Genomic DNA, 57,671 nt, shown 5'->3' with positions numbered 1-57,671 from the left:
GATAATACTGATTAAACGCTTCGATCTAAAAATATCAGCTACGATAGTCCGCATTGATTTTGACATAATCGTATGACAGATCACACGTATAAACCGTATCACTGGCATCACCACGTGCCAAATCAATATGAATGGTAATTTCAGCACGGCTCATCACAGCTTTACCTGCTTCCTCTGTATAAGTGCTAGCAACGCCGCCATTTTGGCAAATCATTACCTCATCCAAATATACGTCGACTTGTTCTGTATCCAGATCTTCAATTCCAGCATAACCCACTGCCGCTAGGATACGACCCCAGTTGGCATCACTGGCAAAGAATGCTGTTTTGACCAATGGTGAATGTGCAACTGCATATGCCACATCACAGCATTCTTGCGTTGTCTTACCACCCGTGACTTTTACCGTCATAAACTTGGTAGCACCTTCGCCATCACGTACGATCAATTGCGCCAGACGTACAAACACTTCTGTCAAGGCGGCAAAAACTGCCTGATAATGCGGATGCGTTGGACTGTCAATCACATCCGAGCTGGCGTTACCTGTCGCAATCAATACACAGCAATCATTGGTTGAAGTATCCCCATCAACGGTAATGCGGTTAAAGGACTGCTCATTTATGGCACTCAGCATTTCTTGTAATACATCAGCCGCAATGTTGGCATCTGTTGCCACATAGCCCAGCATGGTCGCCATGTTAGGTCGTATCATACCTGAGCCTTTTGACATACCAGTAATGTGATAACTGATACCGTCAATATCGACTTTTTGGCTTGCAAGCTTAGGGATAGTATCAGTAGTACGAATACCATTCGCTGCAGCCAGCCAATTGTCAGACGCTAAATTGGCAAGCGCATTGTCCAAGCCATTAATCACAGCATCACTATTGAGCGGTTCACCAATCACGCCAGTAGAGAATGGCAATACGGCACTGATATCGACGCCTGTTTTGGTTGCTAACGCTTGACAGATATCCACAGCACGGCGTTTACCATCAGCGCCCGTGCCTGCATTGGCATTACCTGTATTGGTGATCAAATAGCGCGGATTGGCTTTGGCAAAGTGCTCGCGCAATATACGCACGGGTGCCGCACAAAACGTATTCTTAGTGGTCACAACTGCAGTGGTGGCCGTATCAACGATCTCAATGACCACTAGATCATCACGATTCTTATAGCGTATGCCTGCTGCTGTGGCGCTTAGTCTAATGCCTTCAATAGGATAAATAGTATTAGGTACTGCAACATTTCCGACAGCCATTATTGAATCCTTATTTCTCAATTTTTAGTGTTATTTGAATAAAAAATTTAACCAATACGATATGAACCCTGCTCTATTAAAAGCCCTGCATATATCAAAGCTTACTTAAGTCAAATGCTGACCAAATAGGCGCATGGTCAGAAGGTTTTTCCATGCCTCGCAACTCATAACTGATACCAGCATCGACACACGCCTCTACCAAGTCAGCGGTACATAAAATATGGTCGATACGTAAGCCGCGCTTAGGGTCGTCGTTAAATCCTCCACTGCGATAATCAAACCAGCTATACAAGTCTGTACTCTCTGGATAATGCAAACGATACGTATCGGTCAGCTCGCGTGACATCAAATCGCCATACCATGCACGCTCTTCTGGCAAAAACGACGTTTTTCTATTTTTTAGCCAGCGCTTTGCGTTGACCTCACCAATACCGATATCAATATCTTCTGGGGCTATATTCATGTCACCCATGATGACGAGAGAACGCCCTTCTGCTTTTAAAGTGTCGATATAAGCCATCAAATCTGCGTAATAAGCACGCTTCATGGGGAATTTGGTGGGATGATCTTGACTCTCGCCTTGTGGAAAGTAGCCGTTAAGCACATCAATTTCGCGACCTTCTATCACGTAGCGTGCATGAATAAAACGCTTTTGTGCTTCTATATCTTCGCCCGGAAAGCCTTTTTGTACAAAAATAGGCGCAACCTTAGACAATAATGCCACGCCATAATGGGCTTTTTGACCGAAGTACTCAATATGATAACCAAGACTTTCTATGTTTTTTAGTGGAAACTGCTCGTCATGCACTTTCGTTTCTTGTAGACCCATTACATCAGGATCGATGACCTCTCGTACAGCTTCAAGCTGATGTTGGCGGGCGCGAATACCATTGATATTAAAACTGACAAAACGAGGCATAAACCATCCTATACTGATTGATTAGACTATTTGACTAGAGAAGGTGCTGAACGAACACATGACTTGTAACGATAAACAAATGACTATGATAACAGACGTAGACAGCCTATCTGTTGCGTGCCTTTGTATCTTAAGTTAGAGTAACGTTTATTATCACATACATCGCTTTTTATTAAATAACTTTACTGAGTCCCACTATGACGACCCCTATAAATAACCATACAGATGCATCCTCAAAACCTGACAACTCTACCACGCCACTATTTGCGACTGATTATAACGTCTATATTAACCATACTGACGCTGGTGGTATAGTTTATCACGCCAATCATTTGGTGTTCTTTGAAAATTGCCGCCGTGACTGGTTTACTCACCTTGGTCTAAATGGTTATTTTTTACAGAGTGACCATGGTGACATACAGCATTTTGTCGTGAGTCAAGCAGATTTACACTACAAAAAAGCCATTCTTTTAGATGAAGTCATCAATGTGCGTATCGATAAAGTCGAGCTCAAACCTGCTAGCATGATTTTTTACCAAAGCATTCATCGCCATCTGCCTGATAATAACGCTACTAGCAAAGCCAATGAAAGTCTGTTAAGTCGCGCTAAAATTGTGATTGCTTGCGTGCAAAATCAGGTCAAGCCTGACCCAGTGTCTAAAGATGACAATGCTGCTGCTTATAATGCCCCCATGCGCCCTATTCGTGTTCCTCAAGAGCTACATGATGCCATCCAAAATGCCATTACTCAGCAGACCCATAAATGATGACGCTAACCTGTTGGCACGCATCAGAAGCGCCTCATGCTAGCATTTGATAACCTTTGGGTACATAGCAAGCGCGCTACGACAGCCGATCAGAGCCAAAAAAGCGCTTCTGTTACAGGCTCAATACTGTCTGAAAACTATCACTATTGGCTCAAGAGAATAAGGAAGCCGTCAGCGCTGGATTGCGCTACGCTCACTCATGAACGCACCTTAATAAATGGGATCAGCGGAAAACTGCTAGCAGGACAGATAACGGTCTTAACAGGGTCTTCTGGAAGCGGAAAATCTGTATTGTTGCGTGTGTTAGCAGGTCTGTTACCAATGAGCAGTGGTGAAATTAGCTTACAAAGCGAATCAAACAGTTCTATTTATCCTAACATTAATGAGCGTATTTATGATACTGCCCCTACAGCGTGGCGCTCGCGAGTTTCGCTACTTGCTCAACATCCTCAACTGCTAGAAGGCCGTGTCATTGACAATTTACAACTGCCTTATCGCTTGCAAGCGCACCAACATCATAAGTTTGATATTGATTGGCACATCAAACAGCTTGGCCATCTAGAGCGCAGCGCTGATTTTTTACACCAAGAAGCCACTCATCTTTCGGGTGGTGAGCGGCAACTGGTCAATACGTTACGCCTATTGCAACTAAACCCACAAGTATTGCTATTAGATGAACCGACCGCCGCCTTAGACAGTGACACATCCACTCAGCTGGTACGTTTACTCATTGGCTGGTTGCGAGCTGATCCGCTTCGCACCTTGCTATGGGTGACTCATGATACCCAAGATATTATGCCATTGGCCGATAGACATTGGGACATGCAAGCAGGTGTGCTAAACCCTGTGTTTTGATGGGGCAACCAAAGCATTTGTTATTTATTTGCTGACTCACTTGCTCATTCACACAAGTGATTATTGATATAAATGCGTTATCTTTTATTCTACGTTTGTCTTTTTTCTTTAATCACTTTTATCATGGGCATCTATGAGCGCGATGGACGATATGCACGTATTCCTAACTTATAGCGACATCGCTCTTGCCAGCAGTCTCATTATTATCGTGATTGTCTTATCGTGGCGCCTGCGCTTACAGCTCACCAAAACGCTCTTGATGGCTGCGGTGCGTACGGTTGTCCAGCTCAGTTTTATCGGGCTGATACTGGCATGGATTTTTGCGCGCGAACAATGGTATGAAGTGTTGGTTATTTTAACCATCATGACACTGATTGCAGGAAGCGCTGCTAAAAACCGTGTCAAACGTCATTATAAGGGCTTATTTACTGACACTTTGCTCGCCGTTAGCGCCTCTGCGATATTGGTCACGGCAATCGCTATCGTCATGATTTTACAGGTGCAGCCTTGGTATACGCCGCAGTTTATTATCCCTATATTGGGTTTGATACTGGGCAATTCTTTGACCGCCATTTCACTGACCAGTAACCAGCTGATTGAAGCTTTTCATGAGCAACAAGGACGTATTGAGATGATGTTAAGCCTTTCTGCTCGCCCGTTCGAGGCCGTACATGATCCTATACGCTCAGCAATCATCAACGGTATGACCCCTACTTTAAACTCCATGCTAGTTGTCGGTATTGTCAGCTTACCTGGTATGATGACAGGGCAAATATTGGCAGGTGCCGATCCTACTCAAGCGGTTCGCTATCAAATCGTCACCATGTTTTTGATATGTGTGAGCAGTATGCTTGGCTGTACCATCAGTGCTTTACTCATTTATCGCCGATTCTTTAATAAACATAAACAGTTAATTCTACCTTAATCACTATTAAGATAATTTTCATGTTCAATAGCCATCGTTTTGACGGGTTAGAATTTCTACCTAACTGACAACGACTCTTTAAACCTTAACGTTACAAATCTGATAAAAAAGAAATTGAATTTTTCAGCTTTATTTGTGCACTCTACAGTCTTGCATACTGGTATTACATTAAAATCTATTCATGCTAATGTATTGCTTAAATGTATTATTTTTTAATACCTTAGTGGTAAACATTAGATAATGTGTATTTGATGCGGTGTATTTTTTATCACCAACTTAACCGTTTATGCCTTCTAATCAGCGAACTCTTTTAGTTTGATTAAGAAAGCTTATATACGGCAATAGAATATAGCAGCCAGTCAATAAGTAAGGATACTACTTCTATCAGCGACAAACGCTACGTCAGCGCTGATGTGTTTTATTGACACGGATATGACTGCTTTACCACAAATTCTAATCTATTTTGAATTCAAGGACGCTGACCATGACGCCAAATAAACCTTGGCTTGCCCATTATCCGAATGGTGTACCTAAAACTGTCAATCCAGACAAATATAGCAGCATAATGGAGCTATACGAAGAGTGTTTCGAGCGCTTTCGTATGCACCCTATGACAATCTGTATGGGCGTCACTCATACTTATGGCGATGTCGATAAAGCGTCACTTGCAGTAGCAGCATGGTTGCAATCGCAAAATCTTCCTAAAGGCAGCGTTGTGGCCTTAATGATGCCAAACATTCCACAGTATTTACCGATCATGATTGGTATTTTACGAGCAGGATATGTTTGCACGCCAGTTAATCCTCTATATACAGGCCGTGAGCTACGCCATCAATTAAATGACTCTGGCGCTCAAGTTATTTTTGTGGTCGATAACTTCGCTCAAGCCCTCGAACAAGTCGTTGACGAGACCAATATCAAGCGCATCGTATTATCCAAACTGGGCGATATGATGGGACTCAAAGGCATGTTGGTCAATACCATCGTTCGTCAAGTCAAGCGTTTGATCCCAAAATACAAACTTGACGATCCAAAACACGAAGTGACCAAGTTCCCTGATGTACTTAAGAGGGGTAAAAATCTACCTTTCCATGCGCCAAAGATGAGCTTAGATCAATTGGCTATTTTGCAATACACAGGCGGTACGACAGGACTGTCTAAAGGTACGATACTTACCCAGCGCAATATTGTATCTGCTGCTTTGATGGCAGAAGCTTGGTATCGCCCTGTTACCTCAGAAATCAATGAGGTCTATATCAACATGGTCATGGCGCTACCGCTTTATCACATCTTTGCCTTTTCACTCAGCCTGTTAGGTATGCGTTCAGGCTACACGTTTATATTGGTGCCAAACCCACGTGATATGCCAGGTTTTGTCAAAACCTTATCAAAGCAGCCATTCCATATTTTCCCAGCGGTGAATACTCTATTCAAAGCACTACTGGAGCAGCCAAGCTTCAAAGAGCTGGACTTCAGCTCGCTTCGTATCTCACAAGCAGGTGGTATGGCGGCAACCGAACAAACAGCAACACGTTGGTTAGAAATCACAGGTTGCCCTATGGTTGAAGGTTGGGGAATGACTGAAGGGGTTGCCGGCGGTACTGCCAACCTTATCACTGATCGTAAGTTTAATGGCACTATTGGTATACCTGTGCCTAGTATCGACATCATTCTTATCGATGAGGATGGCAATCGTGTGGGCATCAACCAAGCAGGTGAGATGTGTATCAAAGGACCAAACGTGACGTCAGGTTATCTCAACAGAGAAAGTAGTGATGACTTTACCAGTGACGGTTATTTCAGAACCGGTGATATCGCCAGCATGGATTCAAAAGGCTATTTCACCTTACTTGATCGTAAAAAAGACATGATTTTGGTCTCAGGCTTTAACGTCTTCCCTAATGAGATTGAGTCTGTGATGCTGGACTGTGATGGTATTATTGATTGTGCAGTCATTGGGATTCCTGATGAGCGTCAAGGTGAAGCGGTGAAGATTTATATCGTCCCTGCTGATAACAACGTAACCAAAGAAGTGATTACAGAGTTTGCTTTAGACAACTTAACAGGCTATAAATGCCCACGTCACATCGAGTTTGTGAGTGAGCTGCCAAAGAGTAACGTCGGTAAAGTACTGCGTCAAAAGCTGCGCGAGAAACATATTTTAGACAACGCTTAAGTGCTTACTTTAAATAAATAATAAAAAGCCGCTTACAACATGCTGTAAGCGGCTTTTTATTTACTGCGATCAGCGCCAGTTGTGTTAACTGACTGTACTGACGACTTTAAGTGGCAAGTGTTTTAGTGCCTGACCGACAAATGACCATGGTAAACTTGGTACACAAGCTTCTTCTACGCCCGCTTCAATCGCGGCAACAATGGCCTTCGTGCCTGTGTCAGCATCGACTTCAAACGGTAATGGCTTGGCATTTTCATTAATCTCAGTACGAATATAGCCAGGATAAATGGTAGAGACTTTGATAGGAAGCTTGGTTAAGAGCATATCCGAGCGAATCCCTTCTGCCAGATGTGCCAATCCTGCTTTACTTGCCCCATAAGCGGTCAAATGCTTAGGCATTCCGCGCATGGCCGACATGCTTGATATGACCACCAAATGACCGCTGTTTTGTGCTCTAAAAATACTCATCGCAGCTTCACATTGCGCCAATGCCGATATGAAATTGATTTCGACGGTACGGCGATTGGTATCAAAACGCCCTTTACCGATACGGCGACTATCACCAATACCAGCATTGACCACCACTCGATCAATACTACCAAATTTTTCTGCAAAGGCATTAAACACATCAAAAATGGCATCATAATCGCTAACATCAAGCGTCTGATATTCAACACGTATATTAGGATACGCTGCTGTCAATTCTGACTGCAAACACTCCAAACGATCGACGCGGCGAGCGCAAATAGCAAGGTTGTAACCAAGCTTGGCAAAAAGCCTCGCCATCCCTTCACCTAACCCAGAACTGGCACCTGTAATAAGTACTGTTTTGTTTTGTCCAGCCTGCTTTTTATTTAGTTCTTGCAAGTAACGAGACGGCTGAACCGCGCTCAATATCTGTTTTTTACTTTGGTTGGCGCTTTTAACGACTAAATTGATCAACTTATTTTGCATGGACAATCCTTTTTTATAGATGTTGGGTAAAGTTGATAGTCTATAATACCGCAAATCTACAGATTGGGTCTGTCAGTTATAAAAATAAACAATAAGCAGGCAAAATGAGACTGCTGACTTTCGATATATAATCAACCGTCATCACCAAATAGTGATCACTATATCAGTCATTCAACGCATCTATGCTACATTCAATCAGCTTAGCGCCAAGTAACAAAGCGTTTGCCTTCACAAAACAGATGGCTGTACTCATTTAAAGACATCAAACGAGTGCTTTGCTCTTTTAGCGTAATGGATGTGACACCTGTGTTTACTAAGCTTTTGTTTAACTGATATGCGATTTGACTGCCTTGTTTTAATAGTTGCGCAGTGATGGCGGCAATCACACCACCTGAGGTAAACACCAATACTGTACTATCACAACCTAAATTCAAATCTGCCACTTTTGTACGAACTTGCTCAAGTGCTTGCTGCGCACGCTGATTAAATTGGGGCCAGCTCTCAATATAATCTTGATCATTGTCACCGCCATGCCAACGCTGCATCGCTTGATCGAATAACTCAGCAAGCCTTGTGTTTGGTACTTCTGATTTAGCAATTTCAGCAGCGATCGCAGCACGACTACTAAAAGCAGGATCCGATTTTTTAAATACATCTTGATGATTAAATTCATCAAACTGTGGCAGAATGTAACTCTCAGGCTCATCGATATTGATTGCGGACGACAAAGGCAGGGCTTTACTACAGTCGGTATTGATCGATGATTGGTAACGCGCCAAAAAATTTCGGGCAGAGTCCTGTTGTCTTACCAAGCTGCCTGTAAAGATAGCATCGATATGGCGCTGCGTGGTTGCATAATGTTTACCCAGCATTTGCGCCTGAGTACTACCCAACTCTGAAAGCTGATCGTAATTTTCTTGTCCAAAAGACGCCTGACCGTGACGCACCAGAAGTATGGTTGTCATAAATGAATCCCTTCTTATCATATCTTTCATAAATTGTTATTTGATTGTTTGCTCAGCAGACTTATGAGGCGCTGGTACAAAATAACTTTTGGGTAAAATGCCTTTAATAACAGACTGTACAGGACCTGGTAGCTGCTCAATGGTGGCAGCATCAATACCTCTGTCTTGCAAATGAGGCTGTACATGGCTGATAAACAATGCCTCGCCCTCATATTGAGCAATCAATTTAAGACATTTGGCATGCAATACATGCACAATGATCCAAAAATTCTTAAACGCAGGATTGGTCGTTTGTTTGTTGTAGTAACGATAGTAAATTTGCTGGACAATCCCTGCCAGACGGAATAGCCCAAACACTTCATAAAAAGTCCAGTTGTCTATTTTAAGCCCTGTCTGCTCAAGGTAATAATCAACCACTTCCTGACGGGTCATCATGCCTTTTAAATGGGTTGGCTGACGACGAGATTGCTGCATAATAATGTTATCATCTTCTTCAATCCAGTACGCCAAAGCACTACCCAAATCCATCAGAGGGTCACCCAATGTCGCCATTTCCCAATCGAGCACACCAATAACTTCCGTCGGATTATTGGCATCTAAAATTACATTGTCAAAGCGCCAATCATTATGAATGACACAGGTTTTACTGTCCGCAGGGGTGTGCTTACCCAACCATTGCCTCACTAACGCAAAACTTGGGACATTAGGCGTTTTTGCTTTGACATAGCGCGTATCCCAACCGCTGACCTGACGTTCGCAATAACCCTCGCCGCGACCTAAGCTCATTAGATCAGGATGCTGTTTATAATCCACTTGATGCAATTCAATCAATGCGTCGATGACATTGGTACATAAATCTCGCGTTTGTGCGGTGTCTAAATCGACACCCTTTGGTAGATTAGCACGAGGAATAATGCCTTCCATACGCTCCATGACATAAAAATCAGCGCCAATCACGCCTTCATCTGTACAGAGCGCCACCATTTTTGGCACATAGGGATAAGCATCTTTTAGCGCTTTTTGTACTGTATATTCGCGCACCATATCATGTGCTGATTTGGCTTTAGTGCCTTTTGGCGGACGACGCAAGATCAAATCCTGATTGTCATATTGCAGACGGTACGTCCAGTTTGATGCACCACCTGAAAATTGAGTAACGGTAGGTTCACCTTGTATATCAATTCCTTGATCGCGTAGCCATGTACTGACAGCTTGACTATCAAGCGCTTCGCCATCACGAACCTCGCCGCCTTTATCCAGTATCTGACTGTTGATCTTGGTGGACATATTTTTGTCATCGGTTTGGCTTTTAGAATAATCCGTTGCCATAAGATGTTCCTTATCCTGTGGTCATTTATTGTTAAAAATTTAGTGTTAAAAACTATCAAACTATCAAACTATCAAGTAATGAAAAATTCACTATTCAATCATTCATAGTGAATCCTTAAACGCCTTATTATGGTTTGATAGCTTTGCTTACTTTTGGGTCACGAGCTGACCGGTAACCCATAATTTGGGCATGCCTATGAGGACTTTTTATGTGCAGATGAGCGACCAAAACCTTGACGCTTTAATTCTAACTTGGCAATCATGGTTTTATGTACCTCATCAGGCCCATCAGCCAGTCGTAGTGCCCGTGCTTGCGCAAAGAAATTAGGTAGCATTGTGTCTTGGCACATGCCCATACCACCATGAATCTGGATTGCCATATCCACCACTTCTTGCAATACAGTAGGAGCGACAACTTTGATGGCTGATATTTCAGTGAGTGCGGCTTTTGTACCTTGAGCATCCATTTTTTGTGCCGCATATAAGGTTAGTAAGCGGGCTTGATCGATTTTGATACGGGCATCGCTGATACGCTCAAAATTTCCACCCAACTGTATTAAAGGTTTACCAAATGCTGTGCGTGCCATACCACGTTTCACTGCCAACTCAAGCGATTTTTCAGCAGCACCAATACAACGCATACAATGATGGATACGACCTGGCCCTAGACGCCCTTGAGCAATCTCAAAGCCCATGCCTGCGCCACCAATAAAGTGACTGACAGGCACTCGTACATTATTGAAGCTCACCTCGCCATGTCCATGTGGCGCATCATAATCGCCAAATACTTTTAACATGCGCTCGATATTGACGCCTGCTGTTTTGACTGGCACAAGCACCATAGAATGCTGATGATGACGGTCTTTGTTATCGTCAGCCGTGTATGCCATGACAATCAAGATATCAACGGCAGGATCACCAAGACCAGATGACCACCACTTACTACCATTGATGACGATCTCATCGCCCTCTACCACAGCGGTCGCTTGCATATTGGTCGCATCGCTCGAGGCCACATCAGGCTCCGTCATACAAAATACAGAGCGTGTTTTACCTTCCAAAATTGGGGTCAGCCATTTTTCCTGCTGCTCCTCAGAACCGTAGCGCCACAGTAGCTCCATGTTGCCGCTGTCAGGCGCATTACAGTTGAATACATAAGGCGCCAGCAAACTGCGACCGGTTAATTCTGCAATCGGTGCATAATCAGTGACCGAAAGACCAGCACCTAAGGTATCGTCTGGCAAAAATAAATTCCACAGTCCAGCTTCCCGTGCTTGTTTGCGTAAGCTCTCGTATTGTGCTGGCCACTGCCAGTTGCGCCAATTACCATCAGGGTTTTGCTCGTGACACTCATGCCAGAACTGCGCTTCAATGGGTTCGATCTGCGTCTCGATAAACGCTTTGACTTTCTTGTACATGGCTTGACCATGTTCTGTTGCCGTAAACATCAATGTATTGTTAGACATAGGTGACATCCTTTTCCTTATTTTCATCAGGTTCTAATAAACAATTTCTTATAGTGCACGTACGTATACTGTTTTTTGTCTCCTGTATTTATAACACAGCAGTTTTGAATAAACAGCAAAAAGGCGCGACCCGTTAGGACACGCCTTTTACAAAATACAAACAGTGCTCAGATGATTATCGGTAATTCCAAGTACTATCTAAAAATAATCATACTAATAATAGATCTACTTTAAGATGTTCAGACGGCTGTTTAAATCAAAACGAGCCAATGCATCTGGCAATTTATCGACTGCTATAGTTAGCGTCGCCTCTGCCGCTTGTGCCAGTCCAAGCTTTTCTGCCAATGTTGGCTTTTGACGAGAATGCAGTGCATACACCTCACTATCTTCCATACGAGCTAAGATATAACTATCTGACGTTTGTAGACTATCAATCAAGTTCAATTTTAGCGCATCTTCGCCGTACCAATGCTCACCAGTTGCGACTTTGGCTACATCCAACGTTGGACGGTAAGTATTAACAAAATGTTTGAATAACTCATGCGTCTGTTCCAGCTCTTCTTGGTACTTAGCGCGATCTTCTTCGTCATTTTCGCCAAATACAGTCACTGTACGTTTATAGTCACCAGCGGTGAACATCTCATAATCGACGTCATGATTTTTTAGCCATTTATGGAAGTTTGGCAATTGTGAAACCACACCGATTGACCCAATAATAGCAAATGGTGCAGCCACAACGTTGTCTGCAACACAAGCCATCATGTAGCCGCCGCTTGCAGCAACCTTATCCACACACACAGTCAGCTTTAGACCAGCTTCTTTCAAGCGTACCAATTGCGCGGCTGCCAGTCCGTAACCGTGTACGAGACCGCCGCCTGATTCGAGACGGACGACCACTTCATCACCTTTGTTTGCAGCACTAATCAGGGTACTGATTTCTTCCCGCAAATGCTTAACCGCTGTTGCTTTAATATCGCCATCGAAATCCAAAACGAACACTTGTGACTTGGTATTGGTACTAGAGCCTTTTTTCTTGTTTTTAGATTTGGCTTTTAATGCCTGTTTGGCTTTTTTAGCCATTGTTTTTTTAAATTGCTTAAGCGCATCTTTACCTTGTGTGGCTTCCATCAAGTCTTCACGGCGCTGTTTTTGCGCTTCATTAAGATGAAGTATCTTTAGTTCAATAGGGTTCTTAGGTGAATGAAACAACATAATGGTAATTCCTCAATTCAGTAGATATATCGATATGGCTGTTTTTATTAGCGTGCGGTTGATATGCGCACACTTGGCTAAGTTTTCAAGCAAACTGACAATATTTAACCCAATCCAAATGTTACTGAATAAATAAGTCTGATACCGACGTATTACTCTATTCTGATTAAACGCATCTGGTTGTATAACAATGGCAGATTAGGCATAATATGCGTTTGTATCAAATCTTCTGTAGCCAACGTGATGACCTTTGTCTAAATCGCGTTGTTTGTGCTTTTTTTGCAAATGGCTTGAATCGCGCGGCAATGGCTGCATTATTGTACTTTGAATTGGGCTGATAACTGGATAACTATATTATGACGCATAGCGAATACCGAGACGAATATTGCGGAGCCGTAACCGAAAGCTTACTTGAGCAAACCATTAGTGTCGTAGGCTGGGTACATCGTCGTCGCGATCATGGCGGCGTGATTTTCTTGGACATGCGTGACCGCGCTGGTATCTTGCAGGTAGTTGTCGATCCTGATACCCCAGAAGCCTTTGCTACTGCCGATGCGGTACGTCCTGAATACGTACTAAAAATAACTGGTCGCGTACGTCGCCGTTATGAAGGTACTGAAAACAATACCATGACCAGTGGCCAAATCGAGCTATTGGGCAAAGAAATTGAAGTACTTGCCAAGTCTGAAACGCCGCCATTCCCATTGAATGACGAAAAAACCAACGTATCAGAAGACTTGCGTCTGAAATATCGCTATCTTGATATGCGCCGTCCGCAGATGCAAGAGCGTATGGTGTTCCGTGCCAAGGCCACATCAGCGATTCGTCGTTACTTAGATGATCATGGCTTCTTAGACGTTGAAACGCCTATCTTGACCCGTGCCACACCAGAAGGCGCGCGTGATTATCTTGTACCTTCACGCACACGCCCAGGTAATTTCTTTGCATTACCACAATCACCACAGCTGTTTAAGCAATTATTAATGGTGTCAGGTTTTGATCGTTATTATCAAATCGCTAAATGTTTCCGTGATGAAGACTTACGCGCTGATCGTCAGCCTGAATTCACTCAAGTCGATATTGAGACTTCTTTCTTAAATGAAGAAGAAATCATGAACATCAATGAAGGCCTCATCAAGCATTTATTTAAAACGATGATGGACGTTGAGTTCGATCAATTCCCACGTATGACTTATGCAGAAGCGATGCGTGACTACGCCTCAGACAAGCCTGACTTGCGTATTCCATTGAAATTGGTTGACGTTGCAGATTTGATGAAAGACGTTGATTTCAAAGTGTTTGCTGGCCCTGCTAACGATCCTAAAGGTCGTGTGGCTGCCCTTCGCATTCCTGGTGGCGCCTCATTAAGCCGTAAGCAAATCGATGCTTATACCAAGTTCGTTGGTATCTATGGCGCGCGCGGCTTGGCTTATATTAAAGTCAATGATGCAAGCAGCATTAACAATGGTGTGGATCAAGAATCGGGTCTACAGTCACCCATCATCAAAAACATGACTGATGATGTTCTGGTTAGCCTAATCGAGCGTACTGCTGCAGAAGATGGCGATATTATTTTCTTCGGTGCAGATAAAGCGAGTGTGGTGAATGATGCCATTGGTGCACTTCGTCAAAAGATTGGTCTAGATCTTGAGATGACGACTTGTCAGTGGGCACCACTTTGGGTGACTGACTTCCCAATGTTTGAAGAGACAGACGATGGTCGTTGGACGTCTATGCATCACCCATTTACCAAGCCTAAAGGCTCTGTTGAAGAGTTGAAAAACAACCCAGAATCTGCCCTTTCTATCGCTTATGATATGGTACTAAATGGTACTGAGGTTGGCGGTGGTAGCTTACGTATCAATACCTACGATATGCAACAGGCCGTACTTGATGCACTAGGTATCGGTGAGCAGGAAGCTGAAGACAAATTTGGTTTCTTACTTGACGCGCTAAAATTTGGTGCACCACCGCATGGTGGCTTGGCGTTTGGTTTGGATCGTCTGATCATGCTCATGGTAGGCGCAGACTCTATTCGTGATGTCATCGCTTTCCCAAAAACCAAGACGGCTGAGTGTCCACTAACTCAAGCGCCTGCTGAAGTCGATAGCAAGCAGTTACGTGATCTTGGTATCCGTGTGCGCGAGAAAGCACAAGCTGATACCAAATAATAAACGATGTGATGATGTTTGGTTATTTTTTACGCCACATGTTAGGTGATTTATCACCATATGGATATTCATGAATCCATATCATGTTTTTAAATACGTGCCATTGTCTATATTACAGACAATGGCACGTATTGTTGCCTGGGTAATTATTAAGATGCCTCGTTTAAGCATCATGCGTACCATACATATCAATATGGCGCTGATTGCTCCTACCTTATCTAATTCACACAAAAAAGCTCTGACTAAAGACATTATTTATCATCAATGTTTGACCAGTATTGAGTCTATCAAAAGCTGGGCAATGCCACCCGAATGGAGCATTGATCAGATCCGCGATGTTCATAATAAAGATATTTTATTAGAAGGACTGGCCAGTCCCAACGGCATGCTTGCTATCGTCCCGCACCTTGGTACATGGGAGATGATGAACGCATGGCTCAATCAATTTGGCTCACCAACCATTATGTACAAGCCTGTCAAAGGCCGTATAACCAATGATTTTGTGCTAAAAGGTCGTGCAAGGCTTAATGCAACTTTAGTGCCTACTGATGGTAGTGGCGTTAAAGCTGTATTTAAAACGCTCAAACAAGGTGGTTTTAGTATTGTTTTACCAGACCACGTACCTGACCCTTCAGGAGGGGTGGTCGTGCCTTTTTTTGGTATTAATACCTTAACCAGTACGCTCGCCTCCAAACTTGCCAGTAAAACCAAATGTGCATTGGTTGGCTTATCTTGTATTCGCCGTGACGATGGACGTGGTTTTGATATTTATTGCTACAAACTTGATGATCCAGACTTGCACGACCGTAATGTTGAAACAGCCACAGAGGCTCTCAATCGAGCCATGGAGCATATGATTAAAGACAACTGTAGTCATTATATGTGGGGCTATCGACGTTTTAAGCGCATACCAAAATTGGGCAACCCTTATAGAAAAGACAAAGCAATTTTAGCAGCCTTTATTCAAGCGCATTATGCTACCACGTCCGATCGTTCTGACAATGGTTTAGGTGGTAATATTAAGTTCGATAATCACGGATAATAACGATAATATGGTTTAACTATATAGAAATATCATCAGTGGCAGTTATGCTAATATTGGCCAAATCTTGCATATTTACTTTTTTATTTTTCGTCCTTCATTTACCTCACTATTATCTCACTACGAGTGCATTATGACATCTGACGTAACTAAGACCACTTCCATAGATTCAACTCACACCCGCGATGATACTGCTGACCAGCGCCATATTATTTGTATGAAATGGGGAGATAAATACGGTCCTGAATACGTCAATCGTCTTTACAATATGGTCAGTCGTCATCTGACATTAGATTTCCAGATGGTTTGTTTGACTGATGACAGCACCGGTATTGATCCTGCCATTATTTGTTATCCTATCCCTGAAATGGACTTGCCGGCAGGTCCTGAACGTGGTTGGAAGAAGCTCACCACCTTTAAGCCTGAGCTGTATGATCTTAAAGGTGTAGCGTTGTTTTTAGATATTGATATTGTGATTGTCGATAATATCGATGCGTTTTTTACTTACCAAGCGAAGCATGAAGACAGTGTGGTCATTATCCGCGACTGGAAAAAGCCGTGGCGTATGATTGGTAACAGTTCGGTGTATCGCTTTAATATTGGTATGAACACTTATCCTGATTTGCTCGCAAACTTTGAGCGCAACTTTGAAACCATCCGCACCCAAGTACGTCATGAACAAGCATATCTATCTAACTATTTACGTGAGCATCATCATCTAGAATACTGGGATAAGACATGGTGCGTGAGTTTTAAATATCAATGTATGGCACCTATTCCTTTTAATTTAGTACGTGCACCGACGTTGCCTAATGGTGCAAAAATTGTGGTATTCCATGGAGAGATTAATCCGCCCGATGCGATTGATGGCGGCGGTGGTAAATGGTATCGCCACGCAAAGCCCAGTCCTTGGTTAAAACAATACTGGCAGTAATTAGCATTTGATAGTAGCGATATTCGAGTGATTTAAAGACAGGGCATTACGGTATAAAATATCTATAGTCGAAGGCAAATACTGGAAAATAGTATGGCGCTCTATTTGAGGTTACCTACTACCGCTAGGTTTAATATTGATAACGAGATTGTCGTTATCAAGGCTTTTAATGCCAATGAGCCCGAGCAAAGCTTACTGGGACAAGACGTCAACATTATCGCTTCAGGCCCATCCATACAGCAATTGCCGTTGCCTGAACTATTGGCCACATCCACTATTTTCGTTAATGGTAGCCTTAGCCTGAGTGGTAATTATCACTTTACCAATATTGTAGGCTATGTCATTAGCGATGCGCGCTTTATCTGCCATCGACCTGAAATTTTAAGGCAGTACTATACTGGTCAACCTTTATACGCAACCTTAGCTGTCTTTGAAGCAATGGCGACCACTCATCCTGAGATTATGCTTACGCATCATCATTCCATGCGTGTACTGTATCCAGTAGATAGGCCATGGGGAGTAAAATCAAACAAACTCTCCTTCAGTAAACTCATCTTTAAGAAAAAACGACTGAATAAAAAGATGCCGCTGTCTTACTTTATAAACCATCCAGACTTTATTATTGATGGCTGCCATAAATCTGCTGAGATTGGTGTCTCTCTTAATGTTACTAATGGATTTGTTGAGGCAGGTACTGTGGCTTATGTAGCCATGCAACTGGCCTTTTCACGTCAAGTTGCTGCTATTCATCTGTATGGCGTTGACTTACTCAACAGCGATCAACCCCGATTTTATGAAAATGACAGTGACAGTGCTCCAAGTACACTCAATAAAGTAACAAGTGAGCGCATTGTCCCTGCATTTAACTTATTGGGTAAAGTTTACAAAGCGCGCGGCGTGTCTGTCATCAATCACTCCCCTGTCTCTCAAGCATTATTCGACTACCTATAATCCTACTTATCTGACAAGTTTTGTACCAAATGCCAAATATTGCTTGGCGATATGATGTGGTAATAGTTGCTGATTTAAGGGTACGACGTACTGTGCTCGATCATTTATTGCTTGATCGATGAGCATCGCTAATCCGTCAATATCGTCTACAGGTATCAAGTTTTTGGCTGGTAAGAGCTCCCTTGGACCAAACGGACAATCGGTACTGATTACTGGCACGCTCAGTGCTTGTGCCTCTACAATAACGTAGCCAAAACCTTCAAACTTAGAGGTCAGCACCATCAATGCTGCTGAAGCAATCAACGGATATGGATTGCTTTGAAAGCCTAAAAATCTGACACAGTCACTGATGCCAAGTTGACGGGCTAACTGCTTACTTTCCGCTTCAAGCTTGCCTTTACCAACTAATACTAAAGGCATTTTGCGCTCCGTTTTTGCATAAGCTTGTAGCAAGTCTAGATGACCTTTCATCGTATCAAACGAGGCAACATGAATAATATAGTTATTTTTTATGAGGCCAAGTTGTTCGATATCTCGTGTTTGCTCTGCTTTAGTCTTAATATTGATCATGTCGCAAGGGTTATAAATTGTCGTAGTTTGAGTCACTGCTCCCAAAAGCGACAGTAAATCCTTACGCGCACCCTCGCTCACGCAGCTACAAGGATGCGCACCATAGACCATTCGCAGATGCTTGAGGCTTTGTATGGGCGCATCTGATAATTGATCCTGAAACTGCTTGGACAACGTTGTGTGCAATACATTAACGATATTGGGTAATTGGCTATATGCCATTATCCAATTTATTTTATATATGTTAGCCAATATCAAATCAGGCGTTCCTATGTGGCTTAGCACATAACTATCAATCCGCTGAGCAACAGCTCTATAGTCCGTTGATTGGGTGGAAACTGGCGCAATATCTTGAGGGGAAAATACCTTATCATATGGCACGACATGATAGTGAATTTCAGCACCCAAGGACATGTCTTGCGTGTTTTCCAAACATAAAATATGAACGCTATGGCCCATTCTTACATAAGCACTTGCTAACGTTGTTACCATACGCTCAGCACCGCGACCTTCAAGCGCTTTTAAAATAAATAGAATAGTTGCAGGCATTGTTATTCCAGCTTAAGGTTGTAGAAATATAAGTATGGCAGACTGGTCAAATAAGAATATCGACGGTTACGATTATTGCCAACTTTTGACTTTGTATGCTAGTCTCAGCTACCTTTGGCCCTAAGCTTATACTGATTGAAGTCTGGTTATACTCTTTCGCATAGAGTAATGTCCAGTTTTTGCTATATAAATCAGTTAGATCTTGCCAATCTCAATACGAGTAAATATTATAGCTGAGCCAATATAACGACCAAAAACCAGCATATCACTATAATACGGTCATAAAAACAGGATCAGTCATGAAACAGTCTGACGAAAAAATAGTAGACGTTGTCATTGCTTGGGTGGACGGCGCAGACCCTACACTCAAACAAAAAAGAGAGCATTATAAGTCAGGAAAAACAGTCGCGTCAGATGCGATAACAGCGACACGTTTCGCGAGTGACGATGAAATATATTATAATGTGGCCTCTATCATCAAATATGTGCCTTTTTGTCGTCACATTTATATTGTCACCGACCAGCAGCAACCAGCGCTCATTGATGAGTTCGCCAAGCAAAAAATCTGTTCAGCAGATAAAATACGTATTATCGATCACAAAGAAATATTTACAGGTTATGAAGCATTTTTACCGACCTTTAATACCCGATCCATTGAAACAATGATATGGAATATCAAAGGACTGTCTGATTATTTTATTTATATGAATGACGATTTCTTTTTTAATCAGCCAGTGACGATTACTGACTTTTTGGATGAGGAAAAACTCATTATTCATGGTAAGTGGCGTAAAAGTACCGCTTTGAACGCCAAACTTAACTTTCGAAAATCTCGCTTTAAGTTATTTGGCACGCCTATTCAGCCAAGGCATACGATAGCGCAAATGTTAAGTGCTAAAATACTTGGGATGGATAAATTTTTTGAGATTCATCATTATCCTCATATTGTCGATAAAAATATTTTACAAACCTATTGGTTACATCATCCACAATTATTGAATGAGCAGATAAAATATAAGTTTAGAGACGTCGAGCAAGTGAATCCCATCACTCTAATGAACCACCTAAAAATTCAAAAGAGTGAAGCAATTTTAAAACCTGATACATCTATCAATTATCTAAAAAATGAGCATAGCGTAGAGAGTTTTATCAATGACTTGGAAGACAAAAGCATCAAATATGGTTGTATTCAAAGCTTAGACCTTCTTCAGCCAGATCTATATAAAAAAATTAGCAAAGCCATGAGACAGAAATTTTCGGATTGTCTTCCCGATGCTGTAATAAAAAATGACAGTAAGCAGACCTGAATGTATTTGACCCACGCTTGAACTATCATTAGCATCACCTACTCTTGGTTCAAACCAAGAAAAGTTAAAAATTATTTGGATATAATATGAAAATAGCAGTAGTAGGTACAGGCTACGTAGGCTTATCAAACGCAATGCTATTGGCCCAGCACAATGAAGTTGTGGCTGTCGATGTCGTCCCTGAAAAAATCAAATCATTAAATGCAAAGCAATCTCCTATCGAAGATGAAGATATTGAAGATTTTTTATCACACAAAAACCTCAATTTTTCTGCGACACTTGATGCCAAAGACGCTTATCAGAATGCTGATTTTATCATCATAGCAACGCCAACTGATTACGATACCAAGACCAATTATTTTAATACCTCAACCGTAGAGACAGTGATTGAGCAAGTGCTTTTGGTCAACCAACAAGCCACCATTATCATAAAATCTACGGTGCCAGTTGGATATACAGCGAATATCAGAGAACGTTATGCGACTGACCGTATTATTTTTTCGCCTGAATTTTTGCGAGAAGGTAAAGCACTGCATGACAATTTATACCCTTCTCGAATCATTGTAGGCGCACAGTCTGAGCAAGCTCAGATTTTTGCTAACTTGCTACTTGAAGGTGCCATCAAAAAAGATGCGCCTATATTGTTTGTAGAGTCCACTGAAGCTGAGGCGATTAAGTTATTTTCTAATACTTATCTAGCGATGCGTGTGGCATATTTTAACGAGCTTGATACTTATGCACAAACTTTTGGACTTGAGACCAAGCAAATTATAGAAGGTATTGGCTTAGATCCACGCATTGGCAATCATTATAATAATCCCTCATTTGGTTACGGCGGCTATTGTCTACCTAAAGACACTAAGCAATTATTGGCAAATTATGACGAAGTACCCAGTAACCTTATAAAGGCTATCGTTGACTCTAATAGAACCCGTAAAGACTTTATCGCTGATAAAATCATTGAGAGAAAGCCAAAAATTGTAGGTATACACCGACTGGTCATGAAAAGCGGTTCAGACAACTTTAGAGCTTCTGCCATACAGGGAATTATGAAACGTATTAAGGCAAAGGGTATTGAAGTTGTGGTTTATGAACCCGTATTAAAAGAAGATGATTTCTTTAACTCAAGAGTGATTCGTGACCTAGAAGCTTTTAAATCAATGAGTGATGTCATCGTCGCAAACCGCTTATCTAATGATATAGAAGATGTCGCGGACAAAGTATTCACACGTGACTTATTTGGGAGCGACTGATGAAAATACTCGTCACTGGTGCGGCAGGCTTTATTGGTTTTCATTTAATCAAAGCGTTGTTAGAAGCAAACCCAAAAATAGACGTAGCTGACAATGAGGATTTGATTGTTGGTATTGATAATATCAACGACTATTATGACGTCGGTCTAAAACAAGAGCGCTTAAAAATACTCAGTGAGATATCAACGCCAGAAAAATTTGTATTCATCAAGCTAGATCTTGCTGATCGCAAAGGCATGTCTGATATTTTTTCCACTTATCAATTTGATACCGTCATTAATTTGGGTGCTCAAGCTGGGGTGCGCTACTCCATTGATAACCCAAATGCTTACATTGATTCAAACGTGGTTGGTTTTGTGAATATATTAGAGGGCTGTCGTCACCACAAGATCAAACACCTAATTTATGCCAGCTCTAGCTCTGTCTATGGCATGAATATCAAACAGCCTTTTACCACTGCTGATTGTGTTGACTTCCCCATCAGTTTATACGCTGCTACCAAAAAATCCAACGAGCTGATGGCACATAGTTACAGTCATCTATACAATGTCCCTACGACAGGATTGCGCTTTTTTACGGTGTATGGTCCTTATGGACGCCCTGACATGGCATACTTTTCTTTTACCAAAAAGATCTTAGCTGGCGAACCAATCAATGTTTTCAATAATGGCGATATGCAGCGTGACTTTACCTATATTGACGATATCATAAAAGGTATTATCAGAATAGTCGACAAGCCTCCCACTCCTCAGTATTCTACTATTACAACAGCGACTGCTCCCTACAAAATTTATAATATCGGCAATAATCAGCCCGTGACGTTACGACGCTTTATCACTGCTATCGAAGACGCTTGTGGTAGAAAAGCTCAGGAAAACCTACTACCGATGCAAGCAGGCGACGTGCCGATTACTTACGCCGACATAGATGAATTGGTAGATGATATCGGCTTTAAACCTGAAACCAGTATCGAGGAAGGTATTGGAAAATTTGTGGATTGGTATAAACAATATTATTCAGTCTAGATAAAAAACATCTCCAACCCCTCATAATTCAACCGTTTGATCTTTAATATCATTATATTTGCTCAAAGGATTCTACACACATGACCACATCTCCAAGTTGGCAAAGAAAATTGCTATTGGTATTCCGAAGCGAAAAAAGATTGAATGCAGGTAAGATTATTAAGAATTATGAAGGTAAAAGCTTTGATGCAATGAAAACAACAACGCTTACTGAATCAATGTGTGACATTGAAGCACTAACCGATGAGCGCAAGAGCACAGATCTAGAAAACCATTTGAATAATTTAAAATACCAATCATTAGGAGAGTCTGAGCTCTGTTTTTATCACAATACGCTTATTATATTGATGCGCCGTAAATACAAGATAGATTACATATTTGCTGAATTTGAAAGGCTATGGCTGGCTGAAAGCGATTATCTATTGGAAAACTTATCTTTACGCTGGATTGTCTCTGCCTGTGATACATTTATTGATCATTCAGACAATACTCACAGAGCAGCTATATTGATGAATGTCGTGACTTTAATGAACACTTTGAGAGCCTACGAGACCAAGAATTTTTTGCAGCGACCCGCTGACTCTATGCCATTGATACCTGAAAAAACCGCCATGCTTTATGCTGGTGACTTACCTCTTTATAACGGTCTTACTTATTTTCGCATAGGGACTGATGACAGTTTGAGAAACATGCGCAAACGCTATCATAAATTCTATAAAGCAGATAAGTTGGCCACAAATATGCTGTTGGCTGTTTTTGAAAAGCTACAGCATACTGATAGCGCTTTTGCCACATTACGCGCATTACACAAAGACGATTGGTCTAAATGGTGGCTGGATTAAGAACGCTTTTGACTTCAAGATCAGTTGCAAAGGTCAGATATTTTTGGGCAATAGTAACCGGAAGAAGTGCCTCGTTAAATTCAGCGTGAAATTGTTGAGGGTTTTTCATTGCTAAGCTCAATTTTGCAGCGATAGCATCTATATCTCCCACTGGCATTAAATTATTTTCTGGCAATAACTCACTCGGACCTGACTGACAATCGGTACTAATGACAGGGGTACCCAAAACCAAAGATTCTGCAATCACTAAGGCAAAGCCTTCCCAATCAGAGGTTAGCACTTTAACTTTAGCATGTTTTATGTAAGGAAAAGGATTCTCCTGAAAACCTAAAAATACCACTTTTTCTTCTAAGTTAAGTTCTACTACCAATTGTTCTATTTCGTCTTTCAACTTGCCTTTGCCTAGCAGTAATAGTGGCATAGATTGATCTGTTTGAGCGTAAGCTCTTAACAACACATCATGTCGTTTCGCTTCTTTAAAACTGCCCACATGAATGATGTAGTTCTGATAATCTGGAACAAAAGCATCAGCCAGCTTTTTAATTCCATCTCTATCAATTGGATTATGAATACCAATCGTTGGTGTAATATTTCCAAAGCTTTCAACAAAATCTCTTTCGGCGCCCTTGCTGACACATACACAAGGATGCTTAGAGTATATCTCCATCATCTTTGACCTTAATTCGTGATTAGTACCAGTATCGTCAAACTTATATAACAAAGACACAGTATTGTGTATCACATAAAAGATATTAGGCAGCTTACTATTGCTCAGAATACTGTCTGCGCGATCAAGGTTTGACAAGATCAGATCAGTTCTGCCAATGTTTTTTGAAATGTAACGATCTACTACAAACGCAAAAACTTTGTCACGACGCTCTAATTTTGGTATGAGCTTAAAACGCTTGAAATTGAGTAAATGGTAATTAAGATTTGGATTGAGATCGTAGTCGATTCGAGGTTTAAACCTCAAGACATGAACTTCATACCCTAAGTCATAAAACCCCTGTCCTAAAGTAAGGACGACGCGCTCAGCACCACCACCTTGCAGGCAATTTATCACTAAGAGCACTTTTTTCTTATTTTTCTTGTGGGCATTTTCTGTTATTTTTATTAATTTATTAATCATTTTCTAGTCTTTCTCATCACTACAGGTAATTTTTAATATAAAGAATAGGCAGTTTTATCAACTTTTAGTATTCACGCTGTGGGCAAAGCCTACATATTCTGCCGCAATCTGAGCTGGGAGAAGTTTTTCATCAAATGGTGCATGAAATTTCTGTGGGTTATTCATGGCTTGACGCATTTTTTCGGCAATTGCATCAACATCACCCATTGGCATCAAGTTGTTTTCGGGTAATAACTCACTTGGACCTGAAGGACAGTCAGTACTTATGACAGGCGTACCTAGCACTAAAGCCTCAGCGATTACCAAGGCAAAGCCTTCCCAATCAGAGGTCAGTATTTTAAATTGGGCGTTTTTTATATAAGGGAAAGGATTTTCACAAAAACCTAAAAACACCACTTTTTCCTCTAGGTTTAACTCTTTAACTAATTGTTCCGTCTCACTTTTATGCTTACCTTGGCCGAGCAACAATAGCGGCATAGACTGGTCTGTTTGAGCGTATGCTTTTACCAATAAATCATGACGCTTTGCATCTTTAAAGCTACCCACATGGATGATGTAGTTTTGATAATCTGGAACAAAAGCATCAGCCTGTTTTTTGATTCCATCTCTATCAATTGGATTATGAATGGCAATCGTTGGTGTGATATCACCAAAGCTTTTTATAAAATCTTTTTCAGCGCCCTTGCTGACGCATATACAAGGATGCTTAGAGTATATGTTGATCATCTTAGATTTTAGGTCGTCAGCTGCACTGGTCTTATTGAACTTATATAATAAAGACACCGTATTATGGATCACATAAAAGATATTGGGCAGCTTACTATTGCTCAGGATACTGTCTGCACGATCAAGGTTAGACAATATAATGTCAGGTTGACCGATATTTTGTGAAACATATTTATCAACCGCACGCGCAAAAATTCTGTCACGCCGCTCTGATCCTGGTATGAGCTTATAAGGTTTAAATCTAAGCACATGATAATTAAGATTTGGACCCAAGTCGTACTCAACTAGCGGCTTGAATCTTAGTATATGTACCTCGTAGCCCAGCTCATAGAATCCTTGACCTAACGTTAATACTACACGTTCCGCACCGCCACCTTGTAGACAGTTAATAACGAGTACTACAATTTTTTTGTGCTGCTTCATAAATGACAACCTATGGATTGATTCTTCACCCATTTGAAAACAGAATATACGATGATTTTACGAAAAAAATTAGCGATTAAACAATTTCGCAAATAACGATTTAGAGGCAGACGGACGAGTAACTTTATTACCGACATAGTCTTGCTGAGATTTTTTCGGAAAACGTCCAAAAGGCTCAACTCTATAGTTGTCTAACTGATATCCTGCAGCAAGTGCTTCGTTATAATATTCATCAAAAACCTCAGACAAATCTTGTCTTGGGTGCGGCATAATATTACCATCAAACCAATGCTTAAATCCTTCTGCTTTTACTCTATCTATTGCGTATTTGTGGCTGAACTGCGTGCCCATATCTGAGTAATGTAATATCTTGATATCTTCTATTGGTAAATCTTCACCATCTACGCAATTATAGGTATTAAGGTAAGGCTCGATGAGCTTTCTATTCTTCTTAAGCAGCTTCATCATGTGTTTATGGCTATCAGGATCTTTTCTGAGTTGTTGAATCGGCGGAACAACATCCTTTGCCTTGTTACAATCCCAAACGCAGGTACATAAGCGAGTCATATCCGCATTTGTTTTGGCCGCTACTACAGATTTTCCATTGATGGGATGACGCCATAAATTTGCTAAGTCATCCAAAACCACCACATCAGCATCCATATAAATAGCACGCCCAGAGTAACCACAGTATTCTGGAATAGCCCACCTGAACCCTGAAAATGGCGTTGACCATTTGGTTGTGTCCCAGCCTTCGCCAGTTCCAGGATTAGAATACCAATAGCTTTTAGGATCACGCGATAGCTGCATCCATACTATTTCAACAGGGACGCTGGTATGTTTATGGATACTATAATCCAACACCATCATCTGCTCTAAATCACAGTTATTTGGGTCGCAACCAACAAAAACTCTAATAGTATCATTTGGCTTCATAATTACATCCGTTGACTGATAAATACTCTAAGCCTTATACCTATGTGATGATACTTGAATGCGATAAGGCTTAAGTACTGATTTTTTAACATGAAATTCGTTAAAATCACGTTGAGCTTATTCTTTCCAATATTTTTCTATCCACCCAACTGGCAAAATAAAGTGACGCAGATGACGGAGCGGTCTTTTTAAGTTCTTAGGCTCAGTGAGTCTTTTCAAATGATCTTTGGCATTGTTGGCAGCGTTTTTGTTATATCTGCCTTCAATAGCATGCGTCGGATACAAATCACCAGGGAAAATGACGATGCGTGCGCCTTTAGGAATTTTTGGTTCCTTAATATAGTTAAGCGGGAATGGCTGACGACATTTGCGTCTAAAATGAGCAACCCACGCCTTTGGAAACAGCTTGACGCCACCTGGCGCGTTGCGGGTAACAAAGCGCTGCTCAAAACGATATTCATCAGCGACACCTTGCGGATCGGCTTTGAACTTTTCTTGTAATGAGACAAGTGACCCTATTTTAAATCTAAAGCAAGACGTCTGACCCAAACGTTCTAATGGATTACTTGGGTTATAAGACAAAATAACGTCATCTGGCTCGCCATATTCAAAGAAAGGATCGAGACTATCTACTATAATCACATCCAAATCTACAAACAGCACTGTGCCTGTCAAATCACCCAGCTTCTCACCCCACAAGCGAGATTTCGGCCACTTACCAAGGGTATTGGTCGGCATAGTGACATCTAGTGGTGGCAATTCTTGACATTCGATTTCTGGACGCACATCAGTCGTATCATCTGTAAAACAGACAAAACGAAACGGTGGTGTGATGTTACGAGAGACCATGCCATATAATTTATTGGCATAATCAGCGCCGTACTTTGTACCCCATTTAATACAAATAATTTGTTTGATATTATTATTATCTGCTGTACTAGAATCTATTGGCATTGACTGCTCACTTTAATCTTATGGATAAATATGACAAATATATTAGCATAAAAAAGCTGAACGATTATGCTCAGCTTTTTTGATCGGTTTAAATAATATGGCTTTTAGTCGATGAAGCTTAACCAATCCATATATTTTTCATTGCGACCATGCACAACATCGAAATATAACGTTTGTAGTTTTTCGGTCAACTCGCCACGACCACCATTACCGATAGTACGATCATCATATTCACGAATAGGCGTCACTTCAGCAGCGGTACCTGTCATAAAGATTTCGTCCGCTAAATAAAACTCATCACGAGTGATACGGCGCTCAACAACTTTGATGTCTAAATCCGCTGCGAACTGAAGAATAGTACGACGAGTAATGCCGTCTAATGCACCACCAGATAGGTCTGGGGTATGTAGGACACCGTCTTTAACTAAGAATAAGTTTTCGCCAGCGCCTTGGCACACAAAACCTTGTGGATCCATTAAGATCGCTTCGTCATAACCATTACGAGTGACTTCTTGGTTTGCCAAGATAGACACAGGATAGTTGCTAGATGCTTTTGCTTTGCACATGGTGACGTTAGGCATATGGTGAGTGTAAGAAGAGGTTTTTACGCGGATACCATTTTTGATACCCTCATCTCCTAAATAAGCACCCCAATGCCAAGCAGCAACCATCGCATTGATACTGTTTTCACGAGATGAGATACCTAGCTTTTCTGCGCCTACCCAAATCAAAGGACGGATGTACGCTTCTGCTAAGTTGTTTTGTTTGACCACATCTTTTTGTGCTTGCTCAAGTGTTGCCGCGTCAAAAGGCACATCCATTTGGAATATTTTCGCTGAGCCTAATAAGCGCTCAGTATGATCTTTTAGGCGAAAAATAGCAGTGCGGTTATCGGCTGTTTGGTAAGCGCGTACCCCTTCAAACACAGCCATGCCATAATGCAAGCTGTGCGTCAGTACATGAACTTTAGCATCTGGCTGTTCGAGCATCGTGCCATTCATCCAAAGCTTACCGTCTTGTGTTGCCATATTCATTTTATAGTCCTTATGCTAGCGCTAACGTCTAACTTTTTAGATAGGTTTTATTCAACAGTATGTGTCAACATCATATAATAACACCGCCGTATCACATTTTATGGTTAAAAATACAATTTCATTATGAATCGATACTGATGGTGAAATTATGATGTGAAGCCGATTATATCATTGGCAGTACGAGCAAATGAAATCTTTTGGTTTACATACTATTTTCATATTATTTATCGTTACTGATTTTATGGTCATTGGTTTTATAATTATTAGCTTTATGGTTATAGACTCCCTCAAGATGTTGGTAAGGTTGTGTCTGTCAAATTGACACCCATCAAATGCTGCCATTGCGCTTGCAAAAGTGCACGCGTCTCTTTCCATAATGACTCATCGACCAATAACGACTGCTCTGACAACGCTAACTGATGAGTGGCCGCACGAATTCTGAGATAGGCATCCGTCAGATCCTGACAAACACGCTGCTCCCAAATACCTAATGATCCCACTTCCTCAAAAATACGGACATTATCACTCCACTTAGTCAAACTTGGATACTCGTGCGAATAAGCCAGCACAGCGAATTGTGCTAAGAACTCAATATCGACTATGCCACCCGCATCTTGTTTAAGATGGAACTTGCCCGCTTGTTGTTGCCATTGGCTCGTACCCAAATGTTTTTGCATTTTTATACGCATACTGGTGACTTCAGAACGTACTTGTTCTATTGTCCGTGGTAATGCCAACACATCTCGACGAATATCACAGAACTGTGCTGTTACTCGCCTATCACCACAAATTGCGCGTGCACGAACCAAAGCTTGATGCTCCCACGACCATGCTTTTTCAAATTGATAGGTTTCAAAAGCATGGCAGGATACTACCATCATACCTGCGTTGCCTGAAGGGCGTAAACGCATATCAATCTCATAAGCGCGGCCATCTCGCGTTTGAGTATTGAGATAATTCATCAATTTTTGTACCAAACGTGCAGCGAATTTCATGCCACTCACCGATTTCTCACCGGTAGTCATACCTTGCTCTTTTATTTTATGCAAGAACACCAAATCCAAGTCTGAAGCATAGGACAACTCTAGCCCGCCAAGTTTGCCGTAACCGATGATAGCGAAACCACAATCTGCCTCTGTAACTGGATCACCATCTTGACCAATAGGATAACCATAACGCTTCACAAGCTCGGCAAAGGCCCGCTCAAGTGCAGCCTCTAACACTACTTCTGCAATATAAGTCAGGGAGTCCGACACTTTCATGATTGGACGCTCAGCCAACACATCGCTGGCCGCCACAGCCAATACCTGATTCTTTTTAAACAGTCTTAGGACACTCAGTAATTCTTCTTCATCATTAGGTTCAACCCGCAACAACTGTTGACGCAAAATATCACGTAATTCAAGCTTGTCAGGCAAGTGACGATAGCGCTGCTGTAAGAAGCTATCTAGAAGTACTGGATACTGTGCCAGCTCTTTTGCAATCCACGGACTGGCTGATAACATCGGAATCAACTCAACCGTTGCATTCGGATTTTCTGCGATCATGACCAAATATATAGAACGACGACAGATCGCTTCGAGCAAGGCGATAAGGCGAGGTAAAGCAGTATTCGCCAGTTGCTGCTGTTCTTGGTGCGCAAGTAGCGCATGTACGATGACAGGATATGCATCATCCAAGCGCTCGCGGGCTTCCTCGCTTAAGTTGGCAACCATTTTTGACTGCCAAAAATCCTGTAGCAACTTACCATTATCTTCTGTCAGTACTTGATATAAACGCGCAATCTGTTTGTCCAGACGCTCCGGTCCGATATCCGTTTCTTCTTGAGTGGGTACCTGACGCTCCGTCACCATGCGTTCAAATGGCACGTTGACATTGTTTCGATGCTGATTAAGAGTGCTCAGCAGCGCTTCCCAGTTATCAAATCCAAGGGTGATCGCAAGGTTATGCTGCCATTTTGGATCATGCGGTAAACGCTGAGTTTGCTGATCATTGATGGCCTGAATACCATGCTCAAGGCGGCGCAAAAACCGATAAGCCGCTTGCAACTGCTCATATGTTGACGTTTCTAAATATCTAAGTTCACACAATACTTGCATCGCTTCTAAGCAAGACTTGATCTGTAACTGCGGATGCCTACCTCCATAAATTAGCTGAAAGGCCTGTACAATAAACTCAATATCTCTGATACCGCCTGCACCAAGTTTGATATTATCCAAGTCCTCACGCTGAGCCACTTGGTTCTGAATGAGTGACTTCATCTCTCGAAGCGCTGAGAACGCACTATAATCCACATAGTAGCGAAAAACGAATGGTTTGATGAGCGCTTGTAATTCATCATAGAATGGCTGGTCTATGTGGCCTACTACTCGGGCTTTTAACCAAGCAAAACGCTCCCACGCACGTCCATGCAAAGAGAAGTATTTTTGTAGCGCCGATAAATGGATGGCCAAATCACTACCATCACCCCATGGACGCAAACGCATGTCGACTCGAAAAGCAAAACCATCAGCCGTTTTATTGTCCAATAGTTTGATAATGCCTTGACCGAGTCGCGTCATAAAACGCTTGTTGTCTATACTGCGTGTGCCATTTGCCTTGTTGCCGTTGGTTTCTCCGCGTGCCTGATGAACAAAGATGAGATCAATATCACTCGATAAATTGAGTTCATGAGCACCAAGCTTACCCATCGCCATGATTGCCATGTCATCAATTTGCACATTACCTTGAGCGTTAATAAAGGTTGGCTCACCGTACTGTTTAACCAAATGACGATACGTATAGTCCTTAGCAAACGAGATACAACCATCAGCAAATTCAGACAGCTCATCGGTCAATTGCTCAAGCGCAATCACTTGTAAGGCGTCTTGCCAAATCCAGCGCATCATCAGCAGTGTACGCAAGTGTCGTAAGCCGCTCATTACCTTTGCTTCATCAACCAATTGATAGTTCTCATCCAACGTATAGTCTTGAATCAGATCATCAATTTGCTGGCGTGTTAAAGTCTGGTCTAGAGGATAGCTACGTAAAAACGTTTGACACGAGACCGTCCGGCTCTCCCAAATCTGATAAGCAAAGCTACTTGCCGTTTGCAATGTTTGTAGCTGCGCCGCTGTCGGCTGACAATCTGTCGTATTGTTCATGGGTGAAGGCATAGCAGGTAACATAGGGACATAAACTCCTTGCATAGAGTGATAAGACTACGTGAAGCTCGCGCATAAGTTTATTGTTTTTTCTTACGAAGCAGTCACTGTATCCAATAACAGCACTTAATAATAACTGTGGGATATAAAACCACATTTCATGGCAGTGCGCCTAGTTGCTTTGAGTGGCTTTATGGTAGCATAAACAACTTTAGCACAGATGATTGATAAAAATTCTATGACCACCACTACGCCCTTACTCCTCATTACTGCCGACCCTAGCCATCCGCTTGCCAAGCTAGCGCTGCGTTATGCACTTGCCTATCTTCAAAACGTTACAAATGCAGTTACTGCAGACGAGCAGCACAATGACAGCGACCACTCCAAAATAAAAAAAGCGTCGTTAAATATCTTTTTTTATGGAGATGCCGCTCATATTGCAAATCGTTTGCGTTGGCAGTCTGCTGACCAAATCAATTTGACCAAAGAGTGGCAAAATCTCGCTGAGCAATATGACTTATCGCTACCCGTTTGTGTCAGCACTGCCCTCAGTCGTGGCATCACTGATGCTGATAACAGCACACGTCATCAGCTTGATAGCGACAACCTTGCCGCAGGTTTTGCCTTAGTTGGACTTAGCGAGCTTGCCATGATGATGCAAGAGAACAATACGCTGATGCAGTTTTGATAAAGTGCAGCTTTAGCAAAAAGCAGCCTTAGATAAAGGCCAGTCAATGACTACACAGATTAGGAAGTAATCATGAAATTATTAATTCAGCTACATACGGCGACTGAGATGGCCAGTTATGAAGGCTGTGCGCTTGCGCTAACCCTAGCAACTTTTGGCCATGAGGTGCAGCTTTATTTGGATGCGCCCGTCTTTGGCCTATTGATGCAGCCTGAATCACGTTTGCATGGCATGATTCAGTCGCTTGATCTATATGATATGCCAGCCGCATGGCTCCCTGATGATGTCTTTAGTGGTTGGGTGACGGGCATGCTACCAGCAGATTTGGCCTCTCAATTAACATTGATACCAGAAGTGGTGAACACTCAAGATTTTGAGCAGATATTGCGATTTTGATGACAAGTAATATCACCAAATAGATCACTATTTGACCCAACGCCTAATATTAAAATAACAACAGCTGGACATACTTATGGCAACCTTATATCAGTTACACAGTACAATGGATACGCTTAGTCACGCTACCGAAGAGATGGCACGCACATGGCGCTCAGGTGACAGTGTGATACTGCTCGGCTCAACCATCGCTTTTATCGATTGGTTTAATGCCCATTTAGAAGAGAGCGAAATACAGGGTATTGCTGGCATCTATGCACTAGCAGATGATGTGTCTCAGCTAACCACCAATACCAGCGCTAAGCTCAATCTAGATGCCAAATTAAATGGTTTGTTAACAGATTTGGAATGGGTTAATTTAACCCAAGACAGTCAATTCGAGAAAGTGGTGACGATTACCTTATGAATAACGACAATATGACCCAAGATTTGAGTAACGTGGCATTGGATCAGGACGGTCATTTATGTGACCATAGTATTTGGACACCTGCTATTGCGCAGCAACTCGCTAATACCTTAGATGTGGTGTTAGAGACTGAGCATTTGCAAATCTTACAACAGGTACGAGCGTTTTTTGATAAGTTCAATCACGCGCCCGCCACACGCCCTCTCATTAAATGGCTACAAAAAACGCTGCCAACCCATGACATTAGCAACCAAAAGCTTCAGCAGTTATTCAATACAGGGTTGGTTGCTCGCCATGTCAATCGCTTAGCTGGTCTACCCAAGCCGCCCAACTGTTTATAAGGTATTAGTCATTGTTATACGTGTCTATAGATATAGGACATGATATTTGATTAGCCAATCAACAGAGCGTTATTTTGGATCATAGACAGTCAATGTCTCATAGCCAATACTGCGCCCCTCGTCACCAGAGAAGCCTTGCTGACGCCATATTTCATACAAGCATATTGCCACGCTATTAGACAAATTCAAACTGCGTGAATCAGCAAGCATCGGTAATCTCAGCCAATTGTCTGCGCCGATGTCTTCACGAATATCGTCAGCCAATCCTGCGGTTTCAGACCCAAACACCAGAGCGATATTAGGCATTGAGTGGTTTTCTACCTCTTCAGTGCCTCGCTGTCCGCTAAAATCATAGTCATAAAAAGGCTTACTAAGCTTGGTGGTCAGCGCGGTAATCGTTCGACAGTCTGCAGCTTGCAATGCCTGTCTTGCCATTATCCAATCATCGTGTACTTGCAAATGCGCATACTCATGATAGTCCAGACCGGCACGGCGCAGTTTTTTATCATCAAGCTCGAACCCCAAAGGTCTCACCAAATGTAGCTGCGCGCCTGTATTCGCACACAAGCGGATAATATTGCCTGTATTGCTAGGCATCTTAGGGGCTACCAGCACGATATGGATGGTCATAATACTCCTCAAGTAATCAAAGCAAACTGTTGTTTGCCTTATATATGGTGTGTAATGAAAAGTTACAGTTTACTAGCGATAATTACATTTTGATACTGTGCAGCGTTTTTAACTTTCACTATTATGTCGGTAACGGATAGCGAGATAATATTTATACATTATCATTTTATTCATTACCCCCTCAGTGAAGTTTAAGCACCTGCTTAGGTCACTGTGATTATTTATAAAAACCCATTTTTGAGGATACTATTATGAAAAAAGTAATTATCGCATCTTTAGCTGCTATGTTTGTTCTAACTGGTTGTAACACTTTTAAAGGTTTAGGCCAAGACGTATCAAGTGCTGGCAGTGCTGTATCTGGTAGTGCACAAGAAGTACAAAACAAAATCTAAGTGTTAACTACTTAGATGTTCTAGAGGGCTTATCATTAATTTGATAAGCCCTTTTTTTATTGTAAGTTTTTTAAGATGTTTCAGCTGTAAACTGCTGCTTGATAATATGGCGATCAATATTCACTGTCATAAAAACTCTCGTAATATTTGATTTAAGTAACGCTGCCCTAATGCGGTCGGCTGTAGCTGCTCAGTACTGTCTATCAATAATCCCTGCGCTATCAGTTTTTTCACTTGCACATCAATGTCATCGTAACTAAGACCCGTTCTAGCTTCAAACAACGACCACTCTACCCCGCCATGCAAACGTAGTACATTCAGCATGAACTCACTGACTAGCTCGTCACTGGCAATTTTCTGCCAACCAACCATTTTTGGGGCAAGTTGTTGAATGGACGAATACTCAGTTACTGGTAAATCTTTAGCCTCAACGTTAGCGGTATCATGACTGTCAAACTCGTCATTTTTAACCATATAATCTTTAGGCAAGCGCGACTTACTAAAACGGTAAATACCAGACGCTTCTAGCAAGTTATTTTCTAATCTATCGTCTGTTTCTACAGGGCGTGTCCTACTTTCAGTTAAGTTTGAGTCTATATGACCAACCGTTACCTTACCATGCGCGCCAGCGCCAATCGCCAAGTAGTCACCAAACTGCCAATAGTTAATATTGTGACGACATGGCTTGTCTGAGGTGCCCACCCAAGCTGAGACTTCATAATTGCTATAGCCCAAATCCTCTAAAAGCGCTTGACCAGCTTGCTCAATATCAGCCAAATTGTCTTCATCTGGCAAAATAGGCTGACTGCGATAGAATACTGTGTTGGGCTCAATGGTTAATTGATACCAAGAAATATGGGTAGCACCCGCTTCATGCGCCATGCGAATATCGGTCAATGCTTCATCCATCATTTGCTGCGGTAATCCATGCATCAAATCCACATTGACTCGCTCAAAACCCGCGGTACGAGCAGCACGAATTGCTGATAGTGCCTGAGCAGGGTCATGGATACGACCAAGCGTTTTCAATTTATCAGCAGCAAAGCTCTGTACCCCAATAGACAACCGATTGATACCCACTTTCAAATACTCAGCAAAAGGGGCATGCTCAAGCGTACCTGGATTGGCTTCCATCGTTACCTCGATGTCTTCAGCAAAGCTAAAAATACGACGTAAGCTAGAAAACAAACGCTGGTACTGTGCAATTGGCAGCAATGAAGGGGTGCCCCCGCCTATAAATATTGAGCTGATTTCACGCTCTTGCGTCAGCGACTGTTGTAATCGAGCATCCAGCAACAGCGCGTCTACGTATTCATCATACATAGACAGCTGAGAATCTTCTGGTAGCTCGTGTGAATTAAAGTCACAATAAGGGCACTTTTTGACGCACCACGGGATGTGAATATAAAGTGCTAGCGGAATGGCTTTCACGTCCCATACACTCACCATAGAATCATTAAAAGGTCTATTGCTACTTAAGAAATGAGCAGATTGAGTATTTGACATAAACGAAGGGTTCTTTAGTAAAGGTATCTGTGAAAAAGCTGTCTGCAAAACGGTCTATACAAATAGGTGGCTGATGTTATCAGCAGAAAGTAGCGCTAGGATAACGGCTAGATGATGTAAAGAAAAGCGCTGCGATGATAAATTTCTCAACAAAACCACTCATAAAAACCGATGTTAAAACGATTGGCTTACAGGCAACATGTTAAAAACGCATTAATCAGACGTTTACGACAAATAACTGACCATACTATAAGGATACAACACATGGCTTATTGGCTGATGAAATCTAACCCAAAATTTTTTGGTATTGAAGATTTAGAGCGACTAGAGACAGATGACTGGGATGGCGTTCGTAACTACCGTGCTCGCAATTTTATGCGTGATGACATGCGTGTTGGCGACAAAGTTGTCTTTTATCATTCTAGCGCCAAACCGTCAGGCGCAGCTGGCATCATGACTATTAGCAAAGCAGGATTTCCTGATCCCAGCCAGTTTCATCCTGAACATCGCCATTACGATCCATTGGCCACTGAAGACGCGCCGCGTTGGTATATGGTAGAAGTGACGTTTGAATTGGCTTTCATAAATGTTTTACCTTTATCAGAGCTGAAGTTTTTGCCAGCACTTGAAGACTCTTTACTCCTTAAAAAAGGTTGCGAGCAGCTTACTATTATTCCACTTGAGCCAAAACATTGGCACGCCATTATGTCTATGGCAGATACTCTTGGCCTACTGCCAGACGAGGCCAACGTCCATCTGTAAGGGTAATATATAAAATTTTATGTTGTAAGTTAACACTTATCCACGTACGTGCTGTATAAATTTGCTATATTGGCGAGCACAGACTTTTTATCTGCTTACCCTTTTTATAACTGTCATATAACAACGCTAGGATTTAGTTATGAGCGCACCCAAACTGCTATTGTCTGCCTTAACCCTCAGTATGCTCAGCTTGACGCTCAGTGCTTGTGGTAGCGATGGCGACAAGGCCAAAGAAGAGTACGACCGCATAGAAGATCAGGTAAAAGACGAATATGATCGTGTGGAAGACAAAGTAAAAGAAAAATATAAAGAAGTTGAAGACAAACTCAGCGATGACGAAAAATCTATGGCTGAGATTTTAAAGTCAGTATTCTTGCCAGAAGAGTCACTGGATAATTTCTTAGACAAGCTGACACCAGAGGGTGGACGTGGTGGTCTGTATGTTGGACACTTCGTTGAACTCAATGATGGTGACAGCAACGATACTGATATTGGCGCCGTATACTTTGACATCAGTAAAGATGGGGTTGGCAGTGTTGACGGTAGCATTAGCTATCAGCAACAAGCTTGCCAAGAAAATAATAGCTTGGGTGTAAATTCAGCCCTAAAAATCGATAATTATATCGCTGGTAAAGTGACAGGCAGTCTCGATACTTTAGAGTTTTTGGATGTTAAGTATGTTAATGAGTTAGGGATAGAAACACCAAACTTGCTAACTACCTTTGCTGGTAGTTTTGAAGAAAAAGAAGCAGGCTCACCGTGGAAAGGCAGTTTTGAATATCAAGATGGATTGGGCGCCAAAACGCTATCAAGTGGCGAAAACAATTGTAATGTGACTTATACCATTAGTGATCGTTCCAATTTTAGAACCTATCCTCTGGACTATGAATTTGGTCAAATGAACCTTGATATTGTCGGTAATGGAAATCAGAAAAATGTTATTTGGAAAAACCCTGCTAATACTCAGCACGTATTAATCAGTCAAATCGACGTCAATAAAGCAGAATCGGGTGCTAATGGCTATGTACAGAATCTGGTATTGAGTAATCTTGAAACCCAGTTTGCGCCTGTTATTTCTGACAAATCAATTAACTACGCGATTGTCGTACAAGCATTTGACGCGAATAATACACTAATCGGATATCAAGCAGTGGTACAAGATTTACCAGAATCTTTATGAGCTAATATTTTAGTGATAACAAACGCTTCTTTAACGTTGACATCATAGCCCAGCTTCTTTACCATCTTCTTTACTTGTAACCTGTCTATTCACTTTTTGAATTGACGGGTTATTTTTATTTTTGTGCCTTTCATTTTATTTTCAGACTTTGCCCTTATAGGCTTGCTTCTACTGTTTATCAAATTATCATCATTGGCACAACTTCTATCTTACTGTCCGCTATTGATTTGCTGATGACCATATTTGCTCATCCGCAATGACGACCACAAAGAATAAAAAGTTGCTCACTATGGTTTTTCCATTATCTTTTAAAGACTTTAAAAGCTACAGCTTCCGCTTAGGCGTGCTTGCGCTTCCTATTTTGATTACTCAATTTTGCCAAGCAGCTCTTGGTGTCGTAGATGCCATTATGGCGGGTCAAGTCTCTGCACTTGATTTAGCGGCCGTGGCTGTTGGTTCTGGTATCTGGCTTCCTCTATTTTTATTGGCTTCTGGTATTTTAATCGCAACCACACCGCTGATTGGTGAAGCGATAGGTAAAGATCAGCACAGTCAAGTACCACATATCACCCAGCAATCTTTATGGACTGCTGGTGTCCTTGGTATTATTGGTTTCATCGTTGTCAATTTAGCGCCTAATGTACTCGGAATCATGGGTGTACCTGAGAACATTCAGCCAATTGCCACGCAATATTTGCATGGTGTCTCCTTTGGTTTTCCTGCTTTGGCTGTCTATGCGGTACTGCGCAGCTATTGCGAAGCACTTGGGCGACCTGAGCCCGTGACTGTCATTAGTATCATCGGCTTACTTGCCGATATTCCTCTGAACTATATTTTTATTCATGGTTTATTTGGGATGCCTGAGCTTGGCGGCGCCGGTTGCGGGGTTGCAACTGCCTTAGTTTTATGGATAAACGTGTTGCTACTCGCCACTTATACCAGTTTTACTAAGCGTAAACAGTTTGCCAGTACTCGCTTTTTTTATGCGTTTGCCAGTCCTAATCGTGCACAGATCAAAAAACTTCTTAAGCTTGGTATTCCTATTGGTGTGTCCATCTTTTTTGAAGCCAGTTTATTTAGCTTGGGCGCACTCGTCATCAGTCCATTGGGCGAGCTGGCAACTGCATCGCATCAAGTCGCATTGTCTGTCACCTCGCAATTGTTCATGATACCTATATCAGTCGCGATGGCATTAACCATCATGGTATCTAATCGCTTTGGCGAAAAAAACATGATGGCGCTGCGTCAGGTGCAAGCCACTGGTCTCATATGGACAGTATTGATTGCCATTATTTGTATGCTTGGAATATGGCTATTTAGACCACAATTGGCAGCGGCCTTCACTGACAATCCAGCCGTGATGGCTCAATCTATGCATCTGCTTATTTTTGCGCTCGCTTATCAGCTCTTTGATGGCTGGCAAGTAAACATCGCAGGGATATTGCGCGGTATGCAAGACACTGCCGTACCCATGTTGGTCACGCTATTTTGTTATTGGTTAGTGGCTCTACCACTAGGTATTTATTTGGTGCGCTTCACTGATATTGGGGCACAGGGATTTTGGATGGCATTGATTACTGGTTTGGTTTTGTCGTCTATCTTACTCACATTACGACTACGTTATCAACAAAGACGTTTGAGAGCTTTGTGGGGTTGATCGTGTTTCTGTTCATCCAAACAATACTTCTAATGATATTTACTGGCGCTATGAGGTCACATAGACTATGATAAATCGTTAATATTTTCTTACGCGCACGATAGCTTACGTCATAATATGTAAAAAAACTCAGTTAACAACTGTACATCGATTGCTCATTGACCGGAATATAGGTATCATTAGCAATTATCTACACAATATTTAGTTACACTATTTCTCGACTTTGGTACAAGGCAAAATTAAAACTATGGATATTGAAAAAATACGCACCCTGATCGCCCTTATGGAAGAAAGTGAACTGGTTAACTTAGAAGTTAGCTCAGATAATGAGCATATCAGTTTGACTCGTCACTATGATGCGCCTGCGCCAACGATGATGGCTGCGCCCGCTGCTGCTGGTGCACCAATCGCTGCTGAAGCCGCGCCTGCAGCAGTAAAAGCTGGTAGTGTTGAGACATCGCCAATGGTAGGTGTTTATTATTCAGCCCCTAGTCCTAATGATCCGCCATTTGTAAAGGTTGGACAAAAGGTACAGGCTGGTGACACCTTAGGAATTATTGAAGCGATGAAAATCATGAATCCTCTTGAAGCGACCCAAAGTGGTGTCATTGACGAAATCTTAGTGAATAACTCAGAAGTGGTACAGTTTGGTCAGCCTGTCGTACGCTACAAAGCCTAACGACTATTTTTGCCATACTTTATCTCATGATGATAGAGGATTCGTTATCTTCTGTAAGATGATCTAATTTAGGTCGTCTTATACTAAGTGCATTTAATTTGAATATGCCTAGGCTAGCGACTCTATCAATGAATGCCGCTTCGACAAGGATGAACCCATGATAAAAAAACTGCTCATCGCCAATAGAGGTGAGATTGCCCTGCGTATCGTTCGAGCTTGTAAAGCTCTTGGAATAGAAACTGTAGGTGTCTATTCCACGGCTGATGCAAACTTAATGCATTTGCGCTTTGTTGACGAGGCAATCTGTATTGGCAAACCTAACGCCAGTCAGAGTTATCTTGACATCAATACCATTTTGACCGCAGCTGAAATCACTGGCGCTGATGCCATTCACCCTGGCTACGGCTTTTTATCCGAGAATGCTGAGTTTGCTGAACGAGTTGAAGAGGCAGGTCTGACCTTCGTTGGCCCTAACGCTGATCATATTCGTTTGATGGGTAACAAAGTATCAGCCATTAACGCGATGAAAAAAGCAGGTGTACCGACCGTGCCTGGCTCTGTGGGTGCCGTTACGCTCCATAATGCTGAAGAGCAAGCACGCAATATTGGTTTTCCATTGTTGATTAAAGCCGCTTCTGGTGGCGGCGGTCGTGGTATGCGTGTGGTTGAGCGATTTGAAGATATCGTTGGTCAAGTACAAGCTGCCAAACAAGAAGCAGAATTGTGGTTTGGCGATGATACTGTTTATATGGAGCGTTATCTACAAAACCCGCGCCACGTAGAAGTACAGGTATTGGGTGATGGCAACGGCAATGCTATTCATTTGTATGATCGCGATTGCTCGCTACAACGTCGTCACCAAAAAGTATTAGAAGAAGCCCCTGCTCCTGACATCCCTGATGATGTGCGTGAGCCTATATTAAGAGCTTGCGTAAAAGCATGTGAGCTAGTGAAATATCGCGGCGCAGGTACTTTCGAATTTTTATTTGAAAACAACGAATTTTTCTTCATCGAGATGAACACTCGTGTTCAGGTTGAGCACCCTGTTACCGAAATGATTACAGGTATCGATGTGGTCGTTGAACAGCTTAAAATCGCTGCTGGTTATGGATTGTCTTATCGTCAAAGCGAGATTGAGATTCAAGGACATGCGATTGAATGCCGTATTAATGCTGAAGATGCAGCAACTTTTGTTCCTTGCCCTGGTACAGTAAGTCAATTGTTTGCTCCAAGTGGCGCGGGCGTTCGGTTTGATTCACACCTATATCCTGGCTACGAAATACCGACTTATTATGACTCGTTGATTGGCAAACTGATTTGCCACGGTCAAACCCGTCAGCAAGCGGTATCTAAAACATTGCATGCACTTGATGAATTGGTCATTGAAGGCATCAAAACCAACATCCCTCTACATCGTGACGTGATTTTAGCAGATGATAATTTTGTCAATGAAGCACAAAATATCCATTATCTTGAAAGAGAGCTTTTAACAGCGAACAAAGCAAAAAAACAATCCTAGATTGAAAATGTAATCTATCAAAATAAAAAAACCGCTATTTAAAATAGCGGTTTTTTATTTTGAGAATTAAGGATAATCCCTATAGCTGGTTAAGGCAATATTCTATTGAAGTTCATAAAGCACTCATTACCATCAGGATCGGCACACCACTGCATTTGGTTGCCATCATGATTCACAAATGCAATTAATGCTTCATCCGTTTGATCAATTTTATTACCAGAACAATCTATTTCGTTATTATCATAAATAGTTTTAATAGCGATAATAGGTAGTCCCTCTTCACGATGTGTGATGAGATAGCGACCGTATGTCAATTCTTTGCCACTGACAGTCCATACCTCATTATCTGCTGCAAAATTATATAGCTCGCGACATTGATTGGAGACTTTAGTAGATGCGATCAAATCTTTGTTAGGATTTGATTGAATATTAAACGCCCGTTGCTCATCTTGGGTCAGAATACCGCCTTCTGATCCTGCCACTATTCTAGGCTCATCTCTGTCAACGTTCTGTCCATCGACTAAGGCAGCAGCCTGTCTGGCTTCAGCCTCTTTCGTCATGGTGATCTCGCTGTCTAAATCTATCTCCCATTGTCCAGCAATTGCAGGACTGATATGAGTAGTGATCGTTGGCTTACTAATGACTTCACCATTCGCTGGCAATGACGCCAACAAAGCTGCTAATGAAAATGAAGCAAATGATATAGGTTCCATAATTAACCTTTTATTTATAATAATATGCGTTATATACATTAGCGTAAGTCTTAGACACCAAAAATACAAGTAACATTATGCTATTGATGATGACTCAGCGCACGCTAAAATAATGCATCATTATAAAGTGCTACATCAGAGCCCTAATGCTTCTATAGTAAAAAAATAACACCATCACTGTACTTGCATATAGCAAGGAGCGATGGTGTCATTAATACAAAGGGCCAATACCATTATATAACTATTAGGCGGCAGCGGTGCCTACTGCTTGGGCAAAAGCAGATAACGCGCCTTTAAGCATTGCCGATACCGTACTGCTACAAGTGCCAATGCCTGAATAAACGTCACCATCTACATTTAATTGAATGTAAGCTGCAGCGTTTGCATTGGTTTTATTGTCCCGATTGGTATCATCATCAATGCCGTTACCATTATTGTGCTGCGGATTGATTGCATGCTCAGCGTAATTAATGATATGGAGTGATTTGCCTGTATGCTGTGCAAGACCATCAATAAAAGATGATAGTGGACCATTACCAGTACCATCGATATTGATGATATCACCATTCATTTGTACTTGACCGTTAAAGTAGACCTCGCCACCTTTATTATTGACACTATAATCTAATAGCTCAAACTTGCCCTGCTGTAGATATGTGTCTTCAAAGGTCTGCAAAATCTCGTCATTCTGCAATTCGCGCGCTACGGCCTCAGCTTGTTTTTGTACCACACCACTAAAGTCAATTTGCATCCAACGTGGTAAGTTAAACCCATAATTACGCTGCAAAATGTAAGCGACACCGCCTTTACCAGATTGGCTATTGATACGTACCACATCTTGATAACTACGACCAATATGCGCCGGATCAATCGGTAAGTAAGCCACATCCCAAACATTATCGGTCTCGTCTTGATGCTTTTCATTGTAATCAAGCGATTTTTTGATGGCGTCTTGATGTGAGCCACTAAAGGCGGTAAATACCAATTCGCCCACATAAGGATGACGCGGATGTAAAGGCAAGTTATTACACTCACTTACCACCTGTACAATTTCGCTCATGTTACTAAAATCAAGCTCAGGATCGATACCCTGACTAAACAAGTTCATGGCCATTACCATGATATCCATGTTACCTGTACGTTCACCATTACCTAATAGCGTCCCTTCAATACGATCAGCACCCGCAAGGACGCCAAGTTCAGCAGCAGCCACGGCACAGCCACGGTCATTATGTGTGTGCAAGCTGACAATGACATGCTCACGATGGGCAAGATTGCGGCAGAAATACTCAACCTGATCAGCAAAAACGTTCGGCATTGAGGCTTCAACCGTCGCTGGTAAGTTAAGAATGACCTCTTGTCCTTGCTGCGGCTGCCAAATGTTACAAACAGCATCACAGACCTCTACGGCATATTCAGTTTCTGTTTGGCTAAAGCTTTCTGGTGAATATTGAAAAACCCATTCTGTTTCAGGATATTTTGCTGCATATTCTTTTAATAGCTTGGCGCCAGTGATAGCGATTTCTTTAATTTCATCTTTGTTTTTAGCATAAACTTTTTCACGTTGTACACGGCTGGTTGAGTTATAAACATGGACCACCGCACGCTTTGCGCCTTTCAATGATTCGAAGGTACGAGCAATTAAATGCTCACGAGCCTGAACCAAAACTTGCAAGGTCACATCGTTTGGCACATGATTTTCTTCGATAAGTTTACGAGCGAAGTCAAATTCAACCTGTGCCGCTGACGGAAAGCCAATCTCAATTTCTTTAAACCCAACTTCTACTAGCGTATTAAAAAAACGCATTTTTTGTTCAATGGTCATCGGATCAATCAGTGCCTGATTGCCATCACGCAGATCCACACTTGCCCATATTGGTGATTTCTCGATCGTTTTGCTTGGCCAAGTGCGATCTGGTAACGATGGTGCAAAAGCAAATGGACGATATTTACAGAAATCAAAAGCGGCACTTTTTGGTGTCATCTTGGTGGTCGCTTTGGCAACGGTGCTGGTGGCTTGGTTAGACATAATCAATCCTTAGATGATATGAGATTTTAGATATTTAATTGGACAGTTTTTTATTAAAGCATTATGTATCATACGAGATAACCACTGTATCTGTCATTATAATAGCAAAGTTTATGCTACAGAAATCCGCTTTTTTTCATGCATTTTTGCGTTATTTTAGTGGAAAATCTTGTATTGGTCGTTATAATTAGATAAATTCTCTAGCAGGATAATAAATTATGATAAGTAGCCATTCAGATACTGCTTTATTGGTAGATTTAGATGAGACCGATAAACAGCTATTGCGTTTATTACAGACACAAGCTCGAATGAGTATTACTGAGCTGGCTGAACGAGTCAATCTTTCGGCAACTCCCTGTGCGCGCCGTATTAAGCGCTTAGAAGATGCAGGCATCATCACAGGCTATCACACCAAAACAGATGCACAAAAAATTGGTTACCCACTGGCGGTGTTTATCGCTATCAGTATGGATCGCCACACAGCAGAGCGTTTCGAACAATTTGAATCTAAAGTACAAAGCTTTGATGAAGTAGTGAGCTGTAGTATTGTCACTGGTCGTACCGAAGACTATCTGATTAAAGTTCGGGTACGCGATATGGCACATTACGAGGAGTTTTTATTACATAGGTTAAATCGTATCGAAGGCGTTGCTCAAGTCCATACCAGTTTTGAGCTACGAGAGGTATTTAGCCGTAGTGTGGTATAGGCTATCTTGAGTGCGCATTACGCCGTCATTGCTTGCCATGTAGAACGCTGAGGTACAAACATGGCAATGAGAGTACCGATAAAAGCAATTGCCGTTTTACTGGTAATAATAGGAAAAGCACGGCTTTTAAAAACAGTTAACTTGATAGAGCCATTTTGCGGCAATAAGCACACAATCTATTGTGTTAAAACAATCAGAAATAAGAATCAGCTCATGATTTAGTGCGTTACAAGCCTTTAAGACAGATTTAAGGTACGCGTTGTCGCGGCTTCACTCTCTGTTTGTCCAAGCATTTGCACTCGCTGATCACTGAACATATCCATGTCAGGTGCAAGCGTGCGCATGAAGCGATCGAAATACAACATCTGCTTAGTCAACAAGGCAAAATCACGGGGAAAGTGAATACCATGACGCTTACCCACTTCGACAATCTCAAGCATCATGGTATTGAGCTCATCTGCTTGCTCTTTACTATTGAAAGGAACACCGCTGGTAAAGGCTTTGTCTTCTGCCATGATGGTCTTCATCATACGTTGTAAATCATTGCCCAATGCTACGGCATCAACCTGATTACCACCATGCGTCATCTCCATATCGATCATGTGACGCGCCATTGCGTGATAATCATTGTCTTGCATTGCTTGCATCATACCCATACACGCACGCCAGCTTTCAGCTTTTAATTTACCGACAATACCAAAATCCAAGAAGCCAATACGGCCATCGGTTAACAGCATTAAGTTGCCAGCATGCAGATCAGCGTGGAAACTGTTACATAACATGAGACTGGCAAACCACGTATTTAAGGTATCTGCCATGACTTGGGCAGGATCAGTACAGTACTGGCGCATCAGCGACTCGTCTACCATAGAGACACCGTATAAGCGGCTCATTGTGAGCACACGCTTCGTCGTCAACGTCTCATATACTTCTGGCGCCGTCACACGGGTGTTACCAGATACTACTAAAAACTGCTGAAAATCACGAATGTTTTGCGCTTCAGCGATAAAATCCGTTTCAGCAAGCATGCGTAGACGGATTTCATCAATAATAGGCGCAATACTGGCAAACTTCATAGATGGCATGAGTAGCTCAAGCAGTTTGGTGACACCATGCAAGACGCCCAAATCTGTTTGCATGATGGTCTCGACGCCAGGCTTTTGTACCTTTAACACTACCTCGTCACCATTATGTAGACGTGCGGCATGCACTTGAGCAATAGAAGCTGAGGCCAGCGGTTTTGGCTCAATATGAGCAAACAACTCATCAAGTGTTATACCGTCGACTGCCAACTCTTCTTTTAAGACTTGCTCAATATAAGCATAAGACAATGGCGTGGTTTGATCCAAACAGCTTTGAAACGCAGTGACATAATCGCGAGGAAACAATGACGGCGTACTAGCAATGAATTGACCAATTTTGATATAAGTCGTACCTAGCTGCTCGAAAGTCTCTTTTAGCAACATAGCATCAGGTTTCTCACCTTTTACGACTCTCAGTGCGGACAGACCAGCCACGCTCGCCGTTTGACGAACACGATTAACAACATTGAAAGTGTGTTTCAATAAATGGGGACGATGAATTTTCATAAAAAACAACTATGGTAATAAAAAGGATATTTGAGGATAGATAAAGATTAATGACTGCTACAGACAGGACACTCTGGATCTTTGCGATAGCCCATGAGCCGTTGCTGCATTTTGCTACCATCCCACAATAACAGTTTATTTGTCAGTGGATTTTTGGTTAATCCTAGATATTGCAAGGCGGTATTGGCTTGCAAATTGCCCATAATAGCTGTTGTGCTGGCAAGCACACCTGAATTGGCACACGTACGTTCATCTGCCTCTATATCGTCTACCACTGAGCCAAACACACAATGATAACACCCTGTATCTAAATGTGGCTCGAACAAAGCCAATTGCCCTTGCATCGCAATCGCTGACGCAGACAATAACGGAATCTGATAACGCACACTAATACGATTAATGATGTCGCGCGTGGCAAAATTATCCGTACAATCTAAAAGCAAATCAGGCTTACCTATTACCATATCAAGTAAGTCATAAGCATTGTTTTCGCTCAACCTCGCTATTGTACTCTTTACGCTTATCAAAGGATTAATACGCTCAAGCATCTTCGCCGCTGTTAACGCCTTATATTTATTGATGTCATCAGGTAAAAATAAGGTTTGCCGTTGTAGATTGCTGGCTTCAATGACATCATCATCAATCAGATGAACCTGTCCAAGCCCTGCGCGTACCAACGTTTCAGAAGCTGGGCAACCTAACCCGCCTGCCCCAATGATGACGACACGTGCAGACTTTAACCGCAGTTGAGCATCAATATCCCAGCCATCAAGCAGTATCTGCCGCGCATAAACCAGCAGCTCTTCATCTGATAATTGCTCTGTCTCTAATGAGTGCGCCCTATCCATTATTAAAACCTGTTATTAAAAAACCAATCATAAAAAACCAATGACGATAAATTGGCACGACCAAATAAAATTCATACACTAGATATGACCAAGCGTCACGCGATCATTACCACCGTAATCTTGCACCGTCGTTACGGATTCAAAGCCATGATCTGCAAACAGTTGACGGACAGCAACTCCTTGATCGAAACCGTGCTCAATGGCTAACAAGCCTCCTATAAGCAAATAGGATGGTGCTTGCTGGATAATATGTTCGATATCAGCCAAGCCATGATTGGGAGCACTGAGCGCACTGATAGGCTCAGCTTTTAGCTGTGCTAGATGTTCATCTTCCTCATCTATATAAGGAGGATTGGAGACGATGACATCGAATGATACTTTTTCGTGAGTACGAAGCGCGTCATACCAGCTGCTTTGTATAAATTTGATATTGGCTACCTCATTTATAAGCGCATTGTGCTGAGCAACCTCAAGTGCTGCTGGTGATAAATCAACGGCAACCACTTGCCAGTTATCATTTTTTAACTCATGAGCAAGACTGATAGCGATGCACCCTGAACCTGTCCCTAAGTCTAACAAGCGCTTAGTACTGGCATGGATTGATGGGGTATTTATCCAATCTATTACTTGTTCAATCAGGATTTCAGTATCTGGTCTGGGAATCAGCGTGTGCTCATTAACCATAAAACTCAGTGACCAAAAGGCTTGCTGACCCGTTAGATAAGCAAGCGGCATGCCTTGCTGCATCTTCGTCACACCAGCGTTAAACTGTTTTTGCTCATCCTCTGTCAGCTCGTAGCTTTCATCCGTAATCAAAAACAGCGCTGGCTTATCAATGACGTATAGCAGCCAATCGGTTAGCCAAAAAGAGGGCAATTTACTGGCGGGTTCTGTATTCATCAACTGCTGAATTTGCTGCTTTATTTGACGAATAGTTACTGATGTCATAAATAACTCTTAAACGTGCGATTAATAAAAAGATACGGCTAATAAAAAAATACTATCACTAAATAATTACAAACTTAACGCTTAGGCTATTCTGACGCACGCGGTGGCTCATTGGTATCGGTCAGGTTTGGATTCGCTTTCGTTAATTTGTCATTATCACCGTATATATCATCGTTATCACCAATGACGATATGCTTATCAACCAAATAGATTAAAATCAAAATTGGCACGCCAATCGCAAAGGTAAAGATAAAGAAAAATGGATAGCCCATATTGTCTACAACAGCACCAGAGTAGCCACCCATCACTTTCGGTATTAGCGTCATTAACGATGAAAAGATAGCATATTGTACCGCGGTAAAACGAATCGATGTCAGTGCTGACAAGAAAGCGATAAATACAGCACTGGCAAGACCTGCTGCCAGATTATCGAAAATCACTGCCACGTACATATGCGGTAAGCTACCAGGATGATATGTGAGTAACACAAATAATAAATTCGTCACACAAGCCAGTATGGCACCGATCATCATCGCCTGCATCATGCGCATTTTTTGAGCCAAAATACCGCCCAAAAAACCACCCGCAATAACCATGATGACACCGACTAACTTCACTGCGTTGGCAATGTCTGTCTTACTAAAACCCATGTCTTGGTAAAAGACGTTAGAAATAACTCCTGCTACGATATCAGAAATGCGGTATAAACCAATCAAGGCCAGTAGCAATAATGCTTTTTTGCCATAACGGCGAAAAAAGTCAACCACGGGCTCGACCCAAGTGGTATAGGCCATTTCTTGTTTGACCACGCCCACTTTGACAGACAGGTAACCCACAACTGATGCAACCAATAGGCTTGCTAATAGATGAAACACTTCAAGTAAAAAGGCAAACATCACACTGTCTGTCTCTGGCAGTAACGCACCAACATTGACAAAAGCAATGATAAAAGCGACGATCGATAATACAAACACCAATACCAAACGAGCATAGTCTGTTGCTGGGCGCTCAATGCGTACCTGCTCACTCACAGGCTCCCGAATTATCAGCGTGGTCACCACACCTACGCCCATCACCGCTGCCATAATCCAATAGGTGTTGCGCCATGCTTCGTAACTATAAAACTCTTCGGTCGAACCGAAATAATCTGCCAAATATAAGGCACCTGCACCTGCAAAAATCATCCCTAAACGGTAGCCTGCCGTATACATCGCTGACAAGACAGATTGTAGACTGGGCGGCGCAAGCTCAATACGATAGGCATCAACCACGATATCTTGCGTGGCGGATGAGAAGCCCAATAGCACGGCTGCCATTGCCATATAGTGCAAACTGCTCTCATCAGTCGGATTGATGCTGGCCATCATATAAATTGCCAAAATAATCAAGAGCTGTGCGATCAAAATCCAACTACGACGACGGCCCAGTAATCTAGTTAATATCGGTAGCGGCACCGCATCTACTAGAGGCGCCCAAATGAACTTGAACGAATACCCTAAGGCCGCCCAACTAAAGGTTGTCACCACACTGCGATCAAATCCTGCCTCACGCAGCCATAACGATAGACTAGAGAAAATAAGTAAAATAGGGATACCCGCTGCAAAACCCAAAAACAGCATGATAATGGCACGTCGATCAAGATAGGTTTTTGCCGCTTCTGACCATGATTTTTTGGCAACGGGCTGATTGGGCGGAGAAGATTTGACAGCAGACATAATGACTCACTAACACTTAAAACGAAGAAGACAACTGTGGACAATTTTTATCAATCATTATAAGTATTTACCATCAAAAAGGATCGATAAAAATTGCTCAACGTTGCACCAATACTCTTATCGCAACAAAATCCAGTTATGGTACTTGAGAACCTCTACCTTGACTAGATATTTTTGCATTAACTTATGGCTCATAAAGAGTAATATAAGGTAAGCACACTTTGTTATGATTGGTTATTTAAAACTTATAATCCATATATATTTGTTTTGTAAAACTATAATATTTAGCTATGATCTGTGTATAAATAATGCTTATTATAATTAATCATTGAACCTCTCTACCATCATAGTACAGGAGTTATGCCATGACCGACTCAACCTCTACCAACGCCAATAAGAATGAAGCATCAGATATGGGACGTTGCCCTGTAAACCATAATAGCAATTCATCGGATGCTTCTACCAATACAACGTATGATCGAGGCGACGATAAAGGCCCGACGATTCATAGTGAAAACGTCGATCAAACGCATACGCCGCAGCGTCCTAGTATGGGTGGCTGCCCTGTTATGCATCAAGCCCATACAACCACTGCGTCTGCTGCAACCGACTGGTGGCCAAATAGCTTAAACTTAGACATTCTGCATCAGCAAGACAAAAAAACCAATCCTATGGGTGATGATTTTGACTATACTGAAGCGTTTAAACAGCTGGACTTAGAAGCAGTCAAAACAGATTTAAAAAACTTGATGACTGAGTCGCAAGAATGGTGGCCAGCCGATTGGGGTCACTATGGTGGTCTTATGATTCGTATGGCATGGCATTCGGCCGGTACTTATCGCAGTGCTGACGGGCGCGGTGGCTCTAACACTGGTAATCAGCGTTTTGCGCCGTTGAATAGCTGGCCTGACAATGTCAACTTAGATAAGGCACGTCGTCTATTGTGGCCTATCAAGAAAAAATATGGGAATAAACTGTCTTGGGCAGATTTGATGATTCTAGCAGGCAATATGGCTTATGAATCAATGGGTTTCAAAACCCTTGGGTTCGCTGGTGGTCGAGCTGATATCTGGCATCCAGAAAAAGACATATATTGGGGTTCTGAGCGTGAATGGTTAGCGCCTACCGAAAACCGCTATGAGAGCGATAAAGATCGTGAATCGCTTGAGAATCCATTAGCAGCGGTACAAATGGGGTTAATCTATGTCAATCCTGAAGGGGTTGATGGTAATCCTGATCCACTAAAAACCGCTCAAGACATGCGCACCACTTTTGCCCGTATGTCAATGAACGATGAAGAAACGGTTGCACTGACTGCGGGTGGACATACCGTTGGTAAATGTCACGGTAATGGTGATGCCACCATATTAGAAGATGAGCCAGAGGCAGCAGATGTGCATGAGCAAGGTTTAGGCTGGCGTAATCCTAAAGGTCGTGGCAATGCTGGAGATACCGTTTCAAGTGGTATTGAAGGCGCATGGACCACCAACCCCACTCAATGGGATCACGGTTATTTTGAACTGCTATTGGGGCACAACTGGGCATTAGCCAAGAGTCCAGCAGGTGCTTGGCAGTGGGAGCCAACTGACATTCGCGAAGAAGATCGTCCATTGGACGCTCACGATCCAAGTGTACGCCGTAACCCTATCATGACCGATGCAGATATGGCATTAATCAAAGACCCTATCTACCGCAAAATTTCAGAGAAATTTCACCAAGAGCCAGATTACTTTGATGAAGTGTTTGCCAAAGCTTGGTTTAAATTGACCCACCGCGATCTGGGCCCTAAATCTCGTTACTTGGGTGCAGACGTACCAGGTGAGGATTTTATCTGGCAAGATCCTATTCCAACGGGCAACATTGACTTGACCGATGAAGACATTGCGACCTTAAAATCGCAGATATTGGACAGTGATTTGAGCCGTCGTGAATTGATTATCACTGCATGGGACAGCGCCCGTACTTTCCGTGCTTCAGACTATCGCGGCGGGGCAAATGGTGCACGTATTCGTTTGGCACCGCAAAAAGATTGGGTCGGCAATGAACCGCAGCAGTTGCAGCGTGTGCTTGAAACTTTGACAAGCATTCAGTCTGACTTTGGCAAAGATATCAGCTTAGCCGATCTTATCGTATTAGCAGGTAATACGGCCATCGAGCAAGCCGCTGACGAAGCTGGCGTAAGTATCACAGTACCATTCAAAGCAGGTCGCGGTGATGCTGATGAAGCAATGACCGATGCAGACGCTTTTGCTGATTTAGAACCTTTACACGATGGTTATCGTAATTGGGTCAAAGAAGACTACGCTGTCTCTCCTGAAGAGATGCTGCTTGATCGTAGTCAATTGATGGGGTTAACGGCTCCTGAGATGGTGGTACTTATCGGTGGTATGCGTGTTTTGGATACCAATCATGGTCAGAGTCAACACGGCGTCTTTACAGAGCGGGCTGGCGTGCTTACCAATGATTTCTTCGTTAATCTGACGGACATGAACCACACGTGGCATCCGATAAAGGCTAGCGACACTGCACATAATACTTCTAATATGTATGAGGTGCGTGAGCGAGCAACAGGGAAAACGAAATGGCAAGCAAGCCGCGTAGATCTTGTGTTTGGTTCAAATTCCATACTACGCGCTTATGCCGAGCTGTACGCGCAAGACGATAACTTAGAAAAATTCGTGCATGACTTTGTTCGCGCTTGGAGTAAGGTCATGAATGCAGATCGTTTTGATGTTGCATGAACGCTTTAGAATATGACTTTAAATTCTGTTAGTCATTTAAATAAACTAAAACAGCTACCCTTTAAAGGGTAGCTGTTTTTTTTGTGGCTCCACAGATATGCTTTTAGTAGATACCATTTATTCAAAAACAAAAACTCTATATTCCCAAATATTATAAATTGATAGCTATTTATTATATACAAGAATAATAACTTTGTTTTACACTACTCTATTATCCACATTTATACATTTTTACTTTATGTATACAAATATGCTTTGTATATCTACCCAATAGGATTAGGTTATGGCAATTGATGTAGTAGTTAATCAGCGACATTTACAAATTCAGCTTAAGCAGCTGGAGACAGTGTGGCATACCGTGATTAATGGCTATAACTTAAGTCAAGCAGCAATGGTATTGCATACCAGTCAATCAAGTTTATCAAAACACATTGCCGCGCTTGAGAATCAACTTAAAACGGAAGTATTTGTTCGTCAAGGCAAACGGCTAACAGGTCTTACGATCATGGGTACTGCTCTCATGCCACATATTGAATCTATTTTTGCCGAAATTCGTACCATTGAAAATCTGAGTCTCGATTTTAATAATCCAAATATCGGCACACTTACCATTGCTACGACTCATACCCAAGCGCGTTATGTTTTACCGCAAGTAGTAAAAGAGTTCAAAGCACGTTTCCCCAAGGTCAATTTGATTCTACAGCAGGCCGATCCTGAGACCATCGCGCAGATGGTTATTCGTGGTCAGGCTGATATTGGTATTGCAACTGAGTCTTTACTTCACAACAATTATCTCAGATGCTATCGCTACTATGACTGGACGCATCGCGTTATTGTGCCAAGCGATCATGAGCTTGCCAATCAGGAATTTGTTGATTTGCCAACTCTTGCCAGCTATCCAATCGTTACCTACCATGGTGGCTTTACAGGTCGCGGTGCAATTGACAAAACGTTTGCAGCAGCTGGTTTAGAGCCTGATATCGTATTGGCAGCGCTTGATGCAGACGTGATCAGTACTTATGTTGGTCTAGGTTTAGGCATCGGCATCATTGCTGAGATGGCCTTTGAGCCAAGCCACTATAGTAACTTAACGGCGATTCCAGTCGACCATTTTGGACGTTTTACCAGCTGGATGGCAGTACGTGATGATGCTGAAATTCGTCAGTATGGACGTGCTTTTATGGAGCTTTGTCAAAAACAATTTAACAATTAAACCACAGTAGCTAGCCTTATTGATAATGATTCAAACTTACACCTCCTTTACCGAGCTTGTGTATAAATGATAAAATGGAGTCTGAAACGTGATTCAACGTTTCTTTTCCTTATTTATTATTTATGCATGTATTGATGGGCGCCTCATTTTTGCTGGGTGTCGATCAGTGCATGTCCATTTGCTTCTATGTAAACAGGTTATACCGCTCATGGAAAAATTCGTAGCGATCATTATGGCGGTTTTTGCCGTCCCTTTGCTTGTCGGCGGTGCTTACTTGCTCTCTCTAGGAGGTAGTCCGTACTACCTTTTCGCTGGCATTGCCATGCTAACGACAGCATTTTTATTGTTTAAAAAACACTGGAGCGCTTACGGGGTTTACGCGATATTTATCGTTGTAACACTAGTATGGGCGCTTTGGGAATCTGGATTTTACTGGTGGGCACTAGCAACTCGCTTGGGCTTCCCACTTGTCTTTGGCGTGTTGATGCTATTACCATGGGTCTTCAAAAAGATGCATGGTGTACCTACTCAAGTAGCGACAGATGCCAATAGCCCAAGAACTTCCAACACCGTTAAAAAGAATCCGCTTTATTATTGGGGATTGCTAGCGAGTGTGGTTGTGGGTGCACTACTCTCTTTTGGCAGCTTAGCAAACAACGCTACTGACAAATTGGGCGAACTTGATTTGACTGCCTCTGATAAAGATGATACTTCTGCCAATCTTGGTGACCCATTATCAAATGGTCAGCAGACACCAGAGGGTGAATGGAGTGCGTATGGTGGTACAGATTATGGCCAGCGCTACTCTCCTTTGACTCAAATCAACACTGAAAATGTCAAAGACTTAGAGGTTGCTTGGCAAATCCAAACTGGGGATGTAAAAGGTCCTAATGATGTTGGTGAGACCACTTACGAGGCCACCCCTCTTAAAATTGGTAACGCCCTATATCTCTGTACACCACATAATTGGGCGTTAGCCTTGGATGCTGACTCTGGTGAGACTTTATGGAAGTTTGATCCTAAAGTGGGAGAAAACTTACAACGTCAACATCAAAGCTGTCGCGGTGTGTCTTACTATGCGGGTCAAGCTGGTACAGGCAGTACGACTCCAGCGGTCACTACTCAGGCAAGCGATGATAGTGCTAGTAATGTAGCTGTTGCCAATAAAGTAACTACGACCAGCAATGTGGTGGCACAAAAAGTGGCTGGAAATACCTTTGAAAACGCATCTAAACAATGCGATGCCAAGATATTTATTCCAACTTCTGATGCCAAACTATATGCACTTGATCCAAATACTGGACAACGTTGTCAGAATTTTGGTGAAGATGGTGCGTTAGATTTAATGCACAACATGCCATTTACACAAGCAGGTTACTACTATTCTACGTCGCCTCCGATCGTGGTAGGCAACACGATTGTTGTGGCAGGCGCCGTCAATGATAACTACGACGTTAATTCACCTTCTGGTGTGATTCGCGCGTATGACGTCAATACTGGCGAGCTATTGTGGAACTGGGATTCAGGTGACCCTGATAACACAGCACCTTTCGATGTCAATGACCCAACTCAGACGTATAAAACCAGTTCACCAAACTCATGGTCAACGGCCAGTGCGGATGAAAAACTTGGTTTGGTCTATTTCCCTATGGGCAATCGTGTACCAGATCAATTGGGCAGCTATCGAAATGCAGCTGAAGAGAAATATGCAACATCTGTTGTTGCTTTAGATATCAAAACAGGTGAAGCACGCTGGGTTCAACAATTTGTCCACCATGATCTTTGGGATATGGACACGCCCGCCCAACCAAGCTTGATTGACTTGAAGACCGACAGCGGCGTTCAACCTGCCCTTGTTGTTCCTACCAAGCAAGGCGATGTGTATGTATTGAATCGTGAAACAGGCGAGCCAATCGTACCAATCAAAGAACGTGATGCACCGCAAGGTTACTTGGTTGCAGGCGAACATGCTGCTCCAACGCAACCATACTCTGGTTTGAGCTTTGAACCTGAAAAACTGACTGAAAAAGACATGTGGGGTGCAAGCCTTATCGATCAAATGATGTGCCGTATTGAGTTTAATCAACTTAATTATGATGGTCGCTACACACCACCATCAACCAATGGTACTTTGGTCTATCCTGGTAACTTCGGTACCTTTAACTGGGGTAGCCTTGCTGTCGATCCTGAAAATGGTGTCATGTTTGGCATGCCAACTTACTTGGCATTTACCTCAAAGCTTATTCCTAAAGACACACTTGGTGATGTTGAAACCAATAAAGGTGAGCAAGGTGTCAATGCCAACGCAGGGGCAGATTATGCGGTAGAAATGGGGCCGTTCTTATCACCACTCGGCGTACCTTGTCAGCAGCCACCATGGGGCACGGTCGCTGCGGCTGATTTAGCAACAGGTGAGATTGCCTATCAACGTAAAAATGGTACAGTCCAAGACTTATCTCCTATTCCGTTGAAGTTTGAGCTGGGTGTACCTGGTATTGGCGGACCTATCATCACCAAAGGCGGCGTCGCCTTCTTGTCAGCAGCAACGGAAAACAACTTCCGCGCTTATGATCTAAAAAATGGCGATGTACTATGGAATGCTCGTATTCCAGCAGGTGGTCAAGCCACGCCAATGACTTACTTGAACTCTAAAGGTGAGCAGATGGTAGTATTGGTAGCTGGTGGACATGGTTCAGTAGGTACAAAGATTGGCGATTATGTCGTCGCTTATAAGCTTGGTGGTCAAGCGAAATAATTGGTCTAAGTGATCGACTTAAACAGCCATTCAGCTAAATAACGTCATTTTGAGAAAGCAGGTAACTTAGGTTGCCTGCTTTTTTTATGGAAATACTTTAATCAATCCAAGAATCGTTCAACCATTAAAATACTCAAAAAGCGCACCTAAAGATAATTCACGCTCGTTTGTTATGATTTATTACCACTCAGTAACATGGCTTGAAATCGATACTGATGATAAGCATATCAAGAGAAAATAATTAATAACTTTATTGGACACTTTATGAGTAACACAATCCCCCTATCTTTTTTAGATCTAGCACCTGTGCCTCAGGGCAAAACCATCGCTGAAGGTATTGCTCAAACCGTTGAAACAGCACAACAAGCAGAAAAATCTGGCCTAAACCGTTATTGGATGGCAGAACATCACAATATGCCTGGTATTGCTAGTGCCGCAACTG

At 42.3% G+C, this 57,671-nt stretch carries 49 protein-coding genes (1 of these 49 running past the window's edge); 27 read left to right on the top strand and 22 right to left on the bottom strand.

All coding sequences use genetic code 11. The features are described from left to right. Positions 1–34 precede the first annotated feature (34 nt). Both argJ and xthA read right to left on the bottom strand, forming a co-directional pair. Positions 35–1,258 (bottom strand): bifunctional glutamate N-acetyltransferase/amino-acid acetyltransferase ArgJ, encoded by a 1,224-nt coding sequence (argJ, locus tag FW759_RS08715; RefSeq protein WP_446442738.1) that lies wholly within the window; start codon positions 1,256–1,258, stop codon positions 35–37. Between the two features lie 94 nt (positions 1,259–1,352). Beyond that, complete coding sequence (gene xthA / locus FW759_RS08710) at positions 1,353–2,177, bottom strand: exodeoxyribonuclease III (RefSeq protein ID WP_446442737.1); 825 nt, start codon at positions 2,175–2,177, stop codon at positions 1,353–1,355. 197 nt (positions 2,178–2,374) lie between these two features. On the opposite strand from xthA, the gene FW759_RS08705 reads away from it, so the two are divergent. The 4 genes from FW759_RS08705 to FW759_RS08690 all read left to right on the top strand — a co-directional run bounded on the left by FW759_RS08705 (position 2,375) and on the right by FW759_RS08690 (position 6,900). Continuing rightward, positions 2,375–2,944, top strand: coding sequence for a thioesterase family protein (locus tag FW759_RS08705; RefSeq protein ID WP_446442736.1), 570 nt, complete (start codon positions 2,375–2,377; stop codon positions 2,942–2,944). A 36-nt stretch (positions 2,945–2,980) separates the two neighbouring features. Beyond that, a complete protein-coding gene (locus FW759_RS08700; protein ID WP_446442735.1) occupies positions 2,981–3,799 on the top strand; it encodes an ATP-binding cassette domain-containing protein in 819 nt (272 codons plus the stop codon). A gap of 142 nt (positions 3,800–3,941) precedes the next feature. Then, complete coding sequence (locus tag FW759_RS08695; RefSeq protein WP_446442734.1) at positions 3,942–4,724, top strand: ABC transporter permease; 783 nt, start codon at positions 3,942–3,944, stop codon at positions 4,722–4,724. A 484-nt stretch (positions 4,725–5,208) separates the two neighbouring features. Continuing rightward, the gene (locus FW759_RS08690) at positions 5,209–6,900 is read left to right on the top strand and encodes an AMP-binding protein (RefSeq protein ID WP_443508770.1); all 1,692 of its coding nucleotides are present in this window, start codon (positions 5,209–5,211) and stop codon (positions 6,898–6,900) included. Positions 6,901–6,984: 84 nt separating this feature from the next. Here FW759_RS08690 and FW759_RS08685 read toward each other — a convergent pair whose 3' ends face one another. The 5 genes from FW759_RS08685 to sohB all read right to left on the bottom strand — a co-directional run bounded on the left by FW759_RS08685 (position 6,985) and on the right by sohB (position 12,826). Beyond that, a complete protein-coding gene (locus FW759_RS08685; protein ID WP_095568524.1) occupies positions 6,985–7,854 on the bottom strand; it encodes an SDR family oxidoreductase in 870 nt (289 codons plus the stop codon). Positions 7,855–8,054: 200 nt separating this feature from the next. Next, positions 8,055–8,819: a histidine phosphatase family protein gene (locus tag FW759_RS08680; RefSeq protein ID WP_353671333.1), complete on the bottom strand. Its 765-nt coding sequence runs from the start codon at positions 8,817–8,819 to the stop codon at positions 8,055–8,057. 36 nt (positions 8,820–8,855) lie between these two features. Next, complete coding sequence (locus FW759_RS08675; protein ID WP_446442767.1) at positions 8,856–10,106, bottom strand: phosphotransferase family protein; 1,251 nt, start codon at positions 10,104–10,106, stop codon at positions 8,856–8,858. A 236-nt stretch (positions 10,107–10,342) separates the two neighbouring features. Then, positions 10,343–11,596 carry an acyl-CoA dehydrogenase family protein gene (locus tag FW759_RS08670; protein ID WP_446442766.1) on the bottom strand — a complete coding sequence of 418 codons (1,254 nt, stop codon included), beginning with the start codon at positions 11,594–11,596 and terminating at the stop codon, positions 10,343–10,345. Between the two features lie 243 nt (positions 11,597–11,839). Then, on the bottom strand, positions 11,840–12,826 hold the full coding sequence (gene sohB, locus FW759_RS08665) for a protease SohB (RefSeq protein WP_095568527.1): 987 nt from the start codon (positions 12,824–12,826) through the stop codon (positions 11,840–11,842). A gap of 356 nt (positions 12,827–13,182) precedes the next feature. On the opposite strand from sohB, the gene aspS reads away from it, so the two are divergent. The 4 genes from aspS to FW759_RS08645 all read left to right on the top strand — a co-directional run bounded on the left by aspS (position 13,183) and on the right by FW759_RS08645 (position 17,924). Then, complete coding sequence (aspS, locus tag FW759_RS08660) at positions 13,183–14,997, top strand: aspartate--tRNA ligase (RefSeq protein WP_353671332.1); 1,815 nt, start codon at positions 13,183–13,185, stop codon at positions 14,995–14,997. 58 nt (positions 14,998–15,055) lie between these two features. After that, complete coding sequence (locus FW759_RS08655) at positions 15,056–16,039, top strand: lysophospholipid acyltransferase family protein (protein WP_443508861.1); 984 nt, start codon at positions 15,056–15,058, stop codon at positions 16,037–16,039. A 133-nt stretch (positions 16,040–16,172) separates the two neighbouring features. Beyond that, the gene (locus tag FW759_RS08650) at positions 16,173–16,973 is read left to right on the top strand and encodes a glycosyltransferase (protein WP_353671331.1); all 801 of its coding nucleotides are present in this window, start codon (positions 16,173–16,175) and stop codon (positions 16,971–16,973) included. Positions 16,974–17,066: 93 nt separating this feature from the next. After that, the gene (locus tag FW759_RS08645) at positions 17,067–17,924 is read left to right on the top strand and encodes a hypothetical protein (RefSeq protein WP_446442733.1); all 858 of its coding nucleotides are present in this window, start codon (positions 17,067–17,069) and stop codon (positions 17,922–17,924) included. 6 nt (positions 17,925–17,930) lie between these two features. Here FW759_RS08645 and FW759_RS08640 read toward each other — a convergent pair whose 3' ends face one another. Next, positions 17,931–19,043: a glycosyltransferase gene (locus tag FW759_RS08640; protein ID WP_446442732.1), complete on the bottom strand. Its 1,113-nt coding sequence runs from the start codon at positions 19,041–19,043 to the stop codon at positions 17,931–17,933. Positions 19,044–19,342: 299 nt separating this feature from the next. Between FW759_RS08640 and FW759_RS08635 the strand changes: the two genes are divergently transcribed. The 4 genes from FW759_RS08635 to FW759_RS08620 all read left to right on the top strand — a co-directional run bounded on the left by FW759_RS08635 (position 19,343) and on the right by FW759_RS08620 (position 23,470). Continuing rightward, positions 19,343–20,350, top strand: a complete 1,008-nt coding sequence (locus tag FW759_RS08635; RefSeq protein ID WP_353671327.1) for a Stealth CR1 domain-containing protein — start codon at positions 19,343–19,345, stop codon at positions 20,348–20,350. A gap of 86 nt (positions 20,351–20,436) precedes the next feature. Beyond that, on the top strand, positions 20,437–21,603 hold the full coding sequence (locus tag FW759_RS08630; RefSeq protein ID WP_446442731.1) for a nucleotide sugar dehydrogenase: 1,167 nt from the start codon (positions 20,437–20,439) through the stop codon (positions 21,601–21,603). Next, positions 21,603–22,628, top strand: a complete 1,026-nt coding sequence (locus FW759_RS08625; RefSeq protein ID WP_353671326.1) for an NAD-dependent epimerase — start codon at positions 21,603–21,605, stop codon at positions 22,626–22,628. The genes FW759_RS08630 and FW759_RS08625 overlap by 1 nt, the downstream gene beginning before the upstream one ends. Before the next feature lie 80 nt (positions 22,629–22,708). Continuing rightward, positions 22,709–23,470 carry a hypothetical protein gene (locus FW759_RS08620; RefSeq protein ID WP_446442730.1) on the top strand — a complete coding sequence of 254 codons (762 nt, stop codon included), beginning with the start codon at positions 22,709–22,711 and terminating at the stop codon, positions 23,468–23,470. Here FW759_RS08620 and FW759_RS08615 read toward each other — a convergent pair. The 6 genes from FW759_RS08615 to glnE form a co-directional block, all read right to left on the bottom strand. Further along, complete coding sequence (locus tag FW759_RS08615; protein ID WP_446442729.1) at positions 23,451–24,599, bottom strand: glycosyltransferase; 1,149 nt, start codon at positions 24,597–24,599, stop codon at positions 23,451–23,453. The genes FW759_RS08620 and FW759_RS08615 overlap by 20 nt on opposite strands. A gap of 57 nt (positions 24,600–24,656) precedes the next feature. Continuing rightward, positions 24,657–25,748, bottom strand: a complete 1,092-nt coding sequence (locus tag FW759_RS08610; RefSeq protein WP_353671323.1) for a glycosyltransferase — start codon at positions 25,746–25,748, stop codon at positions 24,657–24,659. A 69-nt stretch (positions 25,749–25,817) separates the two neighbouring features. Next, entirely contained in the window at positions 25,818–26,684 is an 867-nt protein-coding gene (locus FW759_RS08605) for a glycosyltransferase (protein ID WP_353671322.1), read from the bottom strand. 117 nt (positions 26,685–26,801) lie between these two features. Next, on the bottom strand, positions 26,802–27,638 hold the full coding sequence (locus FW759_RS08600) for a hypothetical protein (protein WP_062844401.1): 837 nt from the start codon (positions 27,636–27,638) through the stop codon (positions 26,802–26,804). A gap of 104 nt (positions 27,639–27,742) precedes the next feature. Continuing rightward, positions 27,743–28,672: a branched-chain amino acid transaminase gene (locus FW759_RS08595; protein WP_095568539.1), complete on the bottom strand. Its 930-nt coding sequence runs from the start codon at positions 28,670–28,672 to the stop codon at positions 27,743–27,745. A gap of 287 nt (positions 28,673–28,959) precedes the next feature. After that, positions 28,960–31,839, bottom strand: a complete 2,880-nt coding sequence (glnE, locus tag FW759_RS08590) for a bifunctional [glutamate--ammonia ligase]-adenylyl-L-tyrosine phosphorylase/[glutamate--ammonia-ligase] adenylyltransferase (protein WP_099046695.1) — start codon at positions 31,837–31,839, stop codon at positions 28,960–28,962. A 214-nt stretch (positions 31,840–32,053) separates the two neighbouring features. Here glnE and tusD point away from each other — a divergent pair, with 214 nt between their 5' ends. The 4 genes from tusD to FW759_RS08570 all read left to right on the top strand — a co-directional run bounded on the left by tusD (position 32,054) and on the right by FW759_RS08570 (position 33,646). Further along, entirely contained in the window at positions 32,054–32,503 is a 450-nt protein-coding gene (gene tusD / locus FW759_RS08585; RefSeq protein WP_446442728.1) for a sulfurtransferase complex subunit TusD, read from the top strand. 72 nt (positions 32,504–32,575) lie between these two features. Beyond that, positions 32,576–32,899, top strand: a complete 324-nt coding sequence (locus FW759_RS08580) for a hypothetical protein (RefSeq protein WP_095568541.1) — start codon at positions 32,576–32,578, stop codon at positions 32,897–32,899. 76 nt (positions 32,900–32,975) lie between these two features. Next, a complete protein-coding gene (locus FW759_RS08575) occupies positions 32,976–33,305 on the top strand; it encodes a hypothetical protein (RefSeq protein ID WP_446442727.1) in 330 nt (109 codons plus the stop codon). Then, positions 33,302–33,646, top strand: a complete 345-nt coding sequence (locus FW759_RS08570) for a TusE/DsrC/DsvC family sulfur relay protein (protein ID WP_443509192.1) — start codon at positions 33,302–33,304, stop codon at positions 33,644–33,646. The genes FW759_RS08575 and FW759_RS08570 overlap by 4 nt, the downstream gene beginning before the upstream one ends. A gap of 69 nt (positions 33,647–33,715) precedes the next feature. Here the strand turns inward: FW759_RS08570 and FW759_RS08565 are convergent, their stop codons facing one another. Continuing rightward, complete coding sequence (locus FW759_RS08565; protein ID WP_062844397.1) at positions 33,716–34,276, bottom strand: tRNA (cytidine(34)-2'-O)-methyltransferase; 561 nt, start codon at positions 34,274–34,276, stop codon at positions 33,716–33,718. Positions 34,277–34,527: 251 nt separating this feature from the next. Here FW759_RS08565 and FW759_RS08560 point away from each other — a divergent pair, with 251 nt between their 5' ends. Further along, positions 34,528–34,668, top strand: a complete 141-nt coding sequence (locus FW759_RS08560) for an entericidin A/B family lipoprotein (RefSeq protein ID WP_062844396.1) — start codon at positions 34,528–34,530, stop codon at positions 34,666–34,668. 126 nt (positions 34,669–34,794) lie between these two features. On the opposite strand, the gene hemW is transcribed toward FW759_RS08560, so the two are convergent. Further along, positions 34,795–36,117, bottom strand: a complete 1,323-nt coding sequence (gene hemW, locus FW759_RS08555; protein ID WP_446442765.1) for a radical SAM family heme chaperone HemW — start codon at positions 36,115–36,117, stop codon at positions 34,795–34,797. A gap of 321 nt (positions 36,118–36,438) precedes the next feature. Here hemW and FW759_RS08550 point away from each other — a divergent pair, with 321 nt between their 5' ends. The 5 genes from FW759_RS08550 to accC all read left to right on the top strand — a co-directional run bounded on the left by FW759_RS08550 (position 36,439) and on the right by accC (position 41,971). Continuing rightward, positions 36,439–36,936, top strand: coding sequence for an EVE domain-containing protein (locus tag FW759_RS08550; RefSeq protein WP_446442726.1), 498 nt, complete (start codon positions 36,439–36,441; stop codon positions 36,934–36,936). Between the two features lie 139 nt (positions 36,937–37,075). Next, positions 37,076–38,116: a hypothetical protein gene (locus FW759_RS08545; protein ID WP_446442725.1), complete on the top strand. Its 1,041-nt coding sequence runs from the start codon at positions 37,076–37,078 to the stop codon at positions 38,114–38,116. Positions 38,117–38,405: 289 nt separating this feature from the next. Further along, positions 38,406–39,773 carry an MATE family efflux transporter gene (locus FW759_RS08540; protein ID WP_446442724.1) on the top strand — a complete coding sequence of 456 codons (1,368 nt, stop codon included), beginning with the start codon at positions 38,406–38,408 and terminating at the stop codon, positions 39,771–39,773. A 247-nt stretch (positions 39,774–40,020) separates the two neighbouring features. Next, positions 40,021–40,452, top strand: a complete 432-nt coding sequence (gene accB / locus FW759_RS08535) for an acetyl-CoA carboxylase biotin carboxyl carrier protein (RefSeq protein ID WP_446442723.1) — start codon at positions 40,021–40,023, stop codon at positions 40,450–40,452. Between the two features lie 157 nt (positions 40,453–40,609). Beyond that, the gene (gene accC, locus FW759_RS08530; protein ID WP_062844391.1) at positions 40,610–41,971 is read left to right on the top strand and encodes an acetyl-CoA carboxylase biotin carboxylase subunit; all 1,362 of its coding nucleotides are present in this window, start codon (positions 40,610–40,612) and stop codon (positions 41,969–41,971) included. A gap of 89 nt (positions 41,972–42,060) precedes the next feature. On the opposite strand, the gene FW759_RS08525 is transcribed toward accC, so the two are convergent. Beyond that, positions 42,061–42,684 (bottom strand): hypothetical protein, encoded by a 624-nt coding sequence (locus tag FW759_RS08525; RefSeq protein ID WP_446442722.1) that lies wholly within the window; start codon positions 42,682–42,684, stop codon positions 42,061–42,063. A 244-nt stretch (positions 42,685–42,928) separates the two neighbouring features. Next, positions 42,929–44,668: a 2-isopropylmalate synthase gene (leuA, locus tag FW759_RS08520; RefSeq protein ID WP_446442764.1), complete on the bottom strand. Its 1,740-nt coding sequence runs from the start codon at positions 44,666–44,668 to the stop codon at positions 42,929–42,931. Between the two features lie 263 nt (positions 44,669–44,931). On the opposite strand from leuA, the gene FW759_RS08515 reads away from it, so the two are divergent. Further along, the gene (locus FW759_RS08515; RefSeq protein WP_095568549.1) at positions 44,932–45,420 is read left to right on the top strand and encodes an Lrp/AsnC family transcriptional regulator; all 489 of its coding nucleotides are present in this window, start codon (positions 44,932–44,934) and stop codon (positions 45,418–45,420) included. A 236-nt stretch (positions 45,421–45,656) separates the two neighbouring features. Here the strand turns inward: FW759_RS08515 and FW759_RS08510 are convergent, their stop codons facing one another. The 4 genes from FW759_RS08510 to FW759_RS08495 all read right to left on the bottom strand — a co-directional run bounded on the left by FW759_RS08510 (position 45,657) and on the right by FW759_RS08495 (position 50,520). Continuing rightward, entirely contained in the window at positions 45,657–47,009 is a 1,353-nt protein-coding gene (locus tag FW759_RS08510; protein WP_353671314.1) for an ABC1 kinase family protein, read from the bottom strand. Between the two features lie 47 nt (positions 47,010–47,056). Continuing rightward, a complete protein-coding gene (locus tag FW759_RS08505) occupies positions 47,057–47,857 on the bottom strand; it encodes a HesA/MoeB/ThiF family protein (protein ID WP_446442721.1) in 801 nt (266 codons plus the stop codon). Positions 47,858–47,935: 78 nt separating this feature from the next. Next, positions 47,936–48,805, bottom strand: coding sequence for a peptide chain release factor N(5)-glutamine methyltransferase (gene prmC, locus FW759_RS08500; protein WP_446442720.1), 870 nt, complete (start codon positions 48,803–48,805; stop codon positions 47,936–47,938). Between the two features lie 86 nt (positions 48,806–48,891). Then, entirely contained in the window at positions 48,892–50,520 is a 1,629-nt protein-coding gene (locus FW759_RS08495; protein ID WP_446442719.1) for an AmpG family muropeptide MFS transporter, read from the bottom strand. A 551-nt stretch (positions 50,521–51,071) separates the two neighbouring features. On the opposite strand from FW759_RS08495, the gene katG reads away from it, so the two are divergent. The 4 genes from katG to FW759_RS08475 all read left to right on the top strand — a co-directional run. After that, positions 51,072–53,261, top strand: coding sequence for a catalase/peroxidase HPI (gene katG / locus FW759_RS08490; RefSeq protein WP_446442763.1), 2,190 nt, complete (start codon positions 51,072–51,074; stop codon positions 53,259–53,261). A gap of 283 nt (positions 53,262–53,544) precedes the next feature. Beyond that, the gene (locus FW759_RS08485) at positions 53,545–54,474 is read left to right on the top strand and encodes a LysR substrate-binding domain-containing protein (RefSeq protein WP_446442718.1); all 930 of its coding nucleotides are present in this window, start codon (positions 53,545–53,547) and stop codon (positions 54,472–54,474) included. A gap of 208 nt (positions 54,475–54,682) precedes the next feature. Beyond that, entirely contained in the window at positions 54,683–57,229 is a 2,547-nt protein-coding gene (locus tag FW759_RS08480; protein WP_446442717.1) for a membrane-bound PQQ-dependent dehydrogenase, glucose/quinate/shikimate family, read from the top strand. Positions 57,230–57,493: 264 nt separating this feature from the next. Then, positions 57,494–57,671 carry the 5' end (the start) of an LLM class flavin-dependent oxidoreductase gene (locus tag FW759_RS08475; RefSeq protein WP_062844381.1) on the top strand. The gene runs 827 nt beyond the window's last position, so only the first 178 of its 1,005 coding nucleotides appear in the window; the start codon lies at positions 57,494–57,496; its stop codon lies off the right edge, out of view.

It is taken from the genome of Psychrobacter sp. 1176_08, from assembly GCF_052850615.1.
This window is presented reverse-complemented; position numbering and strand designations above follow the sequence as displayed.

Bases quoted from the DNA above. Each gene is read 5' to 3' on its own strand.
- FW759_RS08620 (WP_446442730.1), top strand. From the start codon at position 22,709: ATGACCACATCTCCAAGTTGGCAAAGAAAATTGCTATTGGTATTCCGA.
- FW759_RS08510 (WP_353671314.1), bottom strand. From the start codon at position 47,009: ATGAAAATTCATCGTCCCCATTTATTGAAACACACTTTCAATGTTGTT.
- FW759_RS08600 (WP_062844401.1), bottom strand. From the start codon at position 27,638: ATGCCAATAGATTCTAGTACAGCAGATAATAATAATATCAAACAAATT.
- FW759_RS08695 (WP_446442734.1), top strand. From the start codon at position 3,942: ATGGACGATATGCACGTATTCCTAACTTATAGCGACATCGCTCTTGCC.
- katG (WP_446442763.1), top strand. From the start codon at position 51,072: ATGGGTGGCTGCCCTGTTATGCATCAAGCCCATACAACCACTGCGTCT.
- FW759_RS08675 (WP_446442767.1), bottom strand. From the start codon at position 10,106: ATGTCCACCAAGATCAACAGTCAGATACTGGATAAAGGCGGCGAGGTT.
- glnE (WP_099046695.1), bottom strand. From the start codon at position 31,839: ATGTTACCTGCTATGCCTTCACCCATGAACAATACGACAGATTGTCAG.
- FW759_RS08570 (WP_443509192.1), top strand. From the start codon at position 33,302: ATGAATAACGACAATATGACCCAAGATTTGAGTAACGTGGCATTGGAT.
- FW759_RS08670 (WP_446442766.1), bottom strand. From the start codon at position 11,596: ATGTTTACGGCAACAGAACATGGTCAAGCCATGTACAAGAAAGTCAAA.
- FW759_RS08680 (WP_353671333.1), bottom strand. From the start codon at position 8,819: ATGACAACCATACTTCTGGTGCGTCACGGTCAGGCGTCTTTTGGACAA.
- FW759_RS08525 (WP_446442722.1), bottom strand. From the start codon at position 42,684: ATGGAACCTATATCATTTGCTTCATTTTCATTAGCAGCTTTGTTGGCG.
- FW759_RS08485 (WP_446442718.1), top strand. From the start codon at position 53,545: ATGGCAATTGATGTAGTAGTTAATCAGCGACATTTACAAATTCAGCTT.
- FW759_RS08685 (WP_095568524.1), bottom strand. From the start codon at position 7,854: ATGCAAAATAAGTTGATCAATTTAGTCGTTAAAAGCGCCAACCAAAGT.
- argJ (WP_446442738.1), bottom strand. From the start codon at position 1,258: ATGGCTGTCGGAAATGTTGCAGTACCTAATACTATTTATCCTATTGAA.
- FW759_RS08505 (WP_446442721.1), bottom strand. From the start codon at position 47,857: ATGGATAGGGCGCACTCATTAGAGACAGAGCAATTATCAGATGAAGAG.
- hemW (WP_446442765.1), bottom strand. From the start codon at position 36,117: ATGGTGAGTGTATGGGACGTGAAAGCCATTCCGCTAGCACTTTATATT.
- aspS (WP_353671332.1), top strand. From the start codon at position 13,183: ATGACGCATAGCGAATACCGAGACGAATATTGCGGAGCCGTAACCGAA.
- FW759_RS08640 (WP_446442732.1), bottom strand. From the start codon at position 19,043: ATGCCTGCAACTATTCTATTTATTTTAAAAGCGCTTGAAGGTCGCGGT.
- FW759_RS08550 (WP_446442726.1), top strand. From the start codon at position 36,439: ATGGCTTATTGGCTGATGAAATCTAACCCAAAATTTTTTGGTATTGAA.
- FW759_RS08630 (WP_446442731.1), top strand. From the start codon at position 20,437: ATGAAAATAGCAGTAGTAGGTACAGGCTACGTAGGCTTATCAAACGCA.
- FW759_RS08650 (WP_353671331.1), top strand. From the start codon at position 16,173: ATGACATCTGACGTAACTAAGACCACTTCCATAGATTCAACTCACACC.
- FW759_RS08690 (WP_443508770.1), top strand. From the start codon at position 5,209: ATGACGCCAAATAAACCTTGGCTTGCCCATTATCCGAATGGTGTACCT.
- tusD (WP_446442728.1), top strand. From the start codon at position 32,054: ATGACCACCACTACGCCCTTACTCCTCATTACTGCCGACCCTAGCCAT.
- FW759_RS08565 (WP_062844397.1), bottom strand. From the start codon at position 34,276: ATGACCATCCATATCGTGCTGGTAGCCCCTAAGATGCCTAGCAATACA.
- FW759_RS08625 (WP_353671326.1), top strand. From the start codon at position 21,603: ATGAAAATACTCGTCACTGGTGCGGCAGGCTTTATTGGTTTTCATTTA.
- FW759_RS08705 (WP_446442736.1), top strand. From the start codon at position 2,375: ATGACGACCCCTATAAATAACCATACAGATGCATCCTCAAAACCTGAC.
- FW759_RS08635 (WP_353671327.1), top strand. From the start codon at position 19,343: ATGAAACAGTCTGACGAAAAAATAGTAGACGTTGTCATTGCTTGGGTG.
- sohB (WP_095568527.1), bottom strand. From the start codon at position 12,826: ATGTTGTTTCATTCACCTAAGAACCCTATTGAACTAAAGATACTTCAT.
- FW759_RS08595 (WP_095568539.1), bottom strand. From the start codon at position 28,672: ATGAATATGGCAACACAAGACGGTAAGCTTTGGATGAATGGCACGATG.
- FW759_RS08480 (WP_446442717.1), top strand. From the start codon at position 54,683: ATGGAAAAATTCGTAGCGATCATTATGGCGGTTTTTGCCGTCCCTTTG.
- FW759_RS08545 (WP_446442725.1), top strand. From the start codon at position 37,076: ATGAGCGCACCCAAACTGCTATTGTCTGCCTTAACCCTCAGTATGCTC.
- FW759_RS08580 (WP_095568541.1), top strand. From the start codon at position 32,576: ATGAAATTATTAATTCAGCTACATACGGCGACTGAGATGGCCAGTTAT.
- accB (WP_446442723.1), top strand. From the start codon at position 40,021: ATGGATATTGAAAAAATACGCACCCTGATCGCCCTTATGGAAGAAAGT.
- FW759_RS08515 (WP_095568549.1), top strand. From the start codon at position 44,932: ATGATAAGTAGCCATTCAGATACTGCTTTATTGGTAGATTTAGATGAG.
- FW759_RS08560 (WP_062844396.1), top strand. From the start codon at position 34,528: ATGAAAAAAGTAATTATCGCATCTTTAGCTGCTATGTTTGTTCTAACT.
- FW759_RS08575 (WP_446442727.1), top strand. From the start codon at position 32,976: ATGGCAACCTTATATCAGTTACACAGTACAATGGATACGCTTAGTCAC.
- FW759_RS08605 (WP_353671322.1), bottom strand. From the start codon at position 26,684: ATGAAGCCAAATGATACTATTAGAGTTTTTGTTGGTTGCGACCCAAAT.
- xthA (WP_446442737.1), bottom strand. From the start codon at position 2,177: ATGCCTCGTTTTGTCAGTTTTAATATCAATGGTATTCGCGCCCGCCAA.
- FW759_RS08645 (WP_446442733.1), top strand. From the start codon at position 17,067: ATGGCGCTCTATTTGAGGTTACCTACTACCGCTAGGTTTAATATTGAT.
- FW759_RS08700 (WP_446442735.1), top strand. From the start codon at position 2,981: ATGCTAGCATTTGATAACCTTTGGGTACATAGCAAGCGCGCTACGACA.
- prmC (WP_446442720.1), bottom strand. From the start codon at position 48,805: ATGACATCAGTAACTATTCGTCAAATAAAGCAGCAAATTCAGCAGTTG.
- FW759_RS08495 (WP_446442719.1), bottom strand. From the start codon at position 50,520: ATGTCTGCTGTCAAATCTTCTCCGCCCAATCAGCCCGTTGCCAAAAAA.
- FW759_RS08615 (WP_446442729.1), bottom strand. From the start codon at position 24,599: ATGATTAATAAATTAATAAAAATAACAGAAAATGCCCACAAGAAAAAT.
- leuA (WP_446442764.1), bottom strand. From the start codon at position 44,668: ATGACACCAAAAAGTGCCGCTTTTGATTTCTGTAAATATCGTCCATTT.
- accC (WP_062844391.1), top strand. From the start codon at position 40,610: ATGATAAAAAAACTGCTCATCGCCAATAGAGGTGAGATTGCCCTGCGT.
- FW759_RS08540 (WP_446442724.1), top strand. From the start codon at position 38,406: ATGGTTTTTCCATTATCTTTTAAAGACTTTAAAAGCTACAGCTTCCGC.
- FW759_RS08610 (WP_353671323.1), bottom strand. From the start codon at position 25,748: ATGAAGCAGCACAAAAAAATTGTAGTACTCGTTATTAACTGTCTACAA.